This is a genomic window from Treponema socranskii subsp. socranskii VPI DR56BR1116 = ATCC 35536, from assembly GCF_000468115.1.
Taxonomy (GTDB): Bacteria; Spirochaetota; Spirochaetia; order Treponematales; family Treponemataceae; genus Treponema_D; species Treponema_D socranskii.
This window is the reverse complement of sequence record NZ_AVQI01000006.1, coordinates 1-56,967: the sequence shown is the minus strand read 5'-3', so window position 1 is coordinate 56,967 and position 56,967 is coordinate 1. Positions and strand designations below refer to the sequence as shown.

At 50.3% G+C, this 56,967-nt stretch carries 55 protein-coding genes and 1 tRNA gene (1 of these 56 only partly in view); 17 read left to right on the top strand and 39 right to left on the bottom strand.

The window, feature by feature from the left end; translation table 11 throughout:
• Positions 1-78: the start of a hypothetical protein gene (locus HMPREF0860_RS13105; RefSeq protein ID WP_156002046.1), read on the bottom strand. The gene continues 780 nt to the left of window position 1, outside the view; 78 of the gene's 858 nt are visible here — the first part of the coding sequence; it begins with the start codon at positions 76-78; its stop codon lies beyond the left edge, outside the window.
• Positions 79-102: 24 nt separating this feature from the next.
• On the opposite strand from HMPREF0860_RS13105, the gene HMPREF0860_RS13700 reads away from it, so the two are divergent.
• From HMPREF0860_RS13700 to tpiA, 3 genes are read left to right on the top strand one after another with little or no spacing between them, the layout of a single operon-like run.
• Positions 103-267, top strand: a complete 165-nt coding sequence (locus HMPREF0860_RS13700) for a hypothetical protein (protein WP_156002043.1) — start codon at positions 103-105, stop codon at positions 265-267.
• Between the two features lie 52 nt (positions 268-319).
• Entirely contained in the window at positions 320-1,591 is a 1,272-nt protein-coding gene (locus HMPREF0860_RS00850; RefSeq protein ID WP_021329960.1) for a phosphoglycerate kinase, read from the top strand.
• A gap of 53 nt (positions 1,592-1,644) precedes the next feature.
• Positions 1,645-2,394, top strand: coding sequence for a triose-phosphate isomerase (gene tpiA, locus HMPREF0860_RS00845; RefSeq protein WP_038082078.1), 750 nt, complete (start codon positions 1,645-1,647; stop codon positions 2,392-2,394).
• A 47-nt stretch (positions 2,395-2,441) separates the two neighbouring features.
• On the opposite strand, the gene HMPREF0860_RS00840 is transcribed toward tpiA, so the two are convergent.
• The 10 genes from HMPREF0860_RS00840 to HMPREF0860_RS00795 form a co-directional block, all read right to left on the bottom strand.
• Positions 2,442-3,392, bottom strand: coding sequence for an MBL fold metallo-hydrolase (locus HMPREF0860_RS00840; protein ID WP_021329980.1), 951 nt, complete (start codon positions 3,390-3,392; stop codon positions 2,442-2,444).
• Complete coding sequence (locus HMPREF0860_RS00835; protein WP_156002040.1) at positions 3,389-5,836, bottom strand: hypothetical protein; 2,448 nt, start codon at positions 5,834-5,836, stop codon at positions 3,389-3,391. Before HMPREF0860_RS00835 ends, HMPREF0860_RS00840 begins: the two co-directional genes overlap by 4 nt.
• Before the next feature lie 102 nt (positions 5,837-5,938).
• Positions 5,939-8,641 (bottom strand): transcription elongation factor GreA, encoded by a 2,703-nt coding sequence (gene greA / locus HMPREF0860_RS00830; RefSeq protein WP_021329918.1) that lies wholly within the window; start codon positions 8,639-8,641, stop codon positions 5,939-5,941.
• A 103-nt stretch (positions 8,642-8,744) separates the two neighbouring features.
• Entirely contained in the window at positions 8,745-9,677 is a 933-nt protein-coding gene (locus tag HMPREF0860_RS00825) for a tetratricopeptide repeat protein (protein ID WP_021329926.1), read from the bottom strand.
• Positions 9,678-10,084: 407 nt separating this feature from the next.
• Complete coding sequence (locus HMPREF0860_RS00820; protein ID WP_021329951.1) at positions 10,085-10,966, bottom strand: carbohydrate ABC transporter permease; 882 nt, start codon at positions 10,964-10,966, stop codon at positions 10,085-10,087.
• A gap of 24 nt (positions 10,967-10,990) precedes the next feature.
• Positions 10,991-11,917, bottom strand: coding sequence for a carbohydrate ABC transporter permease (locus HMPREF0860_RS00815; protein ID WP_021329945.1), 927 nt, complete (start codon positions 11,915-11,917; stop codon positions 10,991-10,993).
• Between the two features lie 31 nt (positions 11,918-11,948).
• Positions 11,949-12,764 carry a PHP domain-containing protein gene (locus HMPREF0860_RS00810; RefSeq protein WP_038080736.1) on the bottom strand — a complete coding sequence of 272 codons (816 nt, stop codon included), beginning with the start codon at positions 12,762-12,764 and terminating at the stop codon, positions 11,949-11,951.
• Between the two features lie 151 nt (positions 12,765-12,915).
• Complete coding sequence (locus HMPREF0860_RS00805; RefSeq protein WP_021329972.1) at positions 12,916-14,196, bottom strand: extracellular solute-binding protein; 1,281 nt, start codon at positions 14,194-14,196, stop codon at positions 12,916-12,918.
• A 116-nt stretch (positions 14,197-14,312) separates the two neighbouring features.
• Positions 14,313-15,263: a dTDP-4-dehydrorhamnose reductase gene (rfbD, locus tag HMPREF0860_RS00800; protein ID WP_021329977.1), complete on the bottom strand. Its 951-nt coding sequence runs from the start codon at positions 15,261-15,263 to the stop codon at positions 14,313-14,315.
• A gap of 17 nt (positions 15,264-15,280) precedes the next feature.
• Complete coding sequence (locus HMPREF0860_RS00795) at positions 15,281-16,009, bottom strand: DUF6675 family protein (protein ID WP_021329967.1); 729 nt, start codon at positions 16,007-16,009, stop codon at positions 15,281-15,283.
• Positions 16,010-16,181: 172 nt separating this feature from the next.
• Between HMPREF0860_RS00795 and HMPREF0860_RS00790 the strand changes: the two genes are divergently transcribed.
• A complete protein-coding gene (locus tag HMPREF0860_RS00790) occupies positions 16,182-17,375 on the top strand; it encodes a pyridoxal phosphate-dependent aminotransferase (protein WP_021329964.1) in 1,194 nt (397 codons plus the stop codon).
• Positions 17,376-17,417: 42 nt separating this feature from the next.
• Complete coding sequence (gene glgA / locus HMPREF0860_RS00785) at positions 17,418-18,902, top strand: glycogen synthase GlgA (protein ID WP_021329950.1); 1,485 nt, start codon at positions 17,418-17,420, stop codon at positions 18,900-18,902.
• Between the two features lie 50 nt (positions 18,903-18,952).
• Here the strand turns inward: glgA and HMPREF0860_RS00780 are convergent, their stop codons facing one another.
• The 16 genes from HMPREF0860_RS00780 to HMPREF0860_RS00705 form a co-directional block, all read right to left on the bottom strand.
• Positions 18,953-19,348: a HEPN domain-containing protein gene (locus HMPREF0860_RS00780; protein ID WP_038080711.1), complete on the bottom strand. Its 396-nt coding sequence runs from the start codon at positions 19,346-19,348 to the stop codon at positions 18,953-18,955.
• Positions 19,332-19,652 (bottom strand): nucleotidyltransferase family protein, encoded by a 321-nt coding sequence (locus tag HMPREF0860_RS00775; protein WP_016520121.1) that lies wholly within the window; start codon positions 19,650-19,652, stop codon positions 19,332-19,334. Before HMPREF0860_RS00775 ends, HMPREF0860_RS00780 begins: the two co-directional genes overlap by 17 nt.
• A 41-nt stretch (positions 19,653-19,693) precedes the next feature.
• The gene (locus HMPREF0860_RS00770) at positions 19,694-20,149 is read right to left on the bottom strand and encodes a hypothetical protein (protein ID WP_021329936.1); all 456 of its coding nucleotides are present in this window, start codon (positions 20,147-20,149) and stop codon (positions 19,694-19,696) included.
• Between the two features lie 158 nt (positions 20,150-20,307).
• Entirely contained in the window at positions 20,308-22,206 is a 1,899-nt protein-coding gene (locus tag HMPREF0860_RS00765; RefSeq protein ID WP_021329971.1) for a WD40 repeat domain-containing protein, read from the bottom strand.
• A gap of 9 nt (positions 22,207-22,215) precedes the next feature.
• Positions 22,216-23,340, bottom strand: coding sequence for a M50 family metallopeptidase (locus tag HMPREF0860_RS00760; protein WP_021329992.1), 1,125 nt, complete (start codon positions 23,338-23,340; stop codon positions 22,216-22,218).
• Complete coding sequence (locus HMPREF0860_RS00755) at positions 23,337-24,419, bottom strand: 1-deoxy-D-xylulose-5-phosphate reductoisomerase (RefSeq protein ID WP_021329990.1); 1,083 nt, start codon at positions 24,417-24,419, stop codon at positions 23,337-23,339. The genes HMPREF0860_RS00760 and HMPREF0860_RS00755 overlap by 4 nt, the downstream gene beginning before the upstream one ends.
• Positions 24,416-25,270 carry a phosphatidate cytidylyltransferase gene (locus HMPREF0860_RS00750; protein ID WP_021329921.1) on the bottom strand — a complete coding sequence of 285 codons (855 nt, stop codon included), beginning with the start codon at positions 25,268-25,270 and terminating at the stop codon, positions 24,416-24,418. The genes HMPREF0860_RS00755 and HMPREF0860_RS00750 overlap by 4 nt, the downstream gene beginning before the upstream one ends.
• A gap of 27 nt (positions 25,271-25,297) precedes the next feature.
• Positions 25,298-25,999 (bottom strand): polyprenyl diphosphate synthase, encoded by a 702-nt coding sequence (gene uppS / locus HMPREF0860_RS00745; protein ID WP_038080709.1) that lies wholly within the window; start codon positions 25,997-25,999, stop codon positions 25,298-25,300.
• An 11-nt stretch (positions 26,000-26,010) separates the two neighbouring features.
• Complete coding sequence (gene frr, locus HMPREF0860_RS00740; RefSeq protein ID WP_021495410.1) at positions 26,011-26,553, bottom strand: ribosome recycling factor; 543 nt, start codon at positions 26,551-26,553, stop codon at positions 26,011-26,013.
• Between the two features lie 99 nt (positions 26,554-26,652).
• Entirely contained in the window at positions 26,653-27,486 is an 834-nt protein-coding gene (gene tsf, locus HMPREF0860_RS00735) for a translation elongation factor Ts (RefSeq protein WP_038080734.1), read from the bottom strand.
• A 67-nt stretch (positions 27,487-27,553) separates the two neighbouring features.
• On the bottom strand, positions 27,554-28,432 hold the full coding sequence (gene rpsB / locus HMPREF0860_RS00730) for a 30S ribosomal protein S2 (protein WP_021329896.1): 879 nt from the start codon (positions 28,430-28,432) through the stop codon (positions 27,554-27,556).
• Between the two features lie 131 nt (positions 28,433-28,563).
• Complete coding sequence (locus tag HMPREF0860_RS00725; protein ID WP_021329900.1) at positions 28,564-29,154, bottom strand: Maf family protein; 591 nt, start codon at positions 29,152-29,154, stop codon at positions 28,564-28,566.
• Between the two features lie 93 nt (positions 29,155-29,247).
• Positions 29,248-29,321 (bottom strand) — tRNA-Arg (locus HMPREF0860_RS00720).
• 123 nt (positions 29,322-29,444) lie between these two features.
• On the bottom strand, positions 29,445-30,185 hold the full coding sequence (locus HMPREF0860_RS00715) for a HEAT repeat domain-containing protein (protein WP_038080732.1): 741 nt from the start codon (positions 30,183-30,185) through the stop codon (positions 29,445-29,447).
• Positions 30,186-30,393: 208 nt separating this feature from the next.
• Complete coding sequence (locus HMPREF0860_RS00710) at positions 30,394-30,984, bottom strand: hypothetical protein (RefSeq protein WP_021329916.1); 591 nt, start codon at positions 30,982-30,984, stop codon at positions 30,394-30,396.
• 50 nt (positions 30,985-31,034) lie between these two features.
• Positions 31,035-32,165 carry a DEAD/DEAH box helicase gene (locus HMPREF0860_RS00705; protein WP_021329905.1) on the bottom strand — a complete coding sequence of 377 codons (1,131 nt, stop codon included), beginning with the start codon at positions 32,163-32,165 and terminating at the stop codon, positions 31,035-31,037.
• Between the two features lie 47 nt (positions 32,166-32,212).
• On the opposite strand from HMPREF0860_RS00705, the gene HMPREF0860_RS00700 reads away from it, so the two are divergent.
• The 3 genes from HMPREF0860_RS00700 to HMPREF0860_RS00690 all read left to right on the top strand — a co-directional run bounded on the left by HMPREF0860_RS00700 (position 32,213) and on the right by HMPREF0860_RS00690 (position 35,606).
• Positions 32,213-33,328, top strand: a complete 1,116-nt coding sequence (locus HMPREF0860_RS00700) for a glycosyltransferase family 4 protein (RefSeq protein WP_021329993.1) — start codon at positions 32,213-32,215, stop codon at positions 33,326-33,328.
• 159 nt (positions 33,329-33,487) lie between these two features.
• Positions 33,488-34,231: a YebC/PmpR family DNA-binding transcriptional regulator gene (locus HMPREF0860_RS00695; protein ID WP_021329914.1), complete on the top strand. Its 744-nt coding sequence runs from the start codon at positions 33,488-33,490 to the stop codon at positions 34,229-34,231.
• A 133-nt stretch (positions 34,232-34,364) separates the two neighbouring features.
• Positions 34,365-35,606 carry a hypothetical protein gene (locus tag HMPREF0860_RS00690; protein ID WP_021329923.1) on the top strand — a complete coding sequence of 414 codons (1,242 nt, stop codon included), beginning with the start codon at positions 34,365-34,367 and terminating at the stop codon, positions 35,604-35,606.
• A gap of 134 nt (positions 35,607-35,740) precedes the next feature.
• Here the strand turns inward: HMPREF0860_RS00690 and HMPREF0860_RS00685 are convergent, their stop codons facing one another.
• The 11 genes from HMPREF0860_RS00685 to HMPREF0860_RS00635 form a co-directional block, all read right to left on the bottom strand.
• On the bottom strand, positions 35,741-36,850 hold the full coding sequence (locus tag HMPREF0860_RS00685; protein ID WP_021329892.1) for a glycosyltransferase: 1,110 nt from the start codon (positions 36,848-36,850) through the stop codon (positions 35,741-35,743).
• A 10-nt stretch (positions 36,851-36,860) separates the two neighbouring features.
• Complete coding sequence (locus HMPREF0860_RS00680) at positions 36,861-37,487, bottom strand: DUF2147 domain-containing protein (protein ID WP_021329908.1); 627 nt, start codon at positions 37,485-37,487, stop codon at positions 36,861-36,863.
• A 25-nt stretch (positions 37,488-37,512) separates the two neighbouring features.
• Positions 37,513-38,148, bottom strand: coding sequence for a D-sedoheptulose-7-phosphate isomerase (locus HMPREF0860_RS00675; RefSeq protein ID WP_038080728.1), 636 nt, complete (start codon positions 38,146-38,148; stop codon positions 37,513-37,515).
• A 63-nt stretch (positions 38,149-38,211) separates the two neighbouring features.
• Entirely contained in the window at positions 38,212-39,270 is a 1,059-nt protein-coding gene (locus HMPREF0860_RS00670; RefSeq protein ID WP_021329947.1) for a glycosyltransferase family 4 protein, read from the bottom strand.
• Positions 39,271-39,273: 3 nt separating this feature from the next.
• A complete protein-coding gene (locus HMPREF0860_RS00665; RefSeq protein WP_021329978.1) occupies positions 39,274-41,109 on the bottom strand; it encodes a 2-aminoethylphosphonate aminotransferase in 1,836 nt (611 codons plus the stop codon).
• Positions 41,106-42,239, bottom strand: coding sequence for a phosphonopyruvate decarboxylase (aepY, locus tag HMPREF0860_RS00660; protein WP_021495400.1), 1,134 nt, complete (start codon positions 42,237-42,239; stop codon positions 41,106-41,108). Before aepY ends, HMPREF0860_RS00665 begins: the two co-directional genes overlap by 4 nt.
• Before the next feature lie 15 nt (positions 42,240-42,254).
• Complete coding sequence (gene aepX / locus HMPREF0860_RS00655) at positions 42,255-43,556, bottom strand: phosphoenolpyruvate mutase (RefSeq protein ID WP_021329983.1); 1,302 nt, start codon at positions 43,554-43,556, stop codon at positions 42,255-42,257.
• A 28-nt stretch (positions 43,557-43,584) separates the two neighbouring features.
• Entirely contained in the window at positions 43,585-44,475 is an 891-nt protein-coding gene (locus HMPREF0860_RS00650) for a phosphocholine cytidylyltransferase family protein (protein ID WP_021329933.1), read from the bottom strand.
• Positions 44,472-46,055 (bottom strand): ABC transporter permease subunit, encoded by a 1,584-nt coding sequence (locus HMPREF0860_RS00645; protein ID WP_021329969.1) that lies wholly within the window; start codon positions 46,053-46,055, stop codon positions 44,472-44,474. The genes HMPREF0860_RS00650 and HMPREF0860_RS00645 overlap by 4 nt, the downstream gene beginning before the upstream one ends.
• 1 nt (position 46,056) lies before the next feature.
• Entirely contained in the window at positions 46,057-46,833 is a 777-nt protein-coding gene (locus HMPREF0860_RS00640) for an ABC transporter ATP-binding protein (protein ID WP_021329949.1), read from the bottom strand.
• The gene (locus HMPREF0860_RS00635; protein ID WP_021329955.1) at positions 46,821-47,804 is read right to left on the bottom strand and encodes an extracellular solute-binding protein; all 984 of its coding nucleotides are present in this window, start codon (positions 47,802-47,804) and stop codon (positions 46,821-46,823) included. Before HMPREF0860_RS00635 ends, HMPREF0860_RS00640 begins: the two co-directional genes overlap by 13 nt.
• 141 nt (positions 47,805-47,945) lie before the next feature.
• Here HMPREF0860_RS00635 and HMPREF0860_RS00630 point away from each other — a divergent pair, with 141 nt between their 5' ends.
• Complete coding sequence (locus HMPREF0860_RS00630) at positions 47,946-48,470, top strand: nitroreductase (protein WP_021329985.1); 525 nt, start codon at positions 47,946-47,948, stop codon at positions 48,468-48,470.
• Positions 48,460-49,434 carry a hypothetical protein gene (locus tag HMPREF0860_RS00625; RefSeq protein ID WP_021329906.1) on the top strand — a complete coding sequence of 325 codons (975 nt, stop codon included), beginning with the start codon at positions 48,460-48,462 and terminating at the stop codon, positions 49,432-49,434. Before HMPREF0860_RS00630 ends, HMPREF0860_RS00625 begins: the two co-directional genes overlap by 11 nt.
• Before the next feature lie 86 nt (positions 49,435-49,520).
• Here the strand turns inward: HMPREF0860_RS00625 and HMPREF0860_RS00620 are convergent, their stop codons facing one another.
• Positions 49,521-50,276, bottom strand: coding sequence for a CPBP family intramembrane glutamic endopeptidase (locus tag HMPREF0860_RS00620; RefSeq protein ID WP_021329937.1), 756 nt, complete (start codon positions 50,274-50,276; stop codon positions 49,521-49,523).
• A gap of 68 nt (positions 50,277-50,344) precedes the next feature.
• Here HMPREF0860_RS00620 and HMPREF0860_RS00615 point away from each other — a divergent pair, with 68 nt between their 5' ends.
• The 7 genes from HMPREF0860_RS00615 to HMPREF0860_RS00585 form a co-directional block, all read left to right on the top strand.
• The gene (locus HMPREF0860_RS00615; RefSeq protein ID WP_021329899.1) at positions 50,345-51,517 is read left to right on the top strand and encodes a flagellar brake protein; all 1,173 of its coding nucleotides are present in this window, start codon (positions 50,345-50,347) and stop codon (positions 51,515-51,517) included.
• A gap of 34 nt (positions 51,518-51,551) precedes the next feature.
• A complete protein-coding gene (locus HMPREF0860_RS00610; protein WP_021495404.1) occupies positions 51,552-52,775 on the top strand; it encodes a hypothetical protein in 1,224 nt (407 codons plus the stop codon).
• Entirely contained in the window at positions 52,769-54,031 is a 1,263-nt protein-coding gene (locus HMPREF0860_RS00605; protein ID WP_021329944.1) for a ComEC/Rec2 family competence protein, read from the top strand. The genes HMPREF0860_RS00610 and HMPREF0860_RS00605 overlap by 7 nt, the downstream gene beginning before the upstream one ends.
• 109 nt (positions 54,032-54,140) lie before the next feature.
• Positions 54,141-55,007 carry a 16S rRNA (adenine(1518)-N(6)/adenine(1519)-N(6))-dimethyltransferase RsmA gene (rsmA, locus tag HMPREF0860_RS00600; RefSeq protein ID WP_021329924.1) on the top strand — a complete coding sequence of 289 codons (867 nt, stop codon included), beginning with the start codon at positions 54,141-54,143 and terminating at the stop codon, positions 55,005-55,007.
• A gap of 23 nt (positions 55,008-55,030) precedes the next feature.
• Entirely contained in the window at positions 55,031-55,750 is a 720-nt protein-coding gene (locus tag HMPREF0860_RS00595) for a YggS family pyridoxal phosphate-dependent enzyme (RefSeq protein ID WP_021329962.1), read from the top strand.
• Entirely contained in the window at positions 55,747-56,451 is a 705-nt protein-coding gene (locus HMPREF0860_RS13100) for a hypothetical protein (protein ID WP_021329913.1), read from the top strand. Before HMPREF0860_RS00595 ends, HMPREF0860_RS13100 begins: the two co-directional genes overlap by 4 nt.
• Positions 56,452-56,453: 2 nt before the next feature.
• The coding region (locus tag HMPREF0860_RS00585; protein WP_021495406.1) for a pseudouridine synthase at positions 56,454-56,967 on the top strand (514 nt) is incomplete at its 3' end.

The window sequence follows — 56,967 nt, the reverse complement described above, 5'->3', positions numbered from 1 at the left end:
AATCGTTTCCGAGTCGAGGGCGGCGAGCGGCAGAACGAGCGCGAAAATACATAGGAGCATTATTCGAATCCGTTTCATTTCACATATATAATAGCGAATTATATGAAAAAAGGCAATGGTTTTGTTACTGTTTTATGTAGAAATCCTACATATTTCAAATGTTTTTCGCAAAAAGATAAAAATCTCCACAAAGAAATAGATGACGCAATTCGTCCATACGGAGCAATTCATCCATACGATTGCATATTGCGCCGAGAAGATATATAATGAAAAAATCGAATCGAAAAAATTTTTTTGAAACAATACCGCAGGGGGCACTATGATTAAAACCGTAAAAGATGTGGATTTAAAAGGCAAGCGCATTGTCATGAGAGTCGATTTCAACGTTCCGATGAAAGACGGCGTCGTTCAGGACGATACGCGCATTATGGCGGCGCTGCCGACGATCAAATACATTCTCGAGCAAAAGCCGCGAAGCCTCGTTTTGATGAGCCATCTCGGCGATCCTGCGAAAGACGTAAAAAAAGCCGCCGAAAAAGCGGAAAAGGCGGGAAAGCCGTTTACCGAAGAGGACAAAGAAAAATTCATCGCAGGTAAAAACCGCATGGCGCCCGTTGCCGCGTATTTGGAAAAAAAACTCGGTACGCACGTCGCGTTTGCGCCCGATGCGCTCGGTCAAAAAGCCGCCGTCGACGCGCTGCCTGAAGGCGGGGTTATGATGCTCGAAAACGTCCGCTTCCATAAAGAAGAGACGGCAAAGACGGCCGAAGAACGCGAAGTAATGGCGAAAGAGCTTTCGACTTACGGCGACATCTTCGTCAACGATGCGTTCGGTACCGCGCATCGCGATCAGGCATCGACTGCGACGATTGCAAAGTTTATGAAGACGGAATGCGTCGGCGGTTTTCTTATGGAAAAAGAAGTGAAGTATCTCGATCCGATGCTGCACAATCCTCCGAAACCGATGGTCGCGATCATCGGAGGCGCGAAAGTTTCTTCGAAAATCGCCGTGCTCGAAAGCCTTTTGAAAAACGCATCGACGCTCGTCATCGGCGGCGGTATGTCGTATACGTTTTTGAAAGCGCAGGGGCACAGCGTCGGAAAATCGCTTGTCGAAGACGATTTTATCGATACGGCGAAAAAATTATTAAGCGAAGCGAAAGCAAAAGGTGTAAACATTATTTTGCCGGTCGATCACAGAGGCGCCGAGTCCTTCGACGCGAACGCTTCCGCCGTTGCGATCGACAGTGCCGATATCCCCGACAATCTCATGGCGCTCGATGTGGGACCGAAAACGCTCGAATTGTATAAAAAGGCGATCGGAGAAGCGAAGTCGATCATTTGGAACGGGCCGGTCGGCGTTTTCGAATTCGAAGCGTTTTCGAAAGGAACGGAAGCGGTTGCGCGCATGGTCGCAGAAGCGACATCTCGCGGCGCGATGACGGTAGTCGGCGGCGGAGATTCGGTCGCTGCGGTCAATAAATTTCACCTTGCCGATAAGATGAGCCACGTTTCCACGGGCGGCGGGGCGTCGCTCGAATTCCTTGAAGGAAAAACGCTTCCGGGCATCGCGATTTTGGCACAAAAATAATTTATCGATAAACGGCGAGTTTGGAAATTATTAATTTTTCTACAGGAGTTTTTATGGCACGGCCACATTATATTGCGGGAAACTGGAAGATGAATACGAGCAAAGCCGAAGCGGTCGCGCTCGCAAAGGATTTGGTTGAGCAGCTGAAAGGCAAACCGAATAAATATATGATCGCTCCTCCCTTCGTCTATCTCGATGCGGTCTCGCAGGTTGTAAAAGGGAGCAATATTATTTTGGGCGCTCAGGATGTCGCCTCTACCGGAAACGGAGCTCATACGGGCGAAGTGTCGGCGGAAATGCTCAAAGACATCGGAGTTCAAGCGGTGATCATCGGGCATTCGGAGCGGCGGCATGAAATCGGCGAAAGCGATATGCTCATCAACGCAAAAGTGCGCAAAGCGCTCGCGTCCGGTCTCGATGTCGTACTGTGCATCGGAGAGCTGCTTTCCGAACGTGAAGAAGGAAAGGCGGAAAGCGTGTGCGCGTTCCAGCTCGATGCGGGACTTTCAGGCGTAACGGCCGCCGAAATGGCGCGCGTTACGATCGCATACGAGCCGGTGTGGGCGATCGGTACGGGAAAAACCGCGACGCCAGAAGACGCGCAGGCGATTCACGCGTTTTGCAGAGCTCATATCGAAAAGCTCTACGACAAAAAAGTCGCCGACGAAACGATCATTCAGTACGGCGGTTCGATGAAAGCGGCAAATGCAGCCGAACTGCTTTCTCAAAAGGATATCGACGGAGGGCTCATCGGAGGGGCGGCGCTGAAAGCCGACACTTTCGTTCCGATCTGCGTTCTGTAAAAAAAATTGCATGGGGAAAGCTGTCCAAGAATTTCAGTTTTGGACAGCTACCTTGCTTTCCAAAGCATTTTATTATCGGCGATTTCATACGTTATGCGTCCTTTTTCATACAAAGAAGTGAGAAAGGAGCGGAGTGTCGAACCGATGAGCACGTACTGCGGAAGCTTCATCGAAATACCGTTTGCGTTTGCAACTTCGGTTAATAATTCTTCAGCCGTATGCGGCTTCTTTTTCAAAATCTTCATAATACAGCTTATCGTCTGTAAAACGGCGATTTGGTTCATCTCCGCCGTTTCGTCAATCCGCGTGACGGCGTCCCCGTGACTCGGCACATACTGGTCCGCGTGTATGGAGCGGAGTTTTTCGAGTGTATCCAAAAAAGAAGCGACGTCGAACATAAACGGGATCGAAAACTTTGCGATAAATTTTTTGCCGAATACAGCGTCTCCTGCATAGAACACGGACTTTCCGTCGGGGGTCTTGCACATAACGCCGAGCATTTCAAAATAGTGACCGGGCAGGGCGATAAAGCGTATTTTTTTTCCGTCGGAAAGCTCGACGCACTCTTCATCTCGTATGACGCGTGTCGCTTCGCAGTGCGCGGGAACGTAATAGGATACGCGCAGTTCGGGAAGCGGAAAGCCGCCCCATGCGAGAGAAGGCTGCAAAAGCGTATTTTCGACACTCCCTTTTTCAAGGTAGGGCATCCATATTTCGCATTTCGTTTTTTCTGCAAAATAGGCATTTCCGCCGCTATGATCGGCATGCGAATGCGTGTTTATGACCGCTCGGAGATGCCAATCGGTAAAATAAGCGTTGAGAATCGTTTCGATTTTACGCGCGTCTTTTTCGCTTCCTCCCGAATCGATGAGATAGAGAGCGCATCCGCTTTCGTCTTTTACGCGTATGACGCCGACGTTCGTTCCGCCGGGAATTACATAGACGTCGGGGATGAGTTCCCGTATGTCAGCCGTTTTTGCGGAATCGTCAGGTGTCATTTGCGTTCCATGCCTGCAAACAACGGAAGGCGCTTGTTTAAGGATTTATTGACTTCGATTTTCGCTTCTTTTCCGTCCCACGTGTAGGTGCCCGTTCTGCTCATGATGTATGAGCGGATACCGGTTTTAATAAAAGCCGAACCGCTTCCGGAAATCGCTCGGAAAACGACGGAGGCGGTAAAAGGATCCCGCCCTTTTTTTATATCGTCGATGAGCGACGGGAATTCGATAATGACGGACTGCGCATTCGTTTCGTCGGCGTATTCCATACGCAAAGCGGGAAGCGATGCGCTTATTCTGCGTATCGTCGTTTCGTAGCGTTTCTTTTTATAGGTGACGGTGCCGTAGGTTAGGTCGGGGATATGCAGCGCGTCTAAGTATTCGCCGTACGTATTTTTAAAAAACGGATCGGTTTTCGCGCTGCCCGTTTCGGCTATTCGATTTTTGAGCGAAGTGCACTCGTCGATGATATTTTGCGCGGCCGAAATTTTATACGGGTTCGCGTACAGTTCGAACATGGAAATGAATTTGAAATTATCCGCATTCTGTGCCATGAGTTGTCCGCCGAAGGATGTCATCGTTTTGATTTTCGGCACGTCCACGCGGTTCAACATCGTCACCGCCGCGATCGTATCGAAGATATTGTAGCCCCAGCGGGAAAGCTCGGATCGTGCGGCGTCTTTGAGATAGGTTTTCATCTGAGCGTCGGCTTCTGCGATGGCGTTTTCGTTTTCTTGTCTGATACTGTCGAGAAGCGGCACGTCGCTTGCCGTATACGTCTTTGCCGTATCGAGGATGCGGAGCGATTGCGTTTGTACTCTGCTTGCCGTCATCTCTTTTTTAAACTCCGCTTCGGAAGCTTTTGTCGCTCTGAGCGATATCGTGTACTCGTTCGGTTTTTTTCCGAATGTAAATATGAGGTAGGGACCCCATGCCGTCGCGGTAGCCGAAAAAAGATCGAGATTTTTACCTCCGAACGCGCCGTGAAGGAGGGCATCGAACGTCTTGTTTTGTGCCGAAATATCGGCTTCGGAAAAATGAGGAGTGGCGAAAAAACTTTTCGGCGTTCCGTCGAACACCGGATTATAGCGCGTCATATACGTCCACATCGTAACGAGGTAGAGCGGAATCGATTTTTCTTCGCCGCCGCTTTTCACTGCGAGCGTACACGAACCCTCGCTCGTAAGCGTCATATCGCTTACGGAACAGATGACGCCGTTTATCGTTTTGCCGTTTTGAGCGACGGTGCCGACATACGAATATTCGTTTTTCTTTTCGGCTTCCGCTTTTGCGCCCGAAAGAAAAGCCGCAGGGGAGAGGACGAGCGGATAAGGCTCGAAGCGCCATTCGGAATCGGTTAAATTTTTATAATAAAAACCGGCTTTTCCCGCGGAATCGGTACCCGCAACGCGAAGAACGCGCGCATCGTTTCCTTTGCCGTTTTGAAATATGCAGATATATTTTGAAAGGCGCGCGTTTCCCGAAAGCTTGATGTCGGGCTGTTTACGCCAATCTTCGTTCGGCAGTCCCCAGCGCGTAAAATTGGAACGGTAATCGCTGCCTTTGTATCGCTGCTTTTCGGCGACATAGGTGTATTTGAAAAACATCGGGTCGCTTCCCATCGTGTCGTAATCGATGAGGCGCGTGTACATCGTGCCGTCGTCTCCGATGAGAAAAAGCGTAGAACCGCTCGCACTGATGTTTTGCGCGGTAAAAGAGCCGCGCTCAGGGCCGAGGATTGTATCGCTTAAATCGGTCGGAAGCCCCGAATCGGTAAAGCGTATTTCCCGTCCGTTTTCGCTGAGAAAGTAAACGGTCGTAACGCCCATCGTTCCCCAATTGTGTTCGTTACCGAAGCGGTCGGTATACCATTCAATGCTCGATCTCCTCGTGCCGGTCGCCCAGCCGCGCTTATGTGCAACGAGATCGTTTTGCACAAGCTGCTTTTTTTCCGGCCAGCCGAAACCGTTCGTCCACACGAATTTTTTGTCGACGCGGTTCGACGCGATCGGGCAGACGAACATTTTTTTTTCGTCGTCGAAAGCGAGCAGCATATCGTCGTCGGCCGCGATTTCGACGATTTTTTTCGGTATGTCGAAGCGTTCGCCGTGTGCGATGCGCCGTTTTTTCGGGAAGGGGAGTCCCGTCCCTTGAAAGAGCGCCCAATTTTCGCTTCCCGCTTTTTTTATCATGATTTTTCCGTCCGAGAGGCAAAACTCCCAGCCGCGCGAAAAAGTCTGCGTGAGCGTTGCAACAAAAACGCGGCGCGGAAGGTTTCCGTTTATATCGCTTTCCGAAACCGCCCGTCTTTTTGCGTCCGTCGTATTGACCGATGAAGTGCCTTCCGTCATGTGTGCTCCGATTATTTTTTTACCGTAAAAAAAAACGATAAAAGCCCCCGCGAGGGGGATAAGGGCGAGCGGCAATAGTCTTCGATATTTCATACGTCTAAAATGTCGCACCGAAAAGCGTGATGCGGTTTTACATAAGGGGGCGAGGTTGTCGAAAAAGTAACAGAGTTTTGAGACAGCCTCGATTTTCCTCGATTACGCTTTCGCCGCTTTTATCTCTTTTACGGTGTAATCGTAATTGTGATCGTTGATCGTAAAGACGACATGCTCACCGACTTTTTTATCCATGAGCGCATTGCCGAACGGCGACATATACGAGATGACGTTGTTGTCGGGATCCGATTCCCAGGGTCCGAAAATCGTATAGGTTTCGTCTTCGTTCGATTCGTTGTTGTGCAGCGTCGCCGTCGTTGAAAACGAAACGAAAGCCGTCGTGATCGTCGTCGGGTCGAATACGACCGAACGCCCGATTTCCTCTTGCAGCGTTTTAAGCCGCTCGTTCAAAAAATGCTGGTGTTCGCGGGCGGCTTTGTATTCCGCGTTTTCCTTTAAGTCGCCTTGAGAACGCGCTTCGCCGATCTCTTCGGCGTTTTTCGGAATATCGACGGTACGAATCTGCTCTTCCTGCGCTTTTTTTTCTTCGAGCTTTTTCGCCGTAACGAGCATGCCGCGCTGCTGCATCGAAGCTTTTTCTTCGGACGCTTGAAATTTGAAGTCGGGATACTTTTCGAGAATCTTGTTTCTCAGCTGCGCCTTTTTTGCAGGGTCGAGGTCTGCAATATCCGCGACGAGCGTGTACATACGCTTTACCGTGTCTTCGTTGTTTTCGAGCATATAGCCGATAAGCGTGTCGCCTGAGAACAGCAGATCGATCGCGGCCGCATTGATCTTTTTATTTTCCGTCGTATTGACGTGATTGCTGATTTCGCGGTACGTGAGTTCGACGATATTGATCAGCGCGATAAGCTGCTTTTCATACGAAATGCCGGCGTCTTTAAACCAATCATCGTCTCTGCATTCACGGAAAAAAAACAAAACGGCTTGACGGTTGTCTTTGAAATTGTCAAACGAATCGGAAGCGAGGCGCTGCACCATATTCGTCTTTCCGGCGTTGATGAGAGACGTGAGCATGGAGCGGCTGAGCACCGTCGGGAAAAGGCGCACGTACTGTTTGTCCCAGTCGGAAAGCAGTTTTACGTTTTTAATAAAATCTTCGCGGAGCGTCGTGTTTTTCGTATCTTTGAGCGAAAGGTACATTTTGCGCGGCTCTTCGATTTTGTCGTATAAATCCTTGAATGTAAATTTGATTTGATATGTCGAAGCGGGAACGAGCATATTGATTTTTCGGATCGTCAAAAAGGAAGCGACGACCTGTTCGTTGACGTGCGAAATCGATTTTACAAAGCCGATAAAGTAGGAGAGCATTTCGTTGAACGTTTCGCCGCTTTTATCCGTTTCGTCGTCTTCGACAAAGCGCATAAATATATCGATTCGCGGAAAAAATTGCTTTTGCGCTTTGAATTCGTTTGCGAGCTTTATGTCTTTGCTCACGTCGTGGTCACGTACCGTATACATATCGATATCGTTCGTGTCGACGCCGAAATGCGGATTCGATTCGAGGATTTTCTTAGCCCCGTTGTTCCACGACGTCCACTCTTCCGCAGCGAGAACGTCATCGACGAGTTCGGCTTTGATGCGCTTCAAATCGCAGCGGTTGCCGAAACTTTGAATAATCGTTTTAAGCACCCATTCTTTATCGCTCTTTACTTTTTTGGCAAGCTCTTCGTGCTTTTTTGTCGCTTTGAGTACCCAGATGTGATCCTTCGACAGCGGCTGCAGTGCGCTCACGGCCATCTTGAGCGACATAGGACGTACTCCGTATTTTTTTCCGAAATTGATTTTCAGCGTATCGTCTTCGACCGAGCGGATAATACCGACGCCCCACGTGCGGTGGTACACGTAGCTTTTCGCATCGAAGGCTATGTGCTTTTCGAAGTCGTTGAGCGCTTCGAATACGTTGCGAAAACTTTGCGACAGATTTGACGAGCGGATATAGTCTTCGAGATGCGCCCGTCCTTCGTATTTTCCGCGATAGCAGTCGACGAGCTCTTTGCGCGCCCACGTATCGTGCTGGTCGATTTCGAGGATCTGCTTTAAGATATCGATCGCCGTGTCCCATTTTTTATTGTCTTTATACCACGTGTACAATTCCTGCATAAGGACGGCGCTGCGCTCTTCGCTGATCGTCTTTGCGATCTTCCGTTTGGCGAGCATAAAAAAATCAATCTCTTCGGGAATGATCTGGACGAGGCGCGACCACGTTTCTTTTACCGCGTTCATGTTTTTTGCGGTAATATAGCGCAGGTGCGCTTTTTTGTAGTAGTCGATCGCCGTTTCCGTATCGTTTGCCGCTTCTGCGTGTTCGGCGAGCAGCTTTGCCAAATCCGCTTCTTCGAAATCGAGCTTTACGATCTTTTCGTAGAGTTCCCACACTTTGTCGCTGTTGTCCGCGCGCAAACAATCGGCGAGCGTACGAAGAGCGAATTTGTTGTTCGGGTCATCGGCGAGGATCGTTTCGCAGAGGTAGACGACGATATTCTCTTTGTGATTTTTTTGAAAGATGTCGACGAGGTTTTCGAGTGAAGAATTGTCGAGCGCGCCTTTGCCGAGCGACACCATGCCCGACAGGTACAGCGCGATGATGCTGTCCTTCGTGTGCGCGAGGTGTTCGTCGCAGATTTGCTGCAGTTCGTCGGCGCATCCGGCTTCCCGCGCTTTTGCCACGATATCGGCGAGTTCGGTGAGATTGTTCTTTGTATAATTACTGATCGCAGCCCGTGTCCACGTTTCCTCTTTGAGCATGTTTTTAACCTGTGTCACGAGATTTTCATCTGCCATACAAAACTCCTTATCGAAATTATTAATTTATAAATAATACTTGTGCCGTTTTCGCTTCAGACATCCTCGGTTTTATAGCCCGCATCGGCAGCCGTTTTGCCCCTCATTTGACGTACTGTTCGTAAATCCCCGAATCCAGTATTTTTATCTTCAGCAGCGTATCGTTCACCGGCTTCGAATTGTCGTCCGACATGAGGTAGTGATCGATGAGCCAAAAATACAGATTGATGAGGCGCGGTGTGAGATTCGCCGAATCGCATGAAGGATCTTTCATCTCCGTTTCGATCGCGTAGATTTCCTGTTTTAATTTGCTGATCTCCTGCAGCTTAAGTTCCCGCCGCACATTAAAAACGCCGTAGAGCACTCCGTATACCGGAATCCACTGCAAGAGCGCCGTACCCGTGTAGCCTTTTTCCGCTGTCTTTTCGATTAATACCCGAATCAATTCCGAGTCGAGAAAACTCGCGTCGATTTTCGCCGGATCGATAAAAAACGCTTCGCGGAACAGAACTTTTGCGTTCCGCTCGTGTCCGCACAGCGCAAAACAGTCGGCGAGTTCGGCGAGCACCGAAGGAAGCCCCGGCTGCGCATTGTTCGCGACGGTAAGGCATTCCTGCGCGTCTTCGAATTTACCGAGCTTTTTGCAGCACAAACCCGCTTTGCGGAAGATTTCCGCTTTTTGCGAGTTATCGCGCTCGTCGAACAGCTGCCGGTAATTTTCAAAGGCGAGCGAAAAAACGCCGCGGTCTATCGCTTCGACCGCCGGACGGTATACGTTCGCTTTGCGCGAAAGAAAAGCGCGAAACCGTTTCCAATCGGAAAGGAGGCTTTCGCCGCGTTCAAACGCATTTTCCGTAGCATCCAACTGCCGTATATACGGAATCCAAAAATTGCAGCAGTCGGCGGTAAACACGAGCTCGGTACAGTCGAATTCGTCTTCAAACAGATTTTCAAGTATTTTTTGCGCTTGTTCGGGATCGGTGCGTTCCATACAGGCGATGACTTTTTTGAGCCCGGCTTCCGTTTGAATTTTCATAGCCACAATTTTCATTATAGCAAAACGATTTTTTTTAGTCAATTATAGTTTGGCAGCGAAAATAAACTAATGTTTATACCCGCTTTAGCGAAATCTGTCAAGCCCCTGACAGCCCCTGAACCGTCAGTTCACGGAAATCAATTTTACCGAGCCTGTTTAAAAAATCGATAATGCACTAGAGTGAGAGCATGAGGCAGAAAGCGTCATTAAGAGGCTGTTCAAAAACTTATATGCGATGTTTAAAATTAAGTCATTACAATATAACGAGTTAATTTTAAACTCGATGGGCTGTCGAAAAAATAACCGAGTTTTAAGACAGCACTTTTACTATTCATTACTTAAAAAATTACCGACGCGAGTACGCGGCCGTTAGAAAATTCTTGTGCTGCGCTTTTTATCGGCTTTTTTTATCCTTTCCTCGATTCGTAGACTTCCGCTCCTCCGATAAAGTATTTCGACAGGGCGCCGAAGAGTATAAACATCGGAATCGACGCAAGCAGCGCGCACGCCATCATAGCGCCTTCATCGGTTTGTTTTTCTTCGCTGAATTTCGTGATGTACAGCGGAATCGTTTTCATCTTTTCGCTCTGTGCGACGAGGAGCGGCCACAAAAGATTATCCCACTGGTTTCTAAACGAAAGGATGCCGAGCGTGGCTATGACCGGTCCGCAGTTCGGCAAAACGATGCGGCTGTAGATGTTGAATTCGTTGTAGCCGTCGACGCGCGCCGCATCGAGGTATTCGGTCGGAAAGGTGAGGAGATATTGCCTCATTTGAAAGACGCCGAAAGCCGACACGAGAAAGGGAATGATGAGTCCTTGGTAGGTGTTTATCATGCGCATGCTCGTTGCGACCATGTACAGAGGGATCATAATCGCTTCGAACGGAATCATCATCGTCGCCATGATCGACATAAAGATGAGGTTGCGCGATTTGAATTTGAATTTCGCAAGTCCGTAACCGCAAAGAGAAGCGAGCAAAACCGTCGTCGCCGCGCACGAAAGTGCGACGATGAGCGAGTTTAAAATATTACGCATATAGATGGGATTTTGGTTGTTGCCGAAAATCGCTTTAATAAAATTCGTTAAAAATGTTCTGTTTTCGTTCGTAAAATACGCGCGGGAAGGGATCCAGCGGAAGGGCATTGCGAGAATTTGGCGGGCGTCCATAAACGACGCGACGAACATAAAGAGAATGGGCGTTATCGTAAAAAAGAATACGATAAAGAGTGCTATCCACGCGACGATCTCTCCGATACCGACTCTTCCGACATATTTATTTGTATTCATAGCAACTCCAATAAAATGCGCTTATTAATATTCCACGTCGTCGGTTTTCGACAGCGTGAACTGCAAGTACGTAAACAAGAGCATTATCAAAAACAATATGATCGACATAGCGCTCGCTCTGCCGAGCTGTCCGTTTCTGATACCGGTAAAGTAGATATTCATCGTGATGACGTCGATGGGATGACGCGCTGCGCCTCCCTGCGCGAACATATACTGCGTGCTGAACGTTTTCAAACACTGGAGCATCGCCATGATAGACACGAGCACGATAGTCGGTTTTAAAAGCGGAAGCGTGATGTGAAAAAACGCGTGCCATTTATTCGAACCGTCTACCGTTGCGGCTTCGTAGATCGTAGGCGGAATCGAAGCGAGGCCTGTGATAAAGAGGATGACGAAATAGCCGATGTATTTCCAAAAGTAAACGATCATCGTTGAAATCTGCAGCATCGTATTATCGGTGAGCCACTGATAATCTTTTCCTTTCGTAAACAAAATCGTGTTTGACAGTTGGTTGAAAAGACCGCGCGGGTCGAAGAGGATCATCCAAATTGCGGCGGCGACGACGGATGAAAGAACGGCCGGCATATAGAATGAAATTTGAAAAAAACCTTTTTGCGATGAACGACGCAGCTGCATGAGCAGCACTGCGAGTATAAGCGCGAGGATGACCATCGGAACGAAAGTGCCGAACGTAAACACGACGGTCGCGCGCATGGAGTTTAAAAGCGAAAAGCCGCCGTTGTCGCGTGTAAAGAGGTATACGTAATTGCGTAAACCGACAAATTTCGATGTCCGCGAAATCGCCTGTTTGTTCGTAAGACTCGTGATAAATGCGTTGATGATCGGATAAAAACTGAATACGGCAAAGAAGACAAGGCTCGGCAGGGTAAACGCAAATCCCCACCGCGCCTGTTGTTTTTCGATGCTGTAACGTTTAGCGGTTTTAGCCATTTTTAATTCCTCCGTAATTTTTTGAGGTACTCTATTGTATGATGATGTTTCCGTTTTCGTCAATTGCATATCGCGCAAACGTGAGATTCGCTTTTGCCGCGATTGTTTTGCACGCCGCTCTCGACGTCAGCATATCTTCCGGTTTATGGCAGTCGGCTGCAGTGACGATAGGTACGTCGTATTCCGCGGCGAGATTCCAAAATTCCTGTATCGGATAACGGTATCGTTCGCCGCTCGATGATACGACTTTTTTGGCGCGGATACCTTGACCGTTTATTTCAATCGGCATGTGCACCGACTCGGCGCATGCGAGGATGTCGCGGGAACACGCTTTCGCTTCGGCATCCCATTCGAGATAGGATGCGGCGAAGAGGTCGGGGTGCACGGCATATAAAAACAATCCCGACTGCATGCCTTCGATAAGCGTTTTCGTATATGCGTGTAACGCGCCTCTGTCGTTTATCGGGCATTCGGGAATCATGATATCGATTCCGTCCGGTGCATAATAATTGTGGACTGCGAGCAAAAGGTAGTCGAAGCCGCGTTCACCGAGCAGTTCGTCGCGATAATACGAAACGTAGTCTCTGTGGTAGTCGGTTTCAAATCCGCGGAAGATGTGCATATCGCCTGCATTGCCGATCGCGTTTTCGCAGTCTTTTTGATAGCTGTCGAGTTCGGAATAAAACATACGGGCGCTGTGCCACCTGTCGTCAGGCACGGGGCAGTGATCGCTCATGCCGAGCACTTTGATTCCGTCTTTTCTCGCTTCATCGACATAGTCTTGCACTTCGCCGACGGCATGCCTGCAGTATTTGCAATGCGTATGAAGATTCACTTCATCCTGCATAAAAAAATCCACGTGATGCCCTTGCCCTGACAGGCTTTGCCGTTAATAAGGTAATCGGTATTTTAATAATTGCGGTAAAAAACGCCGTTTCCGTTTATAGTACAAAACACCGGCCGAAGAGGCTTGCGGGCCGGTGTTTTGTACATGAGAATTACTGTTCGATCAATTCCTGAACGGTCTTTTTGAGCGTGTTATAGGCGTCTTCAGGTGATACGTTTTGGAGCATAACGCTCTGTACCGCCGTTCCGAGCGCGCTCTGGATCGCGGTTGAGTTTGCACCGTAATACACGATGTGACCGCGTTCGAGATCATCTGCGAATACGCTGGAATACGGCATATTTTTGAACGTGTCGCTGTTTAAAAGCGCCGTCGTCGGCTGGATGATATTGACCTGTGAAAGATACTCGTCACCGTGGCTGAGCATATAGGAGATGAGCTGCCATGCCGCTTCCTGTTGGGCTTTTGTCGCATCGGCATTGACCATGTAATAGTGACCGTAATAGCAGGCTGCGACGTCTTTGACGGCGTTTTCAAATTTCGGATACGGAACGACCATCCATTCGCCCGATTCGTAGAATGCGGGGTTGTCGTGTTTGATGCGCGCTTCCTGATACAAACCGGTCGAGCACATCGCGAGATCGTTGTTGTCCGCGTTGAACACCGAGCGTCCCGCTTTGTATGTCGGCGAGCCGAGATTCAAACCGTTCGGCCCCCACTGCTGCATATACGTGAGGAATGCGATCCATGCGTCCTTTCCGACGATCGCTTCTTTGCCGTCGTCGCTGATGAGCTGTCCGCCCAGCTGTTCCACCATCGGAACGTTGTTTTCGAGATAATATTTGTAGCGGAAGTCGTAGCCGCGCCTCGTGATGATGTCGCCGTTTCGAATGACGATCTTTTGGGAAATTTTTACCATATCTTCCCACGTTTTCGGATAATCCTTTTCGGGATCGAGACCTGCGGAGCGGAACACTTTTTTATTGATAAAGATACACCAGTTCGTAAGCTCGAGCGGGAGTCCGTAGACTTGGCCGTTTACCGTGACGGGATCAAGCATTTTCGGAGCATACGCATTGATGACTTCCGATGCGTCTTTATAGCCTGCCGCTTTGTAGTTCATCGCAGCGACTCTCCCTGCCGTAATGTAGGGGTATTCATCGTTGATCGAAAGGTTGAACATCGTCGGACCGCTTCCGGCGGCAAAAGCCGTCTGAACGAGCTCGATGAGCTTTGCGGCGCCCTGCCGCGTTACGTTTACCGTGACGTTAGGATGAGAAGCCGTAAATTCCTGAATGTAGCGGTCTTCAAGCTTTTGGCGGTTTGCATCTTCATGCGTCCAAAACTCAATGGTGACGGCTTCGGGCTTTTTAGTGCACGACGTCGCCATGAGCGCTGCGGCGGCAAGTGCGCACAGCATCATCATTTTTTTCATATTTTCTTTCCTCCATGTTTTTGAAAAACTATATCCGTGTAAGTATACTACAAGAGCAAAAAACGCGCAAGAAAAAGGTTAACGATTTTACGGGAAAAATGAAAAGCGATTGCCCGCTAGCTTTCAAACTTGCCGCTTTTTATAAAGCGTTCAAGGCTCACCTGCCACGAAGGTATTTTGATACCGAGCGTCGTTTCGATCTTTGTACAGTCGAGCACGGAATAAGAGGGCCGCGCGGCTTTCGTTTTGTATTCATCCGACGAACACGGCTGTATTTTACAGTCGTGCATAATTTTCTCGTATTTTTTTCCGTAGTCACGGATCGCGCACGCGAATTCGAACCACGTCGCCTCCCCGGAATTCGAAAAGTGATAGATGCCGTAGGGAGCCGCGCTTTTTTTTCCGAACAGACTCGTAGCACCCATCTCTTTTTTTATTAATTTTATAACGGCGAATACGAGATCTCCGCAAAAAGTCGGAGTTCCTCTTTGATCGTTTACGACGCTGACGGATTCCCTTTCGTTCATCGCGCGCGTCATCGTATATACGAAATTACGGCCGCCTGAACCGTAAAGCCACGACGTTCGGATGATATAGTATTGCGTCATCGCCTGAGCGATAAGGTCTTCGCTTTCCGCCTTCGTTTTACCGTATATGTTTATAGGAGATTTCGGCGCGTCTTCCGTATACGGACTGCGGCCTTTTCCGTCGAATACGTAATCGGTTGAAATGTGAACGAGCTTTGCGCCGTGCGAGCGCGCCGTGCGAGCGATGTTGAGCGCACCGGTGCAGTTTGTGCGGTATGCTTTTTCCGCCTCGTCTTCGGCGTTATCGACCGCCGTGTAAGCCGCGCAGTTTATGATCCAATCGATTTTATTATCTTTTTTTACATCATTGCGCGAAGCGTAATACGATGCGCTTTCGGTTTTATCGACAAAAGCGTCGAGCTTTTCGGCCTCGGCGATATCGACGTCGCTTCCCGTACCGACAAACGGAATCCTTTTTTCCGAAAGCTGATGCGCGAATTCGCGTCCGAGCATCCCCTTACAACCGATAAGCCACAACATACGGAGCGCCCTCGCGATTAGAGTTTTTCGAAAATAAAATTGCAGAACGTTTTTATGCGATTGATAAACGACGTTTCGATGCGCTTTTCAAAAAAAATAATCTTTATCGCTTTGACGCCGCCTGCGCCGTATAAAATCCAATTGTCGCCGTCGCGGAACAGTAAAATTGCGGATTTCATATTTTTCGGTTTGACACATTTAAATCGATCTTCATATATGAGCGTATTGTCGTTTGTCGAAAGGTAGTATACGTAGTCGCCGGGTGCGGTGATCGTAATCGACGTTTCAATACGACCGAAAGGTTCCATCGTCAAGTCGGCTTTTACTTCACGGGTAAGGCCGTCTGCACCGATAAAATCGTCTTTGATTTCCGCCTCGGAATAGAGATCGTAGTATCGTTCATGCCGTTCCGAATAATACGGAATACCGATGTAATCGGAGATGTTCATCAGGGTATCTTCGAGGCGGGCAGGCAAATCTTCGTTGCCGGCATAAGGCTTGATTTGGATCACTTCGGCAAGATACGACGGATTGAGAGCGTATATGTCGCGTATGATTTTTTGCGCGCTTTCGCTCGACGCTTCGAGGCACATATTCGACGCATGGCTGATGTTGCGCACGACGATTTTACCGTCTTCAAGATCGGCGAGTTCCGCTTTAGAAAGCTTATTGTTGAACGGAAGTGCGGATACGGCGAAAGCGCAGACTGCGGCGAAAAAAAACGAAATCGATATTGTTTTTTTCATACGTGTGATTTGCATTATACTGAGTAAACAGTTGGGCCGCAAGACAGTTACTTGGGTACAGCTAAAAACTCGATGCTCCTCTAAAACTCCAACCAAGCTTTTAGAGGTACCCTTTACGTGCTGCAATGCGGGCGAGTTACGCAAACACGCATATTTGTGCTATACTGGACGCATGATAGCGGCATATATACGGGATTCGGTTGAAAGTCCCAAAGCGGGCGTCATCCGCAAAATGTTCGAAGAAGGAGCGCTGCTCAAAAAAAAATACGGAGCCGAAAACGTATACGATTTCAGTCTCGGAAATCCGGATTTGGATCCGCCTTACAGCGTCGCCGAAGCGATAGAGCGAATCGCTTCGGATAAGTCTCACGGCGCTCACGGTTATATGCCGAACGCGGGTTATCTTTTTGCGCGCGAAGCGATGGCAAAAAAAACGGAAGCCGAACAGGGCGTACTCGTTTCAGCACAGCACGTCGTTATGTCGTGCGGAGCCGCGGGTGCGCTCAACGTCGTCTTAAAATCGATTTTAAATGCCGGAGATGAAGTGATCGTGCCTTCTCCGTATTTTACCGAATACGATCACTATATTCGAAATCATGCGGGCACTATCGTACGCGTAAAAACGAAATCCGATTTTTCGCTCGACTGCAATGCGATCGTAAATGCGCTTACCGAAAAAACCGCCGCAGTTTTGATCAATTCTCCGAACAATCCGACGGGGCGCATCTATTCGGCAGACGACATCGCGTCTCTCTCTGCCGCCCTTCGCGAACACGGAAAAAAATGCGGACGCATGCCTTACCTCATCTGCGACGAACCGTACCGCGCCGTCACCTACGGCGGCAAAAAAGTTCCGCCCGTATTTCCGCTGTACGAAAACGCCGTCATCGTTACATCTTTTGCAAAAAATTTGAGTTTGCCGGGAGAGCGCATCGGATATCTCGCTTTGAATCCCGCGTGTCCGGAAGCCGATGTCTTTATCGCCGCAGCGATTTTTTCGACACGTATTTTAGGTTACGTCAACGCTCCTGCTTTTTTTCAAAAAGTTGTCGCTTCTTCGTGGAACGCATCGTGCGATTATTCGCCGTATGAAAAACGCTGCACGCTTTTAAAAGAGATCATGGATTACGCGGGACTTGAGTATGCGAAACCCGACGGCGCATTTTACCTTTTTGTGAAAGTGCCCGATGCGTGGAATGGTGATGATCTTGCGTTTACGAATCATTTAAAAAAATACAATATCCTGTGCGCGCCGGGAAGCGGTTTCGGAGGAGAGGGCTGGTTTCGAATCGCGTACTGCGTGAGCGAGCGGACGATTATCGATTCGCGCGATGCGTTTTATAAGGCGGTGCACGACCAAGCTTGAGCGCGGCGGCATACACGATATCAGTTTTTTACGGGAGGCGATATGAAAATCCTTATGGTGACGGCGGAAGCGGTGCCCTTTGCAAAGACGGGCGGACTTGCCGATATGGTGTCCGCTTTGGCGCTATCTCTTTCAAAGCTCGGACACGATGTAAAGATCGTCATGCCGCGCTATTATAAAATCGACCGGAAAAAATTGCAGGCGATCCCCGGCCCGCTCGCCGTCGCTGCGGGAACTTCGGAATCGTGGGTCGGTGTTTATGAAAGCGCGCTGCCTTCGTCAAAGGTCGGCGTTTATTTTCTCGACCACGAAGGTGCGTTCGGGCGCGACGGCGTGTACGGCACACAGGCGGAAACCGATTTTCACGACAATCCGTACCGTTTTTCGCTTTTGTGCCACGGCGCTTTCCAGCTGTGCCGAAAGCTCGGATGGTATCCCGATATCGTCCACGCGCACGATTGGTCGGCGTCCCTCGCTCCGATCATTTTAAAGCACGTCATCCGAAACGACCTCTTTGCAAAGACGGCGAGTGTTTTGACGATTCACAATTTAGGCTATCAGGGGCAATACGCAAAAGATTGGTTTCCTTCTCTCGGTATTCATTGGGGATTGTATTACGGCGCGGGACTCGAACACAACGGCGGCATCAATCTTTTGCAGGGCGGCATATCGTGTGCCGACATGATTACGACGGTGTCCCCGACTTATGCGAAAGAAATCCAAACGACCGAAGGCGGCTTCGGTATGGACGGGCTTTTGCGCGTAAGGGGCGACGTCGTTCGCGGCATCCTAAACGGAATCGATGAGGACGTGTGGAATCCGAAAACCGATCCGCTCATCCCCGTAAATTACGACGAAACGTCGCTTGAAAAAAAAGCGGTATGCAAACGCGAGCTGCAAAAATGCATGAAGCTCCCTGAAGACGATGCCGTTCCCGTCATCGGTATCGTAACGCGCCTCGCCGACCAAAAGGGCATTGCCGAACTCTTTGCGCCGACATACGGCTGTATGTACCGCCTGTGCAGCGAAATCGACGTACAGGTTGCGATCCTCGGAAGCGGAGAAAAGTGGTGTGAAAACGAAATACTCTCGCTTCAGTCGAAGCTTCCGAATATGCGCGCATATATCGGCTACGATGAAAGCTTAAGCCATCTTATCGAAGCCGCCAGTGATTTCTTTTTAATGCCGTCGAAATACGAGCCGTGCGGGTTGAATCAAATGTATTCGCTTTTGTACGGCACGCTTCCGATCGTGCGCCGTACGGGCGGACTCGCCGACACGGTCGAACAGTATGACGAAGAGACGGGGGATGGTACGGGCTTTATGTTCGACAACTTGACGCCTTCCGCCGTATTCGACACTTGCGGTTGGGCGGTCTACGCGTATTACAACAAAAAAGAGCACATCACCGAAATGCGAAAGCGCGGCATGAAAAAAGATTTCAGCTGGAAAAAATCGGCGGAGCAATACGTTGCCGTTTATAAAGAAGCCCTTGCGCGCGGTGCGGGAATCGGAAATTCGCGGTAGCGGCTTTGCAGAAAATATCAATTTTCGAAAATGCCGCAGCAGTGCGTATTTTAAGCTTCGATTTGTCCTTTACACCAATCGACTACGACATCCATATCGGCGAGTGCCTTTTTTGTAAGCTCTTCATCGATATCAGGATAGTCAGGGTATCGAAAAGTCGCGGCAAATTTTGTTAAACTGATAGCAGAAAGTTTCACTGTTTCGGGAAACGCTATTTTTGGTTGTATCGTTTTAATAAGCATTCCCAAATCGTGTATTTTAATAATTTCAATTTCGTATACAATGAACAGAGTTTTTATCGCTTTTTCTGCAGCCTGTTGACAGTGAAAGCAGATGATTTCCAGAGGTTTGGGATGCATGGTTTTAAAAAGGTGATAGGCGGTATTCCTGTCCATATCGACTACGTGAAGCCATTCTGCTACGTCTTGTTTAAGATCGTTTTTCATAAAGCAATACACCTTCATTTGCAACTGTTTTTTCGAGTGTCGGACGATATTTTCGTATATCGAATTTCGACTTATGATTTACGATAACATCGCACGGTTTTTCTTGTATATCGAAAATTGCCGAATAAGCTTTATCACACAAAAGCAAAGGATTTCCTTTTTCCTCATCGACAACGACATAAAAATCATAATCACTCTTTTCGGTTTCTTCGTTGCGCGCATACGAACCGAAAAGATAGATGCGTTCGGGATCGAGGGCTTCTTTGATTTTTTCCGTTATCCGTTTAATCTCTTCCGTAATCATCGCTTTATGATACCACGAAAACGCAAGCGGCGGCAACGGTATCAGCGCTTGCTTCGCCGCGTCTCTCGCTCGCTCATATAGCGTAACGCTTCATCATCGCTCAAGCGCCGTACTTGCGTGTTCGGAAATTCGCGGTAGCGGCTTTGAGAAAAAAAAGGTTTTTTTCCGCTGCACGTTTTATCTTTGCTGTTTTGCAAATAGGTTTGCAATTCCGCTTCATCCGAAAATATTTTATAAAAAATTCTTCCAGAAGCGCTTTTGATTTCATATATACCGCAGCTTTTTTTCATAGTGTAATCGGCCGTCCGCACATACAATTTTGCGATCGCCGGAGATTTAAACGGAAAGTTCCAGCGCTGCAATCCGTTTTTTGTGCGGTCGATGCAGATACACCGTCCGCACGTTCCGCAGATGTATTGTGTGTGGTTTTTCAAACATTCTTCCGGATTCAAAAGCGGCGTTATCCTGTCTTCGTCGGCGTAGCATTCAGTACACATACGTATCCCCCTGTAAAAGTTTTGTAATGCTATTGCGCTTCCGCGGCAAGCGCATGCACTGCAATACTACGGGGAATACAACAACTGTCAAGTAAGTCGAACGGGAAAATATACCGGAACATATAAAATCGATTTGAATGCGGAACGGCCGGATTTTCTTAAAACTCGTACCACGTGCCGTCTTTTGACAAATACCAATCGGCGAGCACGTCGGTTTTTCCCGTATCGTACCACGAAATACTTCCGTCTCGATTCAGCACTGCGATGCGCTCTCCGTTTTGTACGGCTTTTACCGGAAGCGATGCGGAGCGGCCGTAGGCGACGCTTTTTTTCCGAGAAAGATCGTACGAATACAGTTTTTCACTGCCGATATCCGTAAAAACGTGTCCGTTGTAAAAGTACGTAAAAGCGCCCGTATCTTCATCGTTCAATTTTAAAAGCATCGTCGTTTTCGAAAGCGCCGGAGTATACGAAAAAAGATTCGTCGTCTTTTGTTCGTCGTCGGACTGAAGGGCGATGCCGTACAATTCTTCGTCGCTCGTCGAAAGCGCATAGACGACATCGGCAGCGATTTTAAGCGGCACGATTTCCTTTGTGCGCATATCGACGCTGAGCAGGGCGGACGGCGGATTTGTCGCAGACGACTTTGCGACATAGAGCGTATCGCCGGAGATGAGGGCATCCTGCAGTCCCGTACCCGCATAGAGCTCTTCGATTTCACCCGTGTCCCTGTAATAGGCGCGGATGACGGCGTTGCTTTCCATTTCCAAAATCACATTTCCGAATGCGCGCACGGATTGGACAGCGCTTTCGGGTGTAAAAAGCCTGAACGTTTTGTTTTCCGTAAAATCGAAATATTCGACCGGCCGCCGCGTACCCCGCGACCACAGGATGACGCCCCCTTCGCAGACGCTCATATTCGTGTGCGCGTCATTCGATGTGCGTTTATCGACGGTGCCGGTATCGTAGGATGAGGCATAGAACGCATCGCGCGTCAAAAAATAAAAACCGTCTTTCGCACTCGCCGCATCGGAAATTGTTTCATAGGCATCGTCGGTGATCGGGGAAAGCGAAAGAAGCGCCGTATCGGAAGAAGTCGTCGTTCGAAATACGTTACCGCCTGAAGAGGCGAGGGCGATTTCATCTCCCGCTTTTGCACCCGCTCGGATCGCTTCTCCGTTTGGAAGCGATTTGAAATTTTTCAAAATACGGGGAGATGAAAACGTTTTGTCTCCTCGGTTTTCAAGCATCGAAAGCGCGTACGTTCGGGATGCACTGCTTGCGATATAGTACAGGTCTTTATCGTCGGCGCCTGTTATGAGCACGGGATCGCGGGCTGAGACGGAAGCGGTCGTTTTTCCCGAAAGCGCCGAAACGGCGTACACCGTATCGTTTTTCGTGCCTGCCAAAAACATATCGTTGTCGAAGGATGCGATATCCGAAAGGTTCGCTTCGCAGCTCAATCGCCGTTTGAGTTTTCCGTCGAGCATATTGTAATAGGAAATAAAGCCGACGGGCGAATACGTGCACAGCGTTTTTTCAGATGCGCTCGTCGCGGCGTAGGAAACGATACCGGTCGAATCTTTTAAGACGTCGGCGACGCTTCCGTCCGAAGCGCGCAAAAAGATCGCCCCTTCGACGGAAGCCGTTCCGACGATGACATAGGTGCCCTTTGCGGAAAACGACAGAGACGTTACCGCGTCCGAAAAGCGCCGTGCGTATTTTCTTTTGAGCGTGTCGAAATCCCATACGCTCACGCGGTTTACGAGTCCTCCGTCCGTTTCGTATGCGGCGATCGTTTTACCGTCGGGGGCGAGGGCACAGAGTTTTACGCTCATATCCGAAATTTGATAATGCTTGCCCTGATCGTCGCCTGTCCATTTTATTAAAAATCCGTCGTCGCCCGCCGTAAAAAACGCACTTCCGTCGCGGGAAGCGGAAATCGCCCTGACTTCTCCTTCATGCTTTTGATTCGAAACGCGAGTCTGAGATACAAGCGGCAACGCGCTTACAAAAGCAGCGGCAAAAAATACCGTATTTTTTAATAATATATTCATAGCATTATCCTAATGTGAGCGAAGCGCCGCAGTGAGATGGCGTATATCGCTTGTCATGCCGAGTACGAAAAGGGATGCGATAATCGCGAGCCCCGCGTACTGCGCGTAATATTGTATTTTCGGATTGAGCGGGCGGCGGCAAACGAATTCGACGAACGCGAAGAAAATCAAAGCACCGTCGAGCACCGGTATCGGAAGCAGGTTCATGATAAAAAGCGAAATGCTGATAAAGGCCATGAGTTCCAAAATCGCCGTGATGCCTTGTCTGAACCCCGCGCCGAACCCGTCTTCAACGGTGTTTCCGAGCATACCTGCAACACCGACGGGACCTGAAATCGCATTTTGCACGTCGGCTCCTTTAAATAAAAGCGCTATGCTTTTTACGGTAAGCGAAAGCGTTTCTCCCGTCCGCTTTATCCCCTCAACGAGCGCTTTAAAAAACGGATAACGTTTCGCTTCGCGCAGTATCGGCTCGTTCGAAAAAGGCGTGACGCCGATCTTTCCGCTCCCGGTCGATTTGTCGAAATCGCTGTGCACGGTGCAGGAGAGCTTTTCGCCGTTACGCAATACGACGATATGTAAATCCCTGTCGGGGTTCGACGCGACTTCCCGGATGATGTCGGAAAAATCTTCGACGGGTTTTCCTCCGATCGATACGATAGTGTCGCCGGTTTTCAATCCCGCTTTCCTCGCAGGTGAATGCACTTCGGGGAGGGTTTCGTCCGCAAGCTTTATCTTTGCCGTATACGAATAATACGTATAGCCCGTCATCGCGATGATCGAAAAGGCCGCAAACGCGAAGAGCGCGTTGAAAAAGGGACCTGCGAATCCGATGAGAGCGCGTCCGAGCGGGTTGATACCGTAGAGCGAATCGCGTTCAGCTTCGATGCGCGGAGAAGAGGCGTCGAGCGCTGCTTGAAAATCGCCTTCTCCTTTCATGCCACAGTATCCGCCGAGGGGCAAAAGCGATAAACGGTAGTCGGTACCGCCGATCGTTTTATGCAACAGGGCGGGACCGAAGCCGAGCGAAAAAGATTCGACTTTTACGCCGAATAATTTCGCTGCGAGAAAGTGTCCGAGTTCGTGAAAAAAAACTAAAAAACCGAGGCAGACGATGCCGTAAATCCATTTCATATCAGAGTTTTTGCAAGAGATCTCGCTTTTGCATCCGCTTTAAAAACGTCTTCGAAGCTTTCGGGTAACATTGTCCAATCTTCGTCAAGCACGCTTCGAACGACGCGGGCGATGTCGGTAAACGAAAGTTTTCCGTCGAGGAATGCGAGGGCTGCGACTTCGTCGGCGGCATTGTATGCGATCGTATAGGATGCCCCTCGTTTTGCCGCTTCGTACGCGTATGCAAGGAGCGGAAAGTCTTCGGTACGCGGACGGAAAAACGAAAGCGTTTTGTCAAAGAGATCGAAAGCTTGAAGATAATTTTCCGCCGTTTCGGGCCGTGTAAGCGCCGAAAGAATCGGGTGTTTCATGTCGGGATCGGAAAGCTGGGCGTAGAGCATACCGTCTTTTGTGCGCACGAGCGAATGTACGATGCTTTCGGGGTGGACGACGACTTTTACGATTTCGGGCGATACGTCGAAGAGGCGGCACGCTTCGATCACTTCAAGCCCCTTGTTTGCAAGCGTCGCCGAATCGATCGTGATTTTTTTGCCCATCTTCCATGTAGGGTGGGCGAGGGCGTCTTCAACCGAAACGCGAGCAAGAGCTTCTTTTGCGTATGTGCGGAAAGGACCGCCGCTTGCGGTTATGAGGATTTGGGCGATATTTTCTTTACCGATTTTTTCGATGAGGCTGAAAATCGCAGAATGCTCCGAATCGACGGGGATGATGCGAGCGCCCGACTTTTGTGCGAGAGCTTGTATGAGATGCCACGCCATGACGACGGTTTCTTTATTTGCAAGTGCCAAATCTACTCCCGCTTCGAGCACCGCTTTCGACGGAAGGAGACCCGCGCTTCCGGCTATTCCGTTTACCGCGATGTCGGGGCGCGTTTGCCTTATGAGGCGCTCGATGCCGTGCGGATCATCGGCCGTAAGCGTAAAATCGCAGCCGAAAGACGAAGCGAGCTTTTCGGTTTTTTCGCGGCTCGTATGAGAGGCGAGGGCGCACGCACGGAAACGTTCGGGCATATTTTTAATGATGTCGAGCGTACTCGTACCGATGGAGCCGGTACAGCCCAAAACGAAAACCTTTTTCATCGTAAAAAGATCGGAACTCCGTAGAGCAGGCGGAGCGAAAGATAAAATACGGGAGCTGCAAACAAAAGCGAATCGATGGAATCCAAAACCCCGCCGCGGCCGGGCATAATGCCGCCCGAATCTTTTACGTTTGCGCTTCGCTTAAACACCGATTCGGCGAGGTCTCCGACGATTGCGGCGCTTGCGACGAGGGTGCCGAATAAAACCGATTTCCAAAGAGAACCCGGAAATATATGCGGCAGGAATCTTTGTGCGATGAGCGAGGCGAGGATACAGCCGACATAGCCGCCTGCAAAACCCGCAACGCTTTTATTCGGGCTTGCGGCGATGACGCCTCGGTTGTTTTTTCCGAACAGCATGCCGAAAAGCCAGGCGACCGAATCGCAGATAAAGGTCATCCACAAAAATACGGCGATGTAAAAGCTTCCGTACTCATAGGCCGTCATTCGGGAAATAAACGTGATGAGGTAGCCCGTATACAATAAAATCGATACGGAGAGAGACACGGCCGTATTCGAATGTTCGAAGGTTTTTACCGTAAGCGCATCGTAGGCCATGAGGATGCACGCGCCCGCAATGCATACCGCCGTTACGATGCCGAAGGGGAGGACATACCATACACACAGGTATGTCGAAACGGGAATCAAAAGATTTAAAAACACGACGAGGGGCTTCGGCAAAAGGGGACTGTTTTTTGAAAACATATCGTAGAGTTCCAAACTGCCGATACACGAAAAAGTGCACACGGCGATGTGAAAGGGCAGTTCGTAAAAAAACGGAACAAAGACAAGACCGATCACGAGCGGTATGCCGATAAAGAAAATCAAAAGCCGTTGTACGAGTTTTGGCATCGCGCTTTCCTCCAACTAAAAATTCCCTTATGCAAGCACTGCGCCGAACCGTCTCGTTCTCTTTTGAAACTGCTCGATATGACCGTACAATTCGTCTTCGCCGTAGTCCGGCCACAGCGTATCCGTAAACACAAGCTCCGCATAGGAGGCGTGCCACAAAAGAAAATTACTGAGTCGCTTTTCGCCGCCCGTTCTGATCAATAAGTCGACGTCGGGCAGATCGGGTATATCGAATGAAGAAGAGAGAGCATCTTCATCGATTTCGTCCGCCGATGCGTATGCGTGCGCTTCGATAAGTTTTTTTACGCCGCGCACAATTTCGTCCCTGCCTCCGTAATTGATCGCCATGACGAGCGTCGTTCCGGTAAAGTGCGCCGTTTCCGCCGTCGCGCTCCGTATCTCTTTGCGGATATCTTCGGGAAGACCTGCGATATCGCCCAAGTGCAAAAGCCGTATTTTATTTTTTTTATAAAATGCGAATTCCGCCCTCAAGTGATTTTTAATAAGGCTCATGAGATAACCCGTCTCTTCGGCGGTGCGCTTCCAGTTTTCCGTCGAAAAAATATAGAGCGTAACGTATTCGATGCCGAGAGCGGAAGCGGCTCCGACGATTTTTTTCGCCTGTTCGGCGCCCGCATAATGCCCTGCACTGCGGTTTTTATGCTGTCTTTCAGCCCACCTGCCGTTCCCGTCCATGATGATAGCAACGTGGCGAGGCAGGCGGCTCATATCGAGTGAAGTCAACCTTCGAGTATTTCCTTTTCTTTTGCATCGTAAAGCTTTTGTATTTCGGCGATATACTTGTCGGTAAGCTTTTGCAATTTGTCCGTTTCGGCTTTCAAACCGTCTTCGGTAAGTTCTCCCGATTTTTGCTGTTTTTTGAGCGCATCGTTTCCGTCTCGGCGGATATTGCGGATCTGCGTGCGGTAATTTTCCGCGTCGGCTTTCGCCTGTTTGACGAGCTCTTTGCGCCTGTCGGCCGTGAGCGGCGGAATCGCGATGCGGATCACTTTGCCGTCGTTCGACGGATTTAAGCCGAGGTCGGCAGCCAGGATCGCTTTTTCGATGTCACCGATAAGCGATTTGTCGAAGGGCTGAATGACGACCGCCCTCGCTTCGGGAATCGCGATCGTCGCCACTTGGTTGAGCGGCGATTTTTGCCCGTAGCAGTCGACGCGCACTTTGTCGAAAAGAGCTGCACTCGCGCGTCCCGTTCTGATCGCGGCAAAAGTATCGGTAAGCGAATGTATCGCTTTTTGCATTTTCTCTTCACTGTCTGCCATTACTGCCTCCGGTAGAAAATATGGTTTTGAAAGGTTCGTTAAAACAAACGCATGGCAAAGCGCACGCAAAAAAGTTCACGAACGCTTTGCATCGTGCCTCTATCTCCCGAGAACGTAGAGATGCACTTCTCCGAATTCGAGCGGGGTGCCGACTTCTTTCGACACTTCCGCGAGTTTTGCGGCGACGCTCACTTTGTCGTCTTTGACGAACATCTGATCGACAAAGCACACTTCTTCGAGATGCTTTTTCAGTTTACCCTTTAAGATGCCGTCTTTGACGTTTTGCGGTTTTGACGCCGTCTTTTCATCCTGATCGAGCTGCTGGGTAAATATTTCCATCTGCTCGTCCATATATGACTGGGGAACGTCTTTTTGCGTGATATATGCAGGCGTAAAAGCCGCCATGTGCAGACAGCAGTCGTTTGCGAATTCCTGTACTTTCGGATCCGTCGACCCTTTAACGATACAAACGGCGCCCGTTTTGAAATCGCTGTGGACATAAGTTCCCGCAACCGCGTTTTCCGGCACGTCGATAAGCGATACGCGGCGCACGGACATGTTTTCGCGGACCTTCGTCGCAAAAACGGTAAGCATATCGGAATGCTCCGGTTCCACTTTCGTGTAGCCTTTTTCAAAGGTTACATCAACGAGCTTTTGTCCGAGAGCTGTGAATTCTTCGTTTTTGGAAACGAAATCCGTTTCGCACACGAGTTCGACGACCGCGATCTTGTTTCCTTTTCTCTGAATGTAAATGCGTCCTTCCGCGGTCGCGCGGTCGGCTCTTTTTGCAACGGCGGCCAGCCCCTTTTCTTTTAAAAGCTTGGTCGCTTTGTCGATGTCGCCGTTCGTGTCTTCAAGCGCGCGCTTGCAATCCATCATGCCGGCGCCCGTCGTTTCACGCAGCGTTTTAATATCCGATGCTTTAATATTCATTATCGTAACTCCAAAATTGTCGGAAGATATCCGAAAATTTCCGCTTTCGGACATCTCCTTTCGTTAGTTATTTGTCGCCGTATATTTTATCTTCGTCGATAAGCTGATCCGCTTCTTTTTGTTCGGTATCGGCATCTTCTTTTTTCGGTTCCGTCGGCTCGTAATTCGAATAGTCTTCGATTTCAACGTCGTTGTCTTTGACGGCGGCATCCGTCTGTATGTTTTCGTCTTCATCGTTCAAATTTTCGAGGATCTTTAAGCCCTGTTCGTTGTCCGCTTCGATGACCGCGTTCGCGATGATCGACGTAAACAGCGAAATGGCGCGGATGGCGTCGTCGTTGCCGGGAATAGGGTAGTCGATACCTTCGGGATTGCAGTTCGTGTCGACGACCGCAATGATGGGGATACCCATGCGGCGTGCTTCGGCGACGGCGATCTGCTCTTTGTGCGTGTCGATGATGAATACGACGCCCGGCAAATCTTTCATCTCTTTAATGCCGGCGAGGTTTTTTTCAAGTTTCGCTTTTTCTTTTTGCAGCGCGGAAACTTCTTTTTTTGTCAAATTGTCGAAGGTGCCGTCGACTTCCATCTTTTCGATTTTTTTAAGCCGCTGCAGCGATTTTTTAATCGTTGAAAAGTTTGTGAGCATACCGCCGAGCCAGCGGTTGTTGACGTAGAATTGACCGCAGCGTTCGGCTTCTTTTTGAATCGCCTGCTGCGCCTGTTTTTTCGTTCCGACGAACAGGATCGATTTTCCCGCCGTCGTCGCTTTGCGTACGACTTCGTAGCTTTCTTTTATAGCCGCGATCGTCTTTTGCAAATCGATAATGTGAATCCCGTTCCGCTCCGCGAAGATGTATTTCTTCATGCGGGGATCCCACCGCTTTACCTGATGACCGAAATGAACTCCCGATTCAAGCAGGTTTTTCATGGTTACAACTGCCATGACATACTCCTTCACCGGTATCGTATGATACCCCTAACTCTGTTTCTCGATGCGTCGTCTCTTATAAAAAGTGAAACGTACGGAAGATCGTTTGCCCCTTTAAGCCTACGGCCAGAGGGCTTACGGCAACGCTATTCGATAATCGAATAACCCTGCGACATAAGAATATCATAAAGCTCCGATATGGGCAAGCCCTCGACGCCGCTGGTCGTGCCCTTTATCTTTTTAATAAAACACGATGCGAGGCTTTGAATGCGGTAGCCGCCTGCAGCCCCGTGCCATTCACCCGTTTCGATGTACCATTCGATTTCGCGCTCGCTCATCTCTTTGAACGTCACTTCCGTAACGCTTTCGCGGACGACCGTCGTCTTCGTTTTGCCGCTGTAGAGCGCGATAACCGTTTTGACCGTATGCGTTTTTCCGCTCAATTCGCGGAGAAAGGCCGCCGCTTCTTCTTGATCGGAAGGCTTGCCGTAGATTTTATTGTTGAAGATGATAACCGTGTCGGCGGCGAGCACCCACGGGATTTCCCTGTCGGCCGAAAGCGAACGCACGACAGCTGCGATCTTTTCGCGTGCAAAAATTTCCGGCACGTCTTCGGCCGGAAGAGAGGGCGATACGGTTTCGTCGATGTTCGGCATGATCACTTGATACGGAATGTGCAAGAGTTTCAATATGTCCTGACGGCGCGGCGACGACGATGCTAAAATAATCGGTTCCATAATTTTTTTACATCCTCAATAACTTTTTGTGCTTCAGAAGCATCTAAAAATTGCAATTTTCAAATGCCGGCTTCATGTCGTGTTTTACGACGATGAGAGATATGGGATTCGAACCCACCGCCTTCAGCTCCGGAGGCTGACGCTCTATCCAGATGAGCTAATCTCTCTTGTGTGCGGCACATATCGCTTTCTGCGTTTGTGTACAGCACGCATCGATCAAAAAAAATCGTCTCTAAATTTCCCGCCCCGCGCACGGAACATCGCGAAACGATAATTTTTAATTGTATCGATTACTTTCCGCTTCCCGAAGACGATGAGTCGAGCTTAATGCCCTTGAGCACTTCGAGCGCACGCTTTCGCACCGCAGTCGTATAGTGGTAGTCGGATGCGATCCGTGATATCTCGTCGACCATCGTGCGCTTGTTTTCCGTACTGCCTGCAAGCTTTTCAAACGCGTCGAGCGTTTCGATCGCCATGCTGCTTGTAGGATTCAATACGCGGTTTCGGTGATTTGCGAATGCGATCGCGTCGGCGGCTTCATCGTTTTCGTTTAAGCCCATCTCTCCGAGAGCACGGATCGCGGCGGCCTGTACCATCGGTTCGTTGTCTGCGATTGCGATATTGATGAGCGTATTTTTCGAGTGCTCGCCTCCGACTTTTGCGAGAAGCAGACAGGCTTTCCGCCGTACATCGGGAAAATTGTTGACGAGGCGGCCGCCCGTTCGCGCCTGCGTCATAAGGCCTTCGCCTGCAAGCTGATCGAGAGCGGCAGCGACATCTTCGGATACGTTGCCGCTTTTGACGATGCCTTCGAGATATTCGAGGGCGACGAGCTTGTTGTCGTACGAATCCGAGCGGGCGAGGGTCAGCACGACCGTGCCGTCGACGTCGCTCAAGTATTCGTTTTCAACAGACGTTTCGCCTCGCTTTGCGGAATCGTTTTTTTTCTGGACTTGCTGTTCCTGCGCAAAAAGTGCCGAAGCAGCCGTAATCAGCACGGCTGCACAAAACGTAATCTTATCAAATTTCATCTGCTCGATCTCCTGTAAAACTTTTGCGGAAAAAAGCGGCTTCCGAAAAGTTTTCGCCTTTTCATTTATTCTATAAAAAATCGAAAAAAAAATCAACGTTCGAAAATACCGACTGCAAACGGATCGTTCCATGCGATGTTGTTTGCAAAAGTACCGACTGCGAGGGCAGGCGGACGCACTAATCGGTTCCGCGCCGAAAACAGCCGCGTCAATCGATGGGCGGAATGTGGACAAGCCACTTATTGCCTATTTTATTAAAATAATAATAGATGATGTCGGTGTCTTTGCTCACTTGAACGGCTTTGACGTCCGTTTTCGAATCGTATCTGATTTCGTCGACTTTGCGCCCTTTCCGCGACGGAACGAAGATATACGTAAAATAATCGCGCAGCGTGTTCATGCGCAGCCCTTTGACGGGAAGCATTTTCGACGCGTGCTGCAGATTTTTCGGATTCGACCAATAGCGGATCGATTCGTCGTCGATGTATTTGAGCCATGCTTCATAGCGCCCGCTCGCCATAATGGACGAAAGTTCGTCGATCGTCGCCATGATCACGGCTTTATCGTCTTCAAACGTTTTTTGCGTAACGTCCACATTGTTTACCGAACGGAGGTATTCTTCGTTTGCGGCAGCCGTCTTCACGTCCGTTTTTTGTATATCGCTTCGCTTTTCCGCCGTCGTTTTTTTTACCGATGACGAAGGCAAATGCTGCGCGGGACGCACCGACGCGCATGCAAGAATCGAAAACAGAGAAAAAATACAACCGATAACGGGCACGATTTTTTTTATCTTTTTCATAGTATTCTACTATACAAGCGATTGTTCGTTTCGTCAAATGGACAATCGCGTTATTTTAAAACGGTATCGGGAGCCGTGATTTCGCCGCGGTACAATATTTTCGGGTAGACGATGATTTTAAGCCTCTTTTCGAGCGCGCTGTAGCGCCGCATTTCATACTCGTCCCCGACGACGATATTGATTCCCGTTTTGCCCGCGCGTCCCGTGCGTCCCGCTCGATGAACGAAAAAATTGTCGTCGTCGTTTAAATCCATTTGAACGACGTGTGAAACGCCTTGAAAATCGAGCCCTCGGGAGGCGACGTCGCTCGTAATCAAAATACGGCAGCTTCCGCTTTTAAATCGGTCGAGAGCACGCTTGCGCTTTTGCTTGTCTTTTTTCGCGTAGAGGGATTCGCAGTCGATATTTTTATATTTGAGTTTCGATGTGATATTTTCCACTTGATCGCCGCGGCTCGTAAAAACAAGCATTTTTTGTATGTCGAGGGCGGCGATCAGCTTTTTCAGCGTATCGATTTTATCGCGGCTTTCGGCGTAAATCGCCCAGTGCGAAATGCGCTTTCGAAGCACGTCTTCTTCCGGCATCGAAATCGATTCGCATTCGGCAAAAAAAGCTCTCACTGCTTTCGTCACCGTCGCCGAACATCCGACGATCTGCACGTTTTTCGGAAAAAAAGAGACGAGGGATGCGAGGTCGTCTTTGATCTCTTTTTTGACGAGCCGGTCGACTTCATCGAACACCGCAGCGCGCAATCCTGCAAGTTTTAATTTTTTTAAACGCGCGAGCTCCAAAAGGCGGACGGGGCTTCCGACGGCGATTGCGGGATTCCCTTTTAAAAGCTCGGTTTGCCGCCGTATCGGCGCGCTTCCGGCAAAGAGCGCGCATTTTGCATTTGAAATCGACATGGCGGCGTCTCTGATTTGGGAAGAAAGTTCGAGCGTCGGAGCGACGACGAGGATTTTTACGCCGTTTTTTTCGTCCTTTTCGATACCGTCTATGAGCGGCAAAAGATATGCGAAGGTTTTGCCGGTACCCGTTTCCGACTGAAAGAGAAGATTTTTCCCTTCAATAATGAGGGGGATTGTCTTTTGCTGCACGGGCGTCGGGCGAGCGATCGAAAGCGTTTGCAGTTTTGCGCGTATTTCGGGAGAAAGGAGCGAAAATGCGTTTTGCGTGTCCATGAGCAAACTATAGCGCAAAAACGGAATTGCTGCTATAATATTTTGTCATGAAAGCAGGCATAGATACATTCGGCTGCGATCACGGGCGCTCCGGGATCGGCTCATACCTCCATTCGTTTGCGGCTAATCTCCCGCTTTCAGGCGATACCGAATTCGAACTGTTCGGTTCCGAAATCGATCGGTACACATATAATTCGGTGCGCGAAATTCCGTTTCAAGCTCTTTCAGTTCCCGACAGCCTTGCAGCCGAGCGCTTATGGCATTTTTTTCGCCTGCAAAAATTCGCTCAAAACGCAAAGTACGATGTCGTGCTCTATCCCGCCATCGAGCGCGTACTGCCGCTTTCGTTTAAAACGCCGGGAGTCGCCGTCGTCAATTCCATCGTTTCCGTTATGCTCAAAGAAAAGGGTGACGGTATGATGCGTATGCAGATAAAGCGGGGGCTCGCAAAGGTGCAAAAGATCGTCGCCGCGAGCGAATTTTTGCGAAATGATTTGATAGGACTCGGCATCGACGAAGCGAAAATCGAAATCATTCACAACGGCATCGACCACAGGCTCTTTTTTCCGCAGCTGCAGATCGATGCCGAAACGGTAACCATAAAACCCTTTGCGATAAAGCGGCCCTATTTTATCTACGGTTCGCGCCTTTCAGGACCTGAAAAAAAACACATCGAACTTATAAAAGCCTTTGCGCTTTTTAAAGAGCGCACGAAATCTCCGCACCGCCTCGTCATCGCGGGCGCCGAAGGACCGTCATCCGAAGACGTGCACCGAGCGGCATCTCTTTCTCCTGCCGCGTCGGATATTTTTCTCACCGGTTTTTTTCCGCACGAAAGCTTTCCGCTCTTATACGCGGGAGCCGATGCCTGCGTTTTTCCGTCGGTGAACGAAGGAGTAGGGCTTCCGATTCTCGAAGCGATGGCTACCGGCATTCCCGTCGCATGCGCCAAAGCCGGTGCGCTTCCGGAAATGGGCGGGGAGGCAGCTCTCTATTTCGATCCGAACGATATCGAAGAAGTCGCTTCGGCGATGGAAAAACTTGTTGTCGATTCGGCGTTCCGAGAAAAGATGATCGCTTCGGGACTGCGCCGTGCACAGCGCTTCAGCTGGGAGACGACGGTTTCCGAAACGATCGAAGTTATGAAAAAAATCGTACGGTGAAAACCCGGCAGGTTTAAGGTTTCGGATTTTATTTTCAATGAATTTTATCTTTGCCGCCAATGGAAAGATCGTATGTGCGTTGACAGGAGTACGCGTTTTATGATATAGTTTTAAAACTATCGTTATTCGGTAATTTTTTTCAGAGGAGTTCGATATACCATGTCAGGACACAGTAAATGGTCAACGATTAAACATGCAAAAGGAATCGCCGACGCAAAGCGCGGCCAAATGTTTACAAAATTCATTAAGGAAATTTCAATCGCTGCGCGCATGGGCGGCGGAGACCCGAACTCGAATCCCAGACTCCGTACCGCTATCTTGAAAGCGCGCGCGTCGAGTATGCCGAAAGACAATATCGAACGCGCGATTAAAAAAGGCACCGGCGATACGGACGGAAAAACATACGAAGAGCTCGTCTACGAAGGATACGGACCGGGCGGAGTCGCCGTCCTCGTTGAAACGCTTACCGACAACAAAAACCGCGCGGCGGCCGACGTGCGCAACATTTTCGACAAAAACGGCGGAAAGCTCGGCGTTACGGGTTCGGTTTCCCGTATGTTTGCACGCAAAGGCACGATCGAATACGATGCCGAAAAAGTGTCGGAAGATACGGTTATGGAGATCGGCCTTGAAGCCGGTGCCGATGACATCGTAAACGACGGCGGCATCATCACCGTCACGACCGACCCTTCGGCTTTTGACAGCGTACTCGAAGCGCTTCAGGAAAAGGGACTCGAGTCGCTTTCCGCACAAGTGGGTATGGTCGCCGATACGAATGCGCAAGTCGACGCGGCGACGGCCGAAAAAGTGCAAAAGCTCATCGACAAGCTCGAAGAAAACGACGACGTACAAAACGTATACACGAACGTCGAATATCCCGAAGATTTCGAGCCTGCAGAGTAAGCGGCGTCTTGGTGTTGCTCATGCGTTTGGGCGTGAGCGGATATATCGAAACCTCTGAAAATCTGTTGCGTTTTCGGAGGTTTTTTTATTATGCCTTATACGCCTCTTTTCAAAAAATGCCGATATGATAGATATGGGTAAATCTGTCCGGCTCTTGCCGCTTTTTATTCTTTGTTCCGCTTCTCTTTTTTCGCAGACGGACATCGATGCACGCACGATCGCCGCGATGTACGGCTGGGACTACGTGAGCGTTCCCAAACGAGAGACGGTACGCTTTCCCGCATTGCTCGAAGGCATTTGGACGGGCGGCGACCGTTATGTATTTTTTGTACCGGAGAATACTGCGGAAAAGGCGGCAGTGAAACCGACCGATATCGCCCTTATCTTAAAAACCTATTACGGCTGGTTTTACGACAGAACGGCCGAACCTGAAGATTGGGCATCGTCTCCCGAACGCTTTTTGTGTACGGCAACGACAAAAGAAGCCGAACGCCTTACGGTGACGGCAGAAAATCTTTTGAATCGTCCCCTGCGCTACGATGCGGACGGAAACGCAGTGCCGTACGACAGCGGCGCATGGGAGCTCGTCGTCAAATACAACGGCAAAAAGCGATACGAAACGCGCATCCCCGTCGCCGTCATCGGAAACGAACTCTATCTCGATTTTGTACTTCGAAACTCTTCGACCGATGCGATAACTGCAGGCGGTACCGAACTTGACGGCTATTGGCAGGGCGTGTGCAGGCGGGAGAGCATACGCATTGCCCCCTATCCAAGAGTTTCGGAAATACGCTCGTACTATGTAAGCGGCGGCGACATGTACGCTCTCCGTTTTTGGGAGACGACGATGCCGTATACGGACGACCTCGCGTCTTTCGACGACACGGATAAAACTTTTTCCGTCGCAAAGCATATCGTCTCGAACGCGAGCGTCTTTACTTGCGTTACAGGGCGAAGTAATCGCATCAGAAATACCGTAAAAAGGCCGCTCGATTTCGGCGATTACAAGCTCGATGAAACGGGGACGATATGCGTTTTCGGAAAGCCGTATATGACGAAAGTAGTCGGCAAAGACAGCGCTCCCGAATTGATGCACATCGTCGCCGAAGCGAACTCGCGCCGAAAAGATCCGCCGCCTCCGCTTTTTCCGCCGAGCGATTTGAATTGGCACTGGGATCTCATCACCCTTCTTGAAAAAGACAATGCGCTCGTACAGGAAGTCCGCTTGAGACAGCGCGCATTTGCCGAAACGAAAGGCGAAGGCGGAAAAATCGACGCGCTTGCCGCCTCTATGTACGGTACGCATTTGAAGCTGCAGGAAGACGCGCTCAAAATTTCCGATGAAGCGCGAAAAAAAATAAAAGCCGTGCGATGATAAAAGCGGGGGACGTACCTGCGAAATCTGTGTTCTGATGTGCGCCGGCTCAGTAACGGCTCGAAGCTTGAGGGTTTGTAAAGTAATAAAGCGGCATCCGTGCCGTTAATCCGAAACAGCCTGCGCACCGCTTGCTATTCCAACGCTTCCCGCGCCCGCTTGGCGGCCGCTTTGAACTCGCGGATAAAGCGTTCTTCGGAAAAGGCGGCCGCGTGCCGTGCGATTGTTTCGCTTTTAAATGTACCCTTTTTATCGAGCGCTTCAAAGCGTTCGATCGCCTCTTTCGCGGAGTCTGCCGTCTGCTCCGAAAAAAAGACGCCGGTTTTTCCGTCTTTGACCGTTTCGCACGCGCCGCCTTTTCCGTAGGCGATGACCGGCCTCCCGCACGCCTGCGCTTCAAGCGGTACGATGCCGAAATCTTCTTCCGCGCAAAAGATGAGCGCTTTGCAGTTTTGCAGATATGCGCACAGTTTTTCATCGCTTATCCTGCCGGTAAACGTGATGTTTTTTGCGCCCGCCGCACGTTTTTTTAAGCTTTTTTCTTCCGAGCCCGAACCGATGACAACGAGATTTTTTCCGAGCGCTTTGCAGGCGTCTAAAGCGATATCGATTCGCTTATACGGAACGAGGCGTGAAAAGGCGACGTAATAATCGAGAGACGGATTTTTTATCGGCGTAAATTTTTCGAGATGCACGGGCGGATAGATGACTTCGGAATCCCGCTTCCAAAATTTTTCGATTCGCCGCGCGATGTATTTCGAATTGGCGATCAGCGTGTCGATCCGCTGGCTCGAAATATAATCCCATTCTCGGATTTCGTGCATCCACTTGTCCATAAAAAAGCGGGTAAGGCGGCCGCTTCGCTTTCGATAATCGAAAAAGAGATCCCACGCGTAGCGCATCGGCGTGTGCACGTATGCGATATGAGGAACATCCGGCGGCGTGATGACGCCTTTTGCGCACGATGAGGACGAGCAGATGACGAGATCGTAGTTTGAAAAGTCAAACGATTCGAAAGCTTTCGGCATAAATTTTAAAAGTTTTGTGTACAGCTTCGTCGCAAACGGAAATTTTTGAAGCGCACTTGTGACGACGGTATTATTTTTAAAATGATTTCCGATTTTGCGTTTGTCGTATACGAGTGTAAAGATATCGGCATCGGGGTAAATTTTTAAAATCGATTCGACGACCGATTCCGCTCCTCCGTAATTGACAAGCCAGTCGTGTACGATCGCAGCTTTCACGCTTTTTCTCCTATCGTATGCTTGACGCTTCGGACTTTGTCGCCGCCGGCCACAGCTGTGTTATGCCGATGCCGATGCCGCGAAGCGAACCGCGCATTTTTATATAATCGCGTTTATACCGTTTGCCGTCCGCTTTACAAAACGTAATTTTACAGCGAAAACAATTTCCGTCGTCGGGGTTTATGATATAGCCTCTCTTCCATCGACCCGTTCCCGCATTTTTTAGACCGTAAATCCACGTCGGACCGAACATCGGTTTTTTGTCGAGTTTGCCTTTTTCGGGAAAATCGGGGTAGGGGCCTCGTGCTCGGAAAGCGATGCTTTTGTTCGTCGCGCCCTTTGCCGAAAGGATGACGCCGTACAATATGCCGTCCTTTACAAACATGTGCCAGCCGCACAGCGCTTCTCCCGTGCGCTGATTTGTCGCGATCCAATAGCCTTCGACGGGATCGCTTCCTTCATACTCTCTGTCGATCGGAATATTTCGGTCAAAGGCGGGCGCATCGTCATCCGAATCGAAAGGTTCGGCATAACCGGGCGCCGATTCGTAGTAATTGTACGGTTCGGGGGAAGCCGCGTATGCGAATCCCGCACAGAGTACCATGACAAGGACGGCGGCAATTTTTTTTGCGTACATAAAAATCTCCTCGTACGATACACAACTAGTCGGCAAAAAAATACGCTTCGATCTGCAGACAGAGCGCGTGATATACCGGCAAGTGCAGTTCTTGAATTTTATACGTTTCGTTTTCCGGCACGACGATCGCAGCGTCCGACAGGGACGCGAGCTTTCCACCCGTTTTCCCTGACAGCGCAATCGTTTTCATCCCTTTTGCTTTTGCGACAACCGCCGCATAGACGACGTCTTTTGCATTGCCGCTCGTTGAAATGCCTAAAAAAACATCGCCCGCTTTGCCGTAACCGTTAAGCTGCTGCGCAAAAAGCGCGTTGCCGTCGACGTCGTTTAAACTTGCCGTCATCACAGCGGCTTGATTTGCGAGCGAAATTGCGGGAAGCGAGCCTTCGAGCGTATTCGAAAGATAGGCTCCCGATTCGGCGTCGATTGCGATAAGCGTGTCGATAAACGATTTTTCGATCCGGCGTTTTTTTACAAAACTTTTTAAGAGTTCTCCGCAGATGTGATCGCTGTCGGCGGCGCTTCCGCCGTTTCCCGCAACCACGATCTTTCCGCCGTTTTTATAGCAGGTTTTGATGAGTTCGTATGCGAGTCGGATATCTTTTTCGCATACCGAAAGAGAAGGATAGCGCGACAGCAAAACGGAAATATAATCTGTCATATAATCAATTGTATCGCATCGCGTGCGAAAAAACAATCGCCGCGTTATGCACATCGGTACGCTCTATGCGCGGTAAAAATCGAGGGCGGCCAATATGATGTCGGCGGATTTTTTATACGAATAGCGATCGGGAAGGGGCGGAAGCGGTGTCGCATCGTTTGCGCAAAAAGCGAGCTTTTCGGCCAAATCGTCCGAATCGCCTGATTTAAAAAAGACGACGGGAAATCCCTCGTATATCTCTTTGAACACCGGGATATCCGATATGAGCGCTTTCGTGCCGAGCGACAAAGCTTCGAGAGGCGGGAGTCCGAAACCTTCATAGAGCGAAGGCTGGACGAGAAGCGTCGATGTCCGATAGAGTTCCGAAAGTTCGGTATCCGAAATGCGCCCCGTAAAACGAACGGCGCTTTCGGGAAGCGAGGCGATTTCCTGTGCAATCGTCGTGTCGCGCGTTCGAAAATTGTCGGCATTTCCTGCGATGACGAGCGGCATATCGAAGCCTGTTTTCCGCGCTTTTTTCAGTGCTTCAAGCAAAACGGAAAGACCCTTGTGTTTTTTTATATTGCCGACAAAGAGCAACTGTCTGATTTTGTGTACGGTTTGAGAAGGTTTTGAAGAAAACCATGCGGGAAGTGCGTTGTATGCGACGACGATCGACAGGTTTTTACAGTCGAGCGTCGCTCTGATACGGTCTCGCGAAAATTCCGAAACGGTAAAGACTGCACGGGATCTGTCGACGGCGCGCTGATAAAAGTATTTCCGCACAGCTGTCCCCGCTTTCGATGCAAGGCCGGGAACGTCGAGAAAGACGACGTCGTGGATCGTCGAAAAAACGGGGATTTCGATACCGAACGGAATATTGCAATAGGGCGTATAGTACACGTCGCACGAATTGATTTTTTTGCGCAATTCGCACGGAAAGGCAAAGCGTTCGGCAAGCGAAAACGTTTTGACGCGGCATTCGGCGGTTTCCGCATTTTCGTATTTTGCGAACGGAGCGATCGCTTCGGTATCTCCGAAAATAAAGCATTCGTTTTTTTCCAAAAAGTACGGCAAAAGAGATGCGATATAAGTGCCGATTCCGCCCGAACCGAGCATGCGCGCATCGACGGCGATTTTCATCGATCAGCAAACTCCTATGGAATGCATGTATTCACGCAGCAGGACGGTAAATCGCTCCATCTCTTTCGGTTTTATGTCGCCCATATTTGCGATGCGGAACGTATCGATGTTTCCGAGTTTTCCGGGATAGATCGTAAAACCGGCTTTTTTCGCGTGATCGTGCAGGGCGGTAAAACTGTACTCGCTCGTTTCGGGGATAAGGATAGCGGTGATAAAATGCGACTGCAGTTCCGCTTTTACGAGCATCTTTAAACCGATTTCTTCGAGCGCTTTCGTCAGTATGTTCCAACACGCAGTATAGCGCTCGAAGCGCTTTTCGATCGTTTCCTGTTTCGTTTCGATGATCGCTTGGCGCAGCGCGTAAAAAGTCTGTACCGGAGGCGTAAAGCGCGTCTGCTTCGTTTCGAGAAAATAGCGGTACTGATCGTAAAGGTTGAAATAATAATTCCGCATCGGCCAGTCTTTTTGCTTTTCGAGTTCCGATTTTTTTGCGACGACAAAACCGATGCCCGCCATACCCTGAATGTGTTTGTTCGACGTGCACGTCATAAAATCGATTCCGAGCTTTTCGAGATCCATCGGCATGCCGCCGTATGCGCTTACCGCATCGACGAGGGTGATCATACCGTACTTTTTTGCGAGCGGGCACAAAATGTCGAGTCGATTTAACAATCCCGTCGTCGTTTCGTGGTAGACGATCGCGAGCGCCGCATAGTTTTCCGATTGAAAAGCGCTTTCGAGTTTTTGCGCATCGAGGGCTTCGTACGTCGAACTTTTAAACACCGTCATATCGATATCGTATATCTTTGCTATCTTCGCCAGTCGCTCTCCGTAAGAGCCGTTGTCGACGACGAGCAGTTTGCCTCCCGGCGGCACGCACGAAGAGATCATCGCTTCGTCGGCTCCGGTGCCGGAACAGCCGAACATGACGGTCGCGTACGAGTCTTCTTTTGCGACAAATCTCGTGAGCTCTTTCGAGCACCACTCCATGAGTTCTCCGAATTCGCTCTCGCGCGGGCAGATATCGCTTACGACTTGCGCGTATTTTACGCTGTCGGTCGTCGTCGAAGGCCCCGGGTTCAAGAGCACTTCGCGCCGGATATTTTGCAGCTCTTCGTTTTCGGCTATGCGCGGCCATATCGTTTCGATTGCGCGGGTGAACATCGCTTCGTCGTCGATCTCCGTCCACGCATAATACTGCACGGTGCGCACATAGACCGGCGTTTGCTGTGCGACGGCTTTAAGCACCTGTTCGTAATCGATTTTTATATGTGCCGGAAAATCTTTTCGGTAGTACGCCGTCATTTCATCGAGCGTTTTTTTGCCGAGTTTTGTGATGCCGACGAGTTCGCCTGCGACGGAGGAAATTTCGCTTCGGTTTTTGCTCACGTTTTTGAGCACGCCGTTTTCGTCGGTTTCGAGGTACACTTCATCTTTGCTGTTCGTCGGGCCTGATGCGAGGATGACGTTTTCGCGCGCATCGTTTGCGAGCACTTTTAATCCGACGGCGTCGTAGATGAGATCGCTTTCGAGCAGAAAAAAATCTCCGGTGACGAGCGGCGCGCACACTTCAAGCGTTCCCATGCTGCTCGTTTTCGCGTAATCGTCGTTCCGTACCGTCACGATGCACGGGTATTTTTTTGCGAGCCGGTCGTACCATTCGCTGCAGTGTCCCGTACCGATGATGATGCGTTCGACGCCGTTTGCGATGAGTTTCCGCACCGAACGCTCGACGATCGCCTCTCCTTCGATTTCGATAAACCCTTTCGGCATCGCTTCCGTCCGTCCGCCGAAGCGCGAGCCCAATCCTCCCGCAACGATAACCGCTTCTTTGATCATACATTCCTCCTCAGCACTTCCATAAACGCCTTTTTATTTTCCCGAGGCGATGTCGTCGGCCGTCCCAAATCCGCTCTCGCACCTTTTCGTATCTTTACTTCGATAAACGCCGTCTTTTTTTCGGAGAGCGCATTTGCGAGGGCGGCTTCGAGCGAAGCGGCATCCTCTACCGAATACGTATGCGCGTAGCCGCAGGCTTTTGCAATTCCGGGAAGATCGATTTTTAAACCGACCGTCGGTTGACCTCCGACCGAATCGTGGGCGCCGTTGTTGAGGACGACGTGTATCATATTATCCGACTTTCGCACGCCGATCGTCGCAAGTCCGCCCATCTGCATGATAGCCGCTCCGTCGCCGTCGAGACAGATGACGAGCCGATCCTTTTTTTGCATGGCGATCGAAAGCGCAATTTGCGACGCGTGCCCCATGCTGCCGACGGTGAGAAAATCGTTCGCGCCGCTCATGCCGTGTTTAACGCGGAGCTCAAAGAGTTCGCGCGATGCCATGCCCGTCGTAGAAACGAAGACCGCATCTTTCGGAGAATGCAGCACGATACGCTCTATTGCGTCTTCCCGTGTCATCTCCGCATCGGAAGAAGTTTTATTTTTGAGCGCGTAAGGCGCAAACGTATCTTTTTTTACGACAAAGGCAAAGGGCGCCGACGCTTTTTCCGTACATGCGTAACAGTAATCGATTTGCTTATTAAGTTCGTCTTCGCTTTCCGCCGTGACGACGTAGGGGATGCGCATGGCGTCGAGCAGGGCGAGCGTCACTTTGCCCTGTTTTATATGTTGGGGTTCGTCGTGGACGGCCGGCATACCCCTCCATCCGATGAGGATGACGAGCGGCACGGAATAGACGTCGCTGTCCGCGAGGGATAAAAGCGGGTTGACCGCATTGCCGAGTCCCGAATTCTGCATATAGACGACGGGCGTCTTTCCCGTCGCCAAGTGATAGCCCGACGCGAGCGCAAGCGCACAGCCTTCGTTTGCCGCGATGATGTGTTTGTCTTCGGGAGCCGTGTCCGTCACATAGGCGCAAAAATTTTTTAAAAGCGAATCGGGTACTCCGGTAAAAAAATCGGAGCCGCGCTTTTGCAAAAGATCGTAAAAATATTCCGGTCGAATCATAGGTACCGCCTTAAGTTATTTTGTTCCGGGGATGAGTTCGAGTATCTGCTTGATCGGCATGCACAGTTCGTTCGCTTCGAGGGAACGCTCCGAGAGCAAAATCGTTTCCGCGCATTTTTTCATCGCGGGGTAAGCCGCACGCAGCATGTGGTTTGCATAGATGACGATATTTGCACCCCAAGAGGCGAGTTCGGTTTCGGTAAACTGATTGTACGTCGTCGGAACGAGCACGAGCGGAATGCTCTTGTATTCTTTCCGAAACTTTTCGCAAAACGTTCGAATGTCTTCTCCCGATTTGTCTTTGCTGTGGATCATAATGCCGTCGGCTCCGGCTGCAACGCTCGCAAAGGCTTTTGCAAGCGCTTCGTCGACCGAACGGCCTGCGATGATCTCTTCGATGCGCGCGATGATCATAAAATCCTTTGTTACCTGTGCTTTTTTTCCTTCGCTGATTTTATGGCAGAACTCTTCTTCGGTCGCGAGCTCCTGCCTTACGTCCGTCCCGAACAGCGAATTTTTTTTGAGACCGACTTTGTCTTCGATGATGACCGCCGAAACGCCGTTCCGTTCGAGCGTGCGCACCGTAAACACGAAGTGCTCCGTGATGCCGCCCGTGTCCCCGTCGTAGATGATCGGCTTTGTCGTGCATTCGAGGATGTCGGTGAGACTCTGCAGCCGCGTCGTCAAATCGACCGCTTCTATGTCGGGTTTGCCTTTGTCCGTCGAATCGGTGAGGCTCGACGACCACATGCCGTCGAAGCGGTGGATGCCGTCGTCTTTCGTCACTTCGGCGTTTTCGACGATGAGTCCGCTCAAACCCGAATGCGCTTCCATGATGCGCACGACGGGCTTTGCGGCGATGAGGCGGCGGAGGCTTTTTAAGCGGATATCGGGCGTCGTTCCGATCGTCTTTGCACCTTCGACGAGAGCGGTCGAATTGATTCCTTGCGTATACGGGATTTCGATCACTTCGCCGCCCCATGCTTTCATCGCTTCGAACACTTCATCTCGTATTTTGCTTAAGTAATTCGATTTCCAATCGTCGCCGTGAATTATATAGTCCGGTTTGTATTTTATTAAATTCGGCACGTAGCTCCACGCTTCCTGCGGCACGACGCGCGAAACGCCTTTGATGCTTTCGACGACCGCTTTGCGCTGTTCGTACGTTAAATAGGGCAGGCGCTTGTGCGAGACGATAGCCGAATCGGTGAGCAATCCGACGATGAGCTCTCCTCTCTTTGCGCCTTCGTTGATGATATTGATGATGCCGGGATGGATGATGTCGCCCGTTATGCCCAGATATACCGTTTTACTCATATACGCTCCTTGCTTTTCTTAATAATTTTTAACAATACGCCGCATCGATCGATTTGAGTTCCGGAAACGTGTCGATTTCGATTATATCGTTTTTGACACATTCGCGGATGCGCACGTTATAGTCTTTGAGACGATATTCGAGCGGCACTTGATCCCAATAGCGCTCTTTGCCGCCCGGCATATCGTAGACGGCACGGATGTCGCGCGAAAGCCGTTTTCCGTCTTCTTCGTTCCAATATGAAATACCTATCATTTGCCAGCAGCGTACGCCGCCGACCGAAAGGCGCGAAATGCAGCCGTTCCGCTCGTAAAAACACCAATCGTCGGTTTTGTCGGTTTGAAAGGCGAGATAATTCGTGTGGTATTGGTACTTTGAAATGAGGCCGGGCTTTTGCAAAATCAAATCGGCTTCGCAGACATAGGCGTTTTCAAAATGTCCTGAGGCGGCGACCATCGACGAAATATTGTTTTCTTCGTTGTAACGCGGATTTTCGATAAAGCGGATCGACGGATAGCTTTGCTTGAGTTCTTCGAACTGCTCTCCGCGGTAGCCGCGTATGACGTATATTTCGGTGATGCCGGCGGCGATAAGCGCGTCGAGCAGCGAATCGATGATGCGCTTGCCGTGTACGCGCACGAGCGGTTTCGGCGTGCTGAGCGTGACCGGTGCGAGGCGCGAGCTGAATCCTGCGGCTATGATGACGGCACGCTTGACGCGGTACGGTTCGAGCGCGAGATTTCCTTTTTCGGTCGGCTCACCTTTTTCGTCGATACAGCCGAGCGCTTTCAATTCCGCAAGGGTTTTATTGACCAGTCCGAGCGACTTTCCGAGCGCGTGCGCAGTGTCGCGCTGCGTCGGATGCCCTTTTGCTTGGGCAAAAAACGAAAGGACGTCGAATTGATTTTTAGTGAGACTCATGCCGCATCTCTTTGCGCGACGATTTTTTTGTATCGTATGACAAGCGCTTTTATTAAAAGATTTACCGCGAGGATACACAGCGAAACGACGCCCGCGCATTCGAAAAGCATTTGGCTTTCAAACGACGGGATCATAAGCGATAGCGGCTGATTCGCCGTCGTCGCGAGAAAGGAAACCGCACTTATCGTCATCATCGAATTGACGAAAAAATACATCGCCATTTCGGCGACGGTGCTTTTCGCCTGCGGCAAAATGACATCGACGATGATTTTTGTACGCGGAATATCCATCGTACTTCCGATGATTTCCAAATTCGGATTCAGCTTTCCGAGCGTATTATACATCATGAGGTACGGGGAAGAAAAAAAGTGAATCATATTGACCATGATGAGGATCGCAAAGGTACCGTATAAAAAGCTTCCCTTAAAAAAGAGAACGTATGAAAGACCGAGGACGAGACCCGGTATCGCAAGCGTGAGTATGGCGCACAAATGCAGCGGCTTTGAAATCTTCGAGCGCGTTCTGACCGTCAAATACGAGAGGATGCACGCACTAAGTGAACCGAGAAGCGAAACGAAAGACGATATGAGCAGGGAATTGGCGAGATAGGTTCCGGTGTTCATCGAAAACGCGCGTTTGAAATTATCGAAAGTCGGCTGCATCGCAATCGGATATTTTTGAACGATGCTGATGAGTAAAAACGACGCGGCAGGCAAAACGATGACCGCTCCCGTAAGGGCACACAACGCGAACGCAACGGTTTTGGCGATCGGATTGTCGATGCGTTTAAAGGGACGGATACCGAACGACGACGACGCTTTGTCGCGGTTTATCGTATCGAGGATAAAAGCGATGACGGCGGGAACGAGCAGAACCGCGCCGATGACGCTGCCTTTGCCGAAATCGAGGAGGCCGATGACGTCTTCATACATCATCACGGGCAGGGTAATGCATCTGCCTCCGATCATGAGCGGTACGCCGTAATCGGTAACGATGAGCGTAAAAACCGTAAATACGACCGAGATGAGCGGCTTTCTGATATACGGTACAAAGAGCGCGGTAAACTGTTTCGCTTTCGGGGTGCCGAGTATGTCCGCGGCTTCGTAGGGGCGCGAGTCTTCGTAGCGTATGATATCCGCCGTCATAATATACGCGACGGGAAACGAATACAGCACGGATCCCGCGACGATACCGCCGAAGCCGTAGATCGGATGCGGAAGGCGCAAAAGATTCGTGAGAATACCGTTCCGGCCGAGCAAAATGACGAGCCCCATACCCGTGCTGATCGACGGGATGAGCATCGGGATGAGAAACAAAAAAGTCCACACGTGCCGGCCTTTACCGTTTATGCGCTCCGTACAAAACGCGAGTACGATACCCAAAACGACGGAGATACACGTTGCGGCGAGAGAAGCGGAGAGCGAATTGCGCACTGCGGATAAAAAGCGTCCCGAACGGACGACGGAGAGGACGTCGGTTCCCGCCATACACGCGAACATACGGGAAAGCGGAAAAAAAACGGCGAACAGAAAAAACACGATGAGCAGCAGTTTCGCCGCCGTAAGCTTTTGCACGCGCATGTCAGTTCCTCGTCGCAAACGGCAAAAGCGAATCGATTTTTATTTGGATATTGCGCTTGACAAAGCGTTCGACGTAGTCGTTCGCCGGCTTTCGTATGATCGCTTCGGGCGTATCGAGCTGTTGAATCGAGCCTTGATACATAACCATAATGCGGTCGCTCATCGCAAAGGCTTCTTCCTGATCGTGCGTCACGTAAATCATCGTCGAGCCGAATTCGCTTTGAATACTTTTCAAATCGGCGCGGAGCGAAAGCCTTGTGTCGACATCGAGCGCCGACATCGGTTCGTCGAAGAGTATGACATCGGGGTTCAGCGCGAGCGTGCGCGCGATGGCGATCCGCTGCTGCTGTCCGCCGGAGAGTTTGTTCGGCTTTTTGTACAATTCGTTTTCAAGCCCGAAGCGGCACAAAAGCGTTCGCGCTTTTTCTTCCGCGCCGCTTTTCGTACTCTTTCGAATTTTGAGCGCATAGCTCACGTTGTCGAGCGCGTTCATATTTTCAAAAAGCGCGTAGTTTTGGAAAACGATTCCCATTTTGCGCTTTGCCGGCGGAAAATTCGTTATGTCATCTCCGTCTTTTAAAATCGAACCGGTATCGGGGGCGACAAGCCCTGTGATAATGCGCAGCAGCGTCGTTTTGCCGCAGCCTGAGGGGCCGAGTATCGATAAAAATTCTCCGTCGCGCACCGTAAAATCGATGTGGTGGAGGACGGGCGTTTCCGACGAAAACGCTTTCGAAAGGTTTTGTATTTCGAGTTTGGTTTTTGTCAATGCTGCCATTTTGCGAGCAGACGCTCCTTTTCTTCCTGCGTATTGCCGCTCATATCGGCATAGGGAATACGCTCCGGGAAATTTTTTACGGTAAAATCCCTGTCCGTATAGATCTTTTCCGGAACAAATTGTTCTTTGTCTTTCGGGCTTACGGTATCTTCGATATAGCGGTACACTTCCATGACGGCCGGTTTCGTTTCTTTGCCCTTGATGACGCCCATACCGTAGAGGCAGTACGGAGCGCCTTCGTCAAAAAACACGATGCTGAGATCGGCTCCCTTGTTGATCTCTTCGACCGCCTGTGCGATCATGCCGAGTCCGACGGCGGCTTCTCCCTGTACGAGCGCGTTTACCGGGCCGGAACCGGAAGACGTAAACTGGAGGATGTTTTCGGCAAGATCGTCGAAGTATGCAAGAGCCTTTTCTTCGCCCCACGCGTTGACGAGACTTTTTAAAAACATATAGCCCGTTCCCGAACTTTTCGGATTCGGCATCGATATGAATCCCTTAAACTCGGGTGCGAGCAGGTCGCCGTAGGCTTTCGGCACGGGAAGCTTTTTTTCCGCGATGAGTTTATTGTTCAATATGATGCAGCCGCCGTTGCGGTAGTCCGGCTCGATCCTGCTCCCGTCGCGAAAGAGCGTGTCGGGAAGGTATTTCGACGTATCGTATGCGATTTCCGCAAAGCAGTCCCACGCTTTTTCCGCATAGCCGTAATCGATGTCGTAACTGATATCGCATGCGGTACTGCTTCCTTCGGCGATGAGTTTTGCCATCTGATTGCCGCTCGGCATATACTGCACGTCGATAACATACTGCGGAAACTTTTCGCGGAGCGCACCTGCGATATACGCGTTGCGGTATTCTTCGGCGCTCGAAAAAACGGTGATCTTTTGAGCGCTTTTGCTGCAGCCTGTAAACGATGCGATCAAAAAAGCTGCGCATAAAACGTACCGGATAAAAGTAAAACGCTTGTTCATATTTCAATATCCTAATAGAAAATATGAACAAAGTCAAGTATCGGTAAAATTACTATCGGAACCGAGTAATTCAATCCCCTTTGCGCCGATCGCTGCCGCGTGGTATAATCGATTCGGATGTTAAATCTAAAGGGAGGTATTATGAACGAAATCATCGATGCGATAAAAGCGCGCAGGAGCACTAAGAGTTTTAAAAGCGATCCCGTTTCCAAAGAGATCGTCGACCGCGTAATCGAAGCGGGACTCTATGCCGCGAGCGCGCAGGGAAAACAAGTGCCGATCATCGTCGCCGTGACGAATAAAAAACTTCGCGACAGATTGTCGGAGATGAACCGCAAAGTCGGCGGATGGGACGAAGGCTTTGATCCGTTTTACGGAGCGCCCGTCGTGCTCGTCGTACTTGCCGATAAAAACTGGGCGAACCGCGTTTACGACGGGAGCCTCGTCATCGGAAACATGATGCTCGCCGCGCATTCGCTCAAAATCGGAAGCTGTTGGATCCATCGAGCAAAAGAAGAATTCGAAAGCGATGAGGGAAAAGCGATCTTAAAAGAACTCGGCATAGCCGGCGACTTCGAAGGGATCGGTCACTGCGTGTTAGGCGTGTCTGCAGCCGAACGCGAGATGCCGCCGCGAAGGGCGGGCCGCGTATTCTATGCCGAATAAAACCGCAGCAAGCGACACGGATACGGTTTTTCAGAGCGGCAGACGGTATGCAAACGGCCGAAACAAGGGTATGCTCCGAATAACGCTATACGGTATTCTCTTTTTTCTTGTCATACTCTACGGGCTTTCCTTTGTCCCGCGCAGCCCGCGCGAACGGGCGATGAGGAGCGCCTTTGTAAACGAAAAATATGCCGCCGCTCTCGACGAAATCGAAATCGAAAATGCGGGCGAAAAAACGTCGCTGTACAAAAAAAACGGTACGTGGTACGGCTCATCGGGAGGGGTGGTTTTTCCCGCCGAAAATGCGAAAGTTTCGGAACTCATACAACACCTAACAAAGATTCGCAAGCTGTATACAATTTTAGACAGTAATAATACGATATCCGATAAAAATCAGCCGTTTGTATCGATTTTACTTAAAAACGATCTTAACATGTCGACAAAAGTAAACTTTTATGGGCAAAATTTCGACCAAACTCGGCGATTTATCCGCATAGGAGAAAGCGATGGGCCGTATGCGGCCGAAACCGATTGCGATGCATTTTTGAGAGCCGACGCGGGATTTTGGCTCGATCCGTACATCGTTCCTCAAAACACGGAAGAAAGGCGCATCCGCGCAGCCGATATTCAATCGTTGCGCATAGCGGCAAAAGGAGTGCTCAAAACCTTAAAAGCAGGCGAGCACGGTTTTTCGGAAAAAGCGTCGAAATTGATTGCACTTCGACACGGGGGATTAGCCGCGGATACGGAAGGTTTCTACGATACGGGCGCTTTTTCGCTTACCGTCGAAACGGGAAGGGGATTTCGCTTTACGGCGACGGCCGAAAACGGAAAAGCCGGTGCCGCCGCGCTCCGCTTCGATTCCTTTCAAAATACCGTCACCGGAACGTACTACGAATACCGTTATCGCGTTTCCGTAAGTGCATGGACGCTCGAAAAAATCGTCGAACTGTTTATCGAATGAATTGCAATCGGCCGCGAGTGCGGTCGGCTGCGGCTTTCACGTCCTAAATCGGCTTCGATAGGAGGAGCCGGGCTTTTCCGACAGGATCATTGCATTTTCGCAAATAAAACGAGAGAAAGCATATTGTATGCAAAATGAGCGGCCGTATTCGTCCACAGAGTATCGCTTTTTTTACAGCAGATACGGAGCACGATACCTGCAAAAAATGCGTTTATGACCGACGGCAGTCCGAGGTAGCGGTGAGAGAGTGCAAAAGCGATGACGGAGAGCGCTTCGGAAATTCGCACGGCGTTTTCGGCACTTTTTCCCCGTGCCGCGCTTGCATGAGCACCTTCTTCGCCCGCAGCCCTTTCTTCTTTCGTTTTCGCGCCGCTTTTTTTGCTTTGCAAAAAGGCATCTTTCAAAATCGATCCGAGCGTTTCAGGGAGATAGAGGCGGTAGAGCGCTTCTTCGTAAAACGATGCGCATACAAAATTGACGATACAAAAAAGCGTTTCGGCAATCGACGAGGGCAGCGCGGGAGACACACTCGTTTTTCCGCCCGAAAAACGCACGGCAAGTTCGACGGCCGAAGCGATGACACACAGCGAGCCGAACGAAGCGATCGCACAGCCGGTTTGCACAAAGCGAAACGCATCGCCTTTTGTGCGCTGTACGGAATGCGGAAACGAAAAATGCACGAGTGCAAACGCGAGTGCTGCATAGCACAGGGGCTTGAGCGGAAACATCCACGCGGAAAACGCCCGCGTCGGCGCCGAGCCTGCAAAAAGCGGCGGGATAACAAAGAGGCACACGGATACGGTAAAGACGACGTTCCGCCGCAGGTTTACAGGTATTTCCATATCGTTGCACTATGAAAATTTGTCGATTTATGATACAATAAAATTAATTATATAGTATTGAGGCCATTGTGTATATCCTAAAAGTTACCGCTGCAGCCGTCGCGGCTGTCATCGCTCTAAAGCTCGCACAAACATATCAAAAGAAAATCAAATTCTTTTTGACCGGTTTCGATTCCCGCTTTTCTCTTTCCGAAATAGACCTCTTGTGGCGCACTGCAGCCGTGTGCGGTCTAAAAGATCCGCACTCTCTGTTTTGGTCGAAGCCTTCTCTTTCTCAGTGCATCTCTCAAATCAAATCAAACGCGGAGAAGGCAAACGATCACGGTATGCAGCGTCTCCTTGCAAAGCTCTATTCATACCGCACGCACATCGAAGCCGAAGCGTCGCAAAAGCGCGGCTTGACATCGACGCGCGCTCTCGAAAGCGCTCTGCGCTTGAGGATCGTGCTTGCGGGAAAGGGCGTGTTTGCGTCGAAGATCGTCAACAACGCGCGCGAGCTGACGATTAGTTTTCCGACGCAAAACGGACAGATGCCCGTCGAAAGCAAAGATTGGATCGGAAAATCGATAAGCGTGTATCTGTGGCGCACCGGCGATGCGCGCTATATTTTCGATACGACGGTGATCGGCAGCGGCATATTTTTCGGCAAAGCGGTGCTGTACCTCAAGCATACGGAAAAACTGCTGCGTACGCAAAAGCGGTATGCGGTGCGCACAAAATGCAATATGTACGCAAGTCTTTTTATTATTAAAGATAAGGTGATCGATTACAATTTGGTTGAAACGCAGTCGGGATACCGCTGTCTTATCGAAGATATTTCCGAATCCGGAGCAATGGTACGGATCGGCGGAAAAGGCGTACCGAATATTCAGCTAAAATTGCAATTTACGCTCGAAGGAAAATTGATAATCATGTTCGGCGTCGTCCGTACGGTCGAATACAACAGCGATATCGATCAATCGCGCCTTCACTTCGAATGCGTACACATCGAACCGCAGATGAAAAACCAAATTTTGAGTTTCGTGTACAATATCATGTCGCCCGAAGAGCGCAGAGCCTACGAGCTTTTTCCGGTCGACGAAGATGCCGAAGATTCCGAAGACGAAGCGCCTCAGGCGGACGGTACCGGAGAAGAGCCGGCGGAAGAGGCAGGCGATGCCGCGTTCGCGTATGAATTGTCCGATACGAAAATCCCCGATACGACAGATGCGTTGATCGACACTATGGTCGGTAACGGATAGCCCTGCGCGGTTGTTTTATATTAACGAGGTGAAAATGAACAGATGCTTTAACAGATGCTTTAACAGATGCTTTAACAGATGCTTTAACAGATGCTTTATAAGGACGATTATTGCGCTTGCATGCACTTCCTGTTTTGCTTCTTCCGCTCCGCTTCGCATACAGTTCGTCAAAGGCAATATCGTCGATAAAACGGCGGCCGTGCGCGAAAGTTCGGGAGAAGACGCTGCGTTTCTTTCAAAAGAAGCGATCGATTTTGCGCTCGAACACAAAGTGCTGCTCGGAAACGACCGCGATTTGGACACGCTGGCGCTTGCGGGCGTGCTTGCGCTTCCGGCAAATTCGGTCGCTTCTCTCGATTACGGGGAGCGGGAAGCGCTTTCGGAAAAATTCGTAAAACTCTTTTCACTCTTTCCGAGCGATACGGTGCGGATTGCAATCTTGAACAAAGCGGCGGCGCTGCGCGATTCGCTTCCTACGGAACCCTGTATCGTCCTTTTAAACGACTATCTTGCAAACGCTGTGTCCTCTGCCGGCGAAAACGGTGTCGTAAAAGCCGCCGTGCGTACGCTCGGTGAAATCGGCGACAGCCGATCGTTTTCCGTGCTGTTTACAGCGCGACGGCAGCAAAAGTGGCCCGAGTACGGCAAAGACATCGACGAGGCGATCGCGCTTCTCGCCGACAAATCGCTTCCGCAAGTAATCGCCGTCATCCGCGAAGGAAACGTCAAAAACGGTATACGGCCGCTGTTCGAGGTGCTCATAAAAAATGAAAAAATATCCGCATCTTTTAAATCGGAAATTGCCGAAAATGTGCTGTCGGAGACGATATATATAGCGAACAACGCTTCGTCGATAACGAGGGAAACGGTTTCCCTGCAAGTCGATGCGCTCGACGTTATCGTACAAAACAAGTGGACGCGTTCCGCTCCGGCAGTGCTTTCGTTTTTTGATCTCGCCGAACGCGAATATAAGGCGGGCGTTATGACCGACGGCGAATTTGTCAAAGCGATAAACGCTGCGGCTGAAATCGCGCCGGTCGATGCTTCCTCCCGCCTTGCGTCCTATCTCGCTGCGTTGAACAGACAAACCGAAAGCGGGGCAAAAGTGTCCGAAACGATTGCGCTCGCTCTGATCGGCGCGCTCGGCAGGATCGGCAATAAATCGTCGTTCGACACGCTTTTGTACGTGACCTATGTCAACTATCCCGAACCGGTGATTGCCGCCGCCCGCGACGCGCTCGCGAGGCTTAAATGGTGATAGGAAAAAGACTCAAACATCCTCTTTTTTGTGCGGTACTCATCTCCTCCGTTTTGGCGTACGGCGGCATCGTTCCCGTCAAAAACCGTCACGCATTCGCATCCCTCGTTCCGCCGCTCGATATCGTTTCGATGTACGGCACCGTCGTTTCAAATCCCGTAAAATCGCAAAAGAGAGGCGCGTATTCGCTCGAATTTGCGCCGGACTTCGTCGTATCGAAGGGCGGCGTAAAAAGTTCCGCGCGCGGGCACATAACGGCGGTTATCGACGAAAAAACGGTTGAAGCGTATTTTCCGGGAAAACTCTATTCGGCTTCTTACGGAAAGGGAGCCGTCCTGTGTGAAAGCGGCGCGCGGCTTTTCCTTTCGGGAAGGGCGGGCAAGAGCGGCGTTTTTTTCGTTTCAAAAGCCGAAAGTCCAAGTCCGGAAAAATCGTTTACAGGAAAACTCTCTCGTATCCGCGCGCTCTCGCGCCTTCAGTTCCGCCGTCTCATGTATGCGTGGGGCGGGGCGGGCGGACTTTTACTTGCGCTTCTTTCGGGTTCCCGCGAATACACGGAGAGGGCGGTTTCGGACGCGTTTCGGAATGCAGGGCTTTCGCACATCCTCGCGCTTTCGGGCATGCACTTGTCGCTCGTCTCGGGCATCGCACTTTTTGCAGGTATGCGGCTTTTCGGAAAAACGAAATCGTATATTTTTCAATTCTGCGCCGTATCGCTTTTCGTGTGGTTTGCAGGGTTTTCACCGTCTCTTTTGCGCGCGTTTTTATGCAACGTGCTGCTCCTTTTGTGTTCCGTGTGCGGCATCGCAGGAGCGGATACGGTTTTGATTTTGTGCGCGGCCTTTATCCTGCACGTCCTGATCGCGCCCGCCCATATTTTGAGTGCGGCTTTTATGCTTTCGTACGGTGCGCTTTTAGGCATTTTGCTTTTTTCGGAAACGCTGAACGCTTTTTTGATCCGCGCTCTGGGGCAAAAAATATCCGCGCCTCTTTCCGCATCACTCGGCGCACAGACGCTCACCGCTCCGGTGACGCTTTCGCTTTTCGGAACCTTTATGCCCGTCGGTGTCATCGCGACGGCACTCGTTTCGCCCCTTGTAACCGTGTTCATCTATGCGGGCATCGTCTGCATTGCGCTTTCGCTCGCCCTGCCGTTTTTCGCGCCCCTTGCGGGAGCGGTGATGAACGCGATCTACGGACTTATAAAACTTCTCGTGCTTTTTTTCGCACGCGCCCCCTACGTGCACATCGCGTAACGGGTACGGATGTCGTGTCGGAACTTTGCAGAATACAGTAATGAGGTGTACTTGCCTTGTTATGCAGGATTTACAAAAATCGCCGTTCGGGCTACTATGAGTTTTGCGTATGACGATCCCTGATTATAATTCACCGGCAGCCCTCAAAGCTCTCCTCGATGCAAACGGTTTTTCCATGCAAAAAAAATTCGGACAAAATTTTCTCGTAAACGCATCGGCTCGTGAGCGCATCGTCCGTGCGCTCGAAATAGAACGCGGTATGCGCGTATGGGAGATAGGGCCGGGGTTGGGTTCCATGACAAAGCCTTTGCTCGATGCGGGCGCCCACGTTAGGGCCTTTGAAATCGACAAGGGATTTATAAAACTGCTTTCTGATTTTTTTAAGGCGGAAATCGAAGAAGGCACGCTACGAATCGTTTCGGGCGATGCCGTAAAAACGTGGAAAAGCGCGTATGAGGATTCGGGGCTGCCCGACAGATTTTTCGGTAATCTCCCGTATTCGATTGCGGCATCCCTCATCGCCGACACGATAGAGCGCGGCGTAAGATTCGACAAGGCTGTCGTTACGGTACAAAAGGAAGTCGCCGATCGGATGACGGCAAAAGAAGGAGGGGACGAGCGATCGTCGTTTTCGGTACTGTGTCAGTGGGCGTACGATGTCAAAGGGCTTTTTGATTTGGCTTCCGGAAATTTTTGGCCGAAGCCGCACGTCGCCTCGCGCGCCGTCGTTATGACGAAAAAAAAAGATTTTCCCGCGTGTGAAAATCCTTCGCTTTTTATAAAGATGCAGCGCGCTCTTTTTTCATCGCGCAGAAAAAATATCCGCAATAATTTAACGGCCTTTACCGGAAGCGCCGAAAGAGCCGAGCGTGCGCTTACGCTTGCGGCTCTCGATCCCTCGCTCAGGGCGGAGACGCTGTCTCTTGCAGAACTTTTGCGGTTGTCCGATGCGCTCAATAGCGCTATACTTGCGTGAAGTGCGATAAAAAGAAGGCGGTTATGGATACGGAACGGATAGCGGAAAATCTCAAGCGAGTCGTCGAATCGGTGCGGAACGCCGAACGGAAAGCCGGAAGAAAAGAGGGAAGCGTAAAGCTCCTCGCCGTAAGCAAATTTCATCCGGCGTCTTCCGTCATTGCGGCGATCGGAGCGGGGCAGAGCGCATTCGGCGAAAACCGCGTTCAGGAAGCATACGAAAAATTTAATAAAATTTATGAAGACTTTCCGTCTGCCGAACTGCACATCATCGGAACGCTGCAAAAAAACAAAGCCGCCCGCGCGGTGCGGATCGCCTCTTGCATAGAATCGGTCGACAGGCTCGGCATTATGGAAGAGCTCGAAAAACAGTGCGCGAAGATTGATAAATCGATCGATATTTTATTGGAATACCACACGGGCGAAGCGTCGAAAGCGGGCTTTCTTTCATACGAAAATATGTACGAAGCGCTTCGCTATTGTGCCGAAGGAAATGCGCCGCACATCGTACCGAAGGGTTTTATGACGATGGCGCCTTTTACCGACGACGAAATTGCCGTGAGGAAGTCCTTCGTTTCGCTCCGCGATGCTTCGGAAAAGCTGCAAAAAGAATTTCCCTCCTTCGATCTTACAACTCTTTCGATGGGAATGTCGGCGGATTATAAAATCGCGATCGAAGAGGGTTCTACCGAAGTGCGCATCGGAACGGCGATTTTCGGCGAGCGGGAGACGGCGGCGTTATGAGGCTTTGCGTGAGAAAATGCGCAGTCCTGCTTTTATTGTGCGTCATCGCTTTTCCGTGCCGTGCAAAGGAATCGAAAAATGCGACACCTTCTCCGTATACGGACGACGAGTTTCCTCAATTTATGAAAGACTTGCGGAGGGCGGAAATTATTTCGTTCGGCGCGCTCCCCTTTGTGACGCTTACGTCGACGATCGTGTATTCGTCCGCACGCTATGCGCAGCACGGCTTCGATTCCGAGTATTTTCCGAATCCCTTTGCAAAAGCGTCGGCGAGCAACGGCTATTCGACGGCCGAACAGGCGGGCATTTTGCTCACATCGGCGGGTATCAGCGTCGGCATCGGGCTTACCGATCTCCTCGTTTCGGTGATCAGGCGGAAAGCCGCAAAGAAAAAACTCGAGCGGAAAGAAAAAGCGCCCATCGTCGTCACGCCGATAGCCGAAGACGAAGATGCCGTCCTCATCGATATGCCGCCGAGAGAGGCACCGCCCGGCGAAACTCGGAGCGATGCCGCGAATCCCGATAGTGAAGAACAAAAAGCGTCGCAGGAAGGTGCGGACGCGGAAAACGATGCGAGCGGAGAATCTGAAAAATCGAATGCGGCACAATTGAATACGCCGCCCGATGAAAAGTCTGTAAGCGAGGCGGAAGGGCGAGCTGCATCTTCTGAGCTTGCGCTCGAAAGGCAAAGCGGAGAATAGCGGTGCCGTCTTTCAGCGTACAAGTTCCCGCCGATTTTCAGGGCAGCCTCCGGCTCGACAAATACATCGCTTCTCTTCCCGGCGGCATGAACCGCTCGAAATTAAAATCCTGTGCGATCGAAATCCTCGTAAACGGAAAAGAGCACAAGCTTTCGGCCGCCGTAAAAGCGCTCGATATCATCGATGTGCAATGGGACGATAATGTTCCCGACGACATAACACCGGAAAATATCGCGCTCAGCGTGCTGTATGAAGACGAAAACGTCGCCGTCATCGATAAAGCGCAGGGTATGGTAACGCACCCGGCGGCGGGCAATTGGACGGGTACGCTCGTAAACGCGCTTTTATACCGCTGGGGCAGATCTTCGATTTCCCGCATAAAAGATACGCCCCCGTCTCTCGCCGCGTCTTCGAGGAGGCCCGGCATCGTACATCGGCTCGACAAAGATACGTCGGGACTCATCATTACGGCAAAAAACAGGGACGCCGAAGAGTGGCTCGGACAGCAGTTCGCCC

Bases quoted from the DNA above. Each gene is read 5' to 3' on its own strand.
- HMPREF0860_RS00755 (WP_021329990.1), bottom strand. From the start codon at position 24,419: ATGAAAAAGGTTTTCGTTTTGGGCTGTACCGGCTCCATCGGTACGAGT.
- HMPREF0860_RS00625 (WP_021329906.1), top strand. From the start codon at position 48,460: ATGCCGAATAAAACCGCAGCAAGCGACACGGATACGGTTTTTCAGAGC.
- HMPREF0860_RS00850 (WP_021329960.1), top strand. From the start codon at position 320: ATGATTAAAACCGTAAAAGATGTGGATTTAAAAGGCAAGCGCATTGTC.
- HMPREF0860_RS00810 (WP_038080736.1), bottom strand. From the start codon at position 12,764: ATGCAGGATGAAGTGAATCTTCATACGCATTGCAAATACTGCAGGCAT.
- HMPREF0860_RS00710 (WP_021329916.1), bottom strand. From the start codon at position 30,984: ATGAAAAAGATAAAAAAAATCGTGCCCGTTATCGGTTGTATTTTTTCT.
- aepX (WP_021329983.1), bottom strand. From the start codon at position 43,556: ATGAGTAAAACGGTATATCTGGGCATAACGGGCGACATCATCCATCCC.
- HMPREF0860_RS00700 (WP_021329993.1), top strand. From the start codon at position 32,213: ATGAAAGCAGGCATAGATACATTCGGCTGCGATCACGGGCGCTCCGGG.
- frr (WP_021495410.1), bottom strand. From the start codon at position 26,553: ATGGCAGACAGTGAAGAGAAAATGCAAAAAGCGATACATTCGCTTACC.
- HMPREF0860_RS00650 (WP_021329933.1), bottom strand. From the start codon at position 44,475: ATGAGTCTCACTAAAAATCAATTCGACGTCCTTTCGTTTTTTGCCCAA.
- HMPREF0860_RS00825 (WP_021329926.1), bottom strand. From the start codon at position 9,677: ATGAAAATTCAAACGGAAGCCGGGCTCAAAAAAGTCATCGCCTGTATG.
- HMPREF0860_RS00630 (WP_021329985.1), top strand. From the start codon at position 47,946: ATGAACGAAATCATCGATGCGATAAAAGCGCGCAGGAGCACTAAGAGT.
- HMPREF0860_RS13100 (WP_021329913.1), top strand. From the start codon at position 55,747: ATGAGGCTTTGCGTGAGAAAATGCGCAGTCCTGCTTTTATTGTGCGTC.
- HMPREF0860_RS00620 (WP_021329937.1), bottom strand. From the start codon at position 50,276: ATGGAAATACCTGTAAACCTGCGGCGGAACGTCGTCTTTACCGTATCC.
- rsmA (WP_021329924.1), top strand. From the start codon at position 54,141: ATGACGATCCCTGATTATAATTCACCGGCAGCCCTCAAAGCTCTCCTC.
- HMPREF0860_RS00725 (WP_021329900.1), bottom strand. From the start codon at position 29,154: ATGGAACCGATTATTTTAGCATCGTCGTCGCCGCGCCGTCAGGACATA.
- HMPREF0860_RS00690 (WP_021329923.1), top strand. From the start codon at position 34,365: ATGGGTAAATCTGTCCGGCTCTTGCCGCTTTTTATTCTTTGTTCCGCT.
- HMPREF0860_RS00765 (WP_021329971.1), bottom strand. From the start codon at position 22,206: ATGAATATATTATTAAAAAATACGGTATTTTTTGCCGCTGCTTTTGTA.
- rfbD (WP_021329977.1), bottom strand. From the start codon at position 15,263: ATGTTGTGGCTTATCGGTTGTAAGGGGATGCTCGGACGCGAATTCGCG.
- HMPREF0860_RS00665 (WP_021329978.1), bottom strand. From the start codon at position 41,109: ATGATCAAAGAAGCGGTTATCGTTGCGGGAGGATTGGGCTCGCGCTTC.
- HMPREF0860_RS00635 (WP_021329955.1), bottom strand. From the start codon at position 47,804: ATGAACAAGCGTTTTACTTTTATCCGGTACGTTTTATGCGCAGCTTTT.
- tpiA (WP_038082078.1), top strand. From the start codon at position 1,645: ATGGCACGGCCACATTATATTGCGGGAAACTGGAAGATGAATACGAGC.
- HMPREF0860_RS13700 (WP_156002043.1), top strand. From the start codon at position 103: ATGAAAAAAGGCAATGGTTTTGTTACTGTTTTATGTAGAAATCCTACA.
- HMPREF0860_RS00670 (WP_021329947.1), bottom strand. From the start codon at position 39,270: ATGAAAATCGCCGTCGATGCGCGCATGCTCGGTTCGGGCGGAATCGGC.
- HMPREF0860_RS00640 (WP_021329949.1), bottom strand. From the start codon at position 46,833: ATGGCAGCATTGACAAAAACCAAACTCGAAATACAAAACCTTTCGAAA.
- HMPREF0860_RS00760 (WP_021329992.1), bottom strand. From the start codon at position 23,340: ATGAAATGGATTTACGGCATCGTCTGCCTCGGTTTTTTAGTTTTTTTT.
- greA (WP_021329918.1), bottom strand. From the start codon at position 8,641: ATGGCAGATGAAAATCTCGTGACACAGGTTAAAAACATGCTCAAAGAG.
- HMPREF0860_RS00775 (WP_016520121.1), bottom strand. From the start codon at position 19,652: ATGATTACGGAAGAGATTAAACGGATAACGGAAAAAATCAAAGAAGCC.
- tsf (WP_038080734.1), bottom strand. From the start codon at position 27,486: ATGAATATTAAAGCATCGGATATTAAAACGCTGCGTGAAACGACGGGC.
- HMPREF0860_RS00780 (WP_038080711.1), bottom strand. From the start codon at position 19,348: ATGAAAAACGATCTTAAACAAGACGTAGCAGAATGGCTTCACGTAGTC.
- rpsB (WP_021329896.1), bottom strand. From the start codon at position 28,432: ATGGCAGTTGTAACCATGAAAAACCTGCTTGAATCGGGAGTTCATTTC.
- HMPREF0860_RS00695 (WP_021329914.1), top strand. From the start codon at position 33,488: ATGTCAGGACACAGTAAATGGTCAACGATTAAACATGCAAAAGGAATC.
- HMPREF0860_RS00835 (WP_156002040.1), bottom strand. From the start codon at position 5,836: ATGAAATATCGAAGACTATTGCCGCTCGCCCTTATCCCCCTCGCGGGG.
- aepY (WP_021495400.1), bottom strand. From the start codon at position 42,239: ATGATTCGACCGGAATATTTTTACGATCTTTTGCAAAAGCGCGGCTCC.
- HMPREF0860_RS00750 (WP_021329921.1), bottom strand. From the start codon at position 25,270: ATGCCAAAACTCGTACAACGGCTTTTGATTTTCTTTATCGGCATACCG.
- HMPREF0860_RS00605 (WP_021329944.1), top strand. From the start codon at position 52,769: ATGGTGATAGGAAAAAGACTCAAACATCCTCTTTTTTGTGCGGTACTC.
- HMPREF0860_RS00675 (WP_038080728.1), bottom strand. From the start codon at position 38,148: ATGACAGATTATATTTCCGTTTTGCTGTCGCGCTATCCTTCTCTTTCG.
- HMPREF0860_RS00815 (WP_021329945.1), bottom strand. From the start codon at position 11,917: ATGGCTAAAACCGCTAAACGTTACAGCATCGAAAAACAACAGGCGCGG.
- HMPREF0860_RS00715 (WP_038080732.1), bottom strand. From the start codon at position 30,185: ATGAAATTTGATAAGATTACGTTTTGTGCAGCCGTGCTGATTACGGCT.
- HMPREF0860_RS00840 (WP_021329980.1), bottom strand. From the start codon at position 3,392: ATGACACCTGACGATTCCGCAAAAACGGCTGACATACGGGAACTCATC.
- HMPREF0860_RS00805 (WP_021329972.1), bottom strand. From the start codon at position 14,196: ATGAAAAAAATGATGATGCTGTGCGCACTTGCCGCCGCAGCGCTCATG.
- HMPREF0860_RS00645 (WP_021329969.1), bottom strand. From the start codon at position 46,055: ATGCGCGTGCAAAAGCTTACGGCGGCGAAACTGCTGCTCATCGTGTTT.
- HMPREF0860_RS00790 (WP_021329964.1), top strand. From the start codon at position 16,182: ATGATAGCGGCATATATACGGGATTCGGTTGAAAGTCCCAAAGCGGGC.
- glgA (WP_021329950.1), top strand. From the start codon at position 17,418: ATGAAAATCCTTATGGTGACGGCGGAAGCGGTGCCCTTTGCAAAGACG.
- HMPREF0860_RS00795 (WP_021329967.1), bottom strand. From the start codon at position 16,009: ATGAAAAAAACAATATCGATTTCGTTTTTTTTCGCCGCAGTCTGCGCT.
- uppS (WP_038080709.1), bottom strand. From the start codon at position 25,999: ATGAGCCGCCTGCCTCGCCACGTTGCTATCATCATGGACGGGAACGGC.
- HMPREF0860_RS00770 (WP_021329936.1), bottom strand. From the start codon at position 20,149: ATGTGTACTGAATGCTACGCCGACGAAGACAGGATAACGCCGCTTTTG.
- HMPREF0860_RS00680 (WP_021329908.1), bottom strand. From the start codon at position 37,487: ATGTACGCAAAAAAAATTGCCGCCGTCCTTGTCATGGTACTCTGTGCG.
- HMPREF0860_RS00610 (WP_021495404.1), top strand. From the start codon at position 51,552: ATGAACAGATGCTTTAACAGATGCTTTAACAGATGCTTTAACAGATGC.
- HMPREF0860_RS00705 (WP_021329905.1), bottom strand. From the start codon at position 32,165: ATGGACACGCAAAACGCATTTTCGCTCCTTTCTCCCGAAATACGCGCA.
- HMPREF0860_RS00595 (WP_021329962.1), top strand. From the start codon at position 55,031: ATGGATACGGAACGGATAGCGGAAAATCTCAAGCGAGTCGTCGAATCG.
- HMPREF0860_RS00820 (WP_021329951.1), bottom strand. From the start codon at position 10,966: ATGAATACAAATAAATATGTCGGAAGAGTCGGTATCGGAGAGATCGTC.